Source organism: Streptomyces sp. NBC_00224 (assembly GCF_041435195.1).
In the GTDB taxonomy this organism is placed as follows: Bacteria; Actinomycetota; Actinomycetes; order Streptomycetales; family Streptomycetaceae; genus Streptomyces.
In genome coordinates, this window is sequence record NZ_CP108106.1 from 6100156 (window position 1) to 6155488 (window position 55333).

Genomic DNA, 55333 nt, shown 5'->3' on the forward strand with positions numbered 1-55333 from the left:
CTGGTGCTGGTGTCGGCGGGCAAGGGCGAGCTGGTGTCCATGTTCGGCCGCGACGCCTCGCGCTCCCCGTACGCGGAGCCGCAGCGGGCGCTGGCGGTGTCGTACGTGCACGGGCTCGGCCCGCGCCCCGAGCACCCGGACTTCGACGCGGTCCGCTGCAACCTGGTGCCCGGGGTGGGCGAGCTCTTCGTGATGCCGACGCTCACGACGTCGGGCCGGGCGGACATCCTCTTCTGGGAGGGCATCCCCGGCGGCCCGCTGGACGCGTTCCGTGGCGTCACGGACCCGGGCGAGCACCTGTCCCTGACCCTGGAGCTGATGGAGCGCTTCACGCCCTGGGAGTACGCGCGGGCGACCAAGGTCGAACTGACGGACGCCGGGGGCACGTTGGCGGGCCGGTACGCCCCCACGGTCCGCAACCCCGTCGGCCGGCTGCCCGGCGGCGGCCTGGTCCTGGGCGTGGCGGACGTGGTCGTCGCCAACGACCCGATCACCGGCCAGGGCTCCAACTCGGCGTCCAAGTGCGCGGCGTCGTACCTGTCGTCGATCGTGGAGCACGGGGACGGCGTGTTCGACGAGGCGTGGATGCGTTCGGCCTTCGACCGGTACTGGGACACGGCGCGGCACGTGGTGAAGTGGACGAACGCGATGCTGGGGGTGCCGCCGGAGCACGTCCTCAACCTGATCGGCGCGGCCACCGAACTCCAGCCGGTCGCCGACCGCTTCGCGAACGGTTTCGACGACCCGTCGGACTTCGAGAACTTCTTCTTCGAGGAGGGGAAGGCGGGGGCGTACTTGGCGGAGGTGGCGTCAGCCCAGGCGGCGTAGGACCCCCACCCCGGGCAGGGCCTGCGGCCCCTCCACCCGCTTCGTTCGTCTGCGGACCGTCGTTGGTTGCTCGCGCAGTTCCCCGCGCCCCTTGAATGCGCCCCTTCGGGGCGCCCAGTAGGGGCGCGGGGAACTGCGCGACCAGCCCACCACGGTCCGCAGACTGAGCACCCGGCCGCCCGCCCAGGGCTTTAGGGAACGGGCGGGGTGGGGCTAATCCCCCGGAGGGGCATCCGACCCGTAGCCCTCGTCCGAGTCCGCCCCCACCCCCGCCGCCCCCACCGGCAACCTCGGCGGCCGATAGGACCGCAGCGCCCCCACCCCCGGATCGGGCCGGACCGCGCCCAGGAGGGGGTTCGACGCGATCGGGGAGACCTTGATCCGGGTGCCGGGGCGCGGAGCCTGGACCACCAGACCGTCGCCCAGGTACATGGCCACATGCGTCGCCGTCGGGTAGTACACCACCAGGTCCCCGGGCCGCAGCGACCGGAGCGGGACGCGCGGCAGCGACGCCCACTGCTCCTGGCTGGTGCGCGGAATCGCCCGCCCCGCATGCGCCCACGCCTGCGAGGTCAACCCCGAGCAGTCGTACGACCCCGGCCCCTCCGCCCCCCACACATACGGCTTGCCGAGCTGTCCGACCGCGTACCGCAGCGCCTGCTCGCCCTCCTCCGACGGCGCCCGCACCCCGCTCAGCGCCCCCGTGGCCAGCAGATCCCGCTGTGCCTTCGCCATGCCGTCCCGCTCCAGGCGGGCCAGCTCGACGAGTTGGTCCTCGCTCAGCGACGCCAGCAGGCCCTCCACGTCCTTCAGCCGGTTCCGTACCTCGTCCCGCGCCCGCCGCTGGCGCGCGGCCAGCAGGGCCTGCTCGTCCAGCGCCTTGCGCGCCGCCCGCGCGAGACCGTCCGCCTGCTTCTCCGTCCGCGCGAGCCGGGCGACGGACGCCCGGCGCTCGTCGGTCGCCCGCCGCATGAGGTGCCCCTGGTCGAGTGCCCCCTGCGGGTCCCTGGCCAGCAACAGCTGCATGTACGTGGAGAGTTCGCTGCGGCCCTGGTACTGCTCCCGGGCCAGTCGGCCAGCCGCCTGCCGGCTCTCCGCCAGCGCGACCCGCGCCTTCGTCAGCCCGGCCGCGACCTTCTTCTCTTCCGCCTTGCGCCGCTTCAGCTGCTCCTCGGCCGCGTTGTACGCCTCGGACGCCTCCTCGGCCTGCCGGTACAGCGTCTGCATCTGCGTCAGCAGACCGGTCACCGAACTCTCCGGTGGAGTGGGTGCGGCCTGCGCCGTGGGGACGGCCGACACGAGCGCCGCCGCGACGGCCGCCGCCGTGCACACTGAACGCAACGATCTGTCTGACACGTGCTCACCTCCGGTCGGATGGTGGCACGGTGGTCCGGGCCGCGGCCCGCCGAGTCGGGTGAATGGTGCGGATCCGTCCCCCGTACGGCCGTACTCCGGTGCGGGCGCTTGCTCCCGCACCCGTCCTGTGCGTACGGGGAGTCCGGCTATCGCACCGGCAGCGCGTACAGCGTTGCCCCGTGCCACACCACCGCCGTGTCCGCGCCCGCCGCCACCGCCCGATAGGTGCCCCGGTCCGCCGACTGCTCCTTGCTGCCCGCGTCCTGGAACTTCCACAGCCGCTCGCCGCTCGCCGCGTCCAGCGCCGTCACCTGGAACGGGTCGAGGGCCAGGACCGTACTGCCGGACGCGCTCGCCACCGTGCGGGTCTCCACCGGGGCGTTCGGCGCCAGGTCCGTCGAGCCGACCCACCTCTCCCGGCCGTCCGCCGCGGCGACCGCCGCCACCTTGGTGGTGGTGTCGGGGGCGTACACAACTCCCTTGCTCAGCACGGGGGTTCCGTACGACCCCGCGCCCTTGCCCCGCTGCCAGCGCAGCTTCGTCGTCTCCAGGTCGAACGCCTGGAGGCCGCCGCCCGCCGTGGTCAGCAGTGTGCCGTCGGGCGACAGCACCGCCCCGTCGGTGGGCAGCACCGCCCCGTACGACCGCGCCCACAGGTCCTTGCCCGTCTTCGGGTCGACCGCGAAGAACTGCGCGAGCACCTGCTTGGCGCCCTTCGGCGGGCTCGGGGCGGGGCGCCGCGCGATCAGTCGGCCGTTTACGGCGGTCGCCCACTCGAACGTCTCGCCCCGGCCGAGCGGGCGGCGCCACAGCGTGGTGCGGGTCGCGATGTCGTACGCGTACAGCGCGGTGTCCTTGCCGACCGTGGCCGTGAACCACACCGTCGTGCCGTCGTGCGCGCGCACCTGGGGGGTGCCCATGCCGGGCGCGAGCTGTGCGTACGCCACCTTCTGGCGGATCGCACCGTCCGCCACCGCGAACCAGGTGAAGTCGGTGGGGCCGACGCCGAACGCCACCGCCGCGTCCGGGCCCGCCGGCTGGAGCTGGGCGAGACCGGCCAGCTCGGGGCGGGTCCACAGCTGCTTGCCGGTGCGCAGGTCGACGCCGGTGGGCGCGGCGCCGGGCACGACCAGGACCGCGCCCTGCACCAGCGGGGTGCCGAGGAGCTTGCCACCCGGTACCGCGTAGCCCCAGCGGGCGGCCGGGGGCGCGCCGGGCACCGGCTGCGGGCGGGCGGCGGGCTTGCTGTCGGCGGCGGGGGCCTTGCCGTCCCCGTCGTCCCCGTCGAACGCCAGCACCCCGGCCGCGCCGACCGCGAGCCCGGCCACCGCGGCGAGCCCGGCGGTCAACAGCCCCCGCCGGTCGGCGGCGAGCCGGGAGAGGGCCTTGGGGGCGGGGCGGGCCGTGTCGGGAGCCCGTTCCGGTTGTACGGGAAGGGGCTGCGGCGACGGCCAGGCGGGCTGCGGGGGAGCGGCGGCGGCCGGGTGCCCGTTGAGCCCCGGCGCGGGGAGCGGGAGCGGAGCGGCGGGCTCCGGTACTCGGTCCGCCACCACCGCGCCCGGCAACTCCTGGGCCTGCGTGGCCCGTTCGGCGATCGCGGCCGTCACGCGCGGCGGCAGCCACCCCGCGCCCGGTGCCGGGGCCGCCCCGCCGGGGAGCAGCTCGGCGGCCACCTCGGCCGGAGCCGGGCGCGCCCCGGGCGCCTTGGCCAGACAGCGGCCGAGCAGGGGGCGCAGGGCGGCCGGGACCGGGGTGAGGTCCGGGACCGAGTGCGCGATGCGGTGGGCGGCCGCGTCGGCCGGGCCGGAGTCGAACGGGCCCGCGCCCCCGGCCGCGTACGCGAGGAGCATGCCCAGCATGAAGACGTCGGCGGCCGGGCCGGGCTTCTCCCCGGCGACCTGTTCCGGCGTCAGATAGCCGACGGTCACGCCGAGCCGCCCGCCCTCCCCGGCGCTCGCCGCGCTGGCGCCGCCGAGCACGCCGAAGGCGGTGACCAGCGGCCCGTCGGCGGTGAGCAGTACGACGTCGGGGCCCAGGCCCTGGAAGGCCTCGCCGGTCACCGCGTGCGCGCGCTCCAGGGTGGCGGCGAGCGCCGCGCCCAGGGTGCGCACGGCCCGCTCGGGCAGCGGTCCGGCCAGCGCCACCGCCTCGGCGAGGGTGAGCGCTGCCGTGAACGGGGTGGCCAGCCACGGCAGCCACTCCTCGGGGCCGGTGGCGAGCACCGGCGGCACCCAGGGCCCGGCCAGCCGCTCGGCCGCCTGCGCCTCGGCGCGGAAACGGCTGCGGAAGGCGGGCAGCGCGGCCAGGTCGGGGCGGGCGGCGGTGACGGAGACCCCGCGCCCGTCCGCCCCGTGGGCGAGATAGACCCGGGCGGTGCCGGTCTCGCGCAGCCTGGCCCGCATCCGGTACGGACCGAGCTCGCGCGGTTCCTCGGCGGTCAGCGCCTCCATGGTCAACTCCCCCTGCGGCACGGCGTGGACCAGCGAGCTTATCGCGCCCCACCGGCACCGTGAGCGCGCACCTACGCCGGGGGCTTCGGCTTGCTCCAGGGCCAGCGGCGCGGCTCGCGGCCCTCGGGGGCGTAGGTGTACTTCCAGCCGCGCGGCAGCCCGAGCCGCTTGCTGTGCCCGGCGGGTTCGAGACGGTAGGCGTGGACGGCCGGCGGACCGCCGTCGGCGTCTGGCACCGGGATCTCGTACCACTGGGGAGGCTTGCCCGTGGGGCCGATCAGTACGGGCAGGACGCGCCCGTCGAGGGGCCCGCCCACAAAGAGGGTGTTCTCGCTCTGCACGCCTCAAGTGTCACACCGGCGGTCCGCGTCGCGCGCGTCACAGCAGGTGGGTGGCTTCGGAGAGGACCGGGATCACCCGGCGGGCGAGGAGTCCGGCCGGGCCTTCGGCCGACTCCAGGGCCAGTGCGGCCCGGACCGCGGCGGCCGTCTGCGGGTCGGTGGCGGCGGTCGCGGTGAACAGGGCCACCAGGTGGTCGACGAGCCAGTCGCGCAGCTCCGGCAGCGGCGGCTGCTTCTCCTCGTCGAGCCAGATCAGGGAGGCTGCCTCGACCGCCGCGATCCAGGTGCGCACCATCATCCGCAGCCGTGCACCCGGGCTCTCCACCCCCAGGTGGAGGAGGATCTGCTCGGCGGCGGCCCGGCGCACCTCGTCGACTATCGCGGTCGTCCGGGAGGTCTCGGCGACGCTGCCGCCCTGGAGCAGGGCGGAGAACCCGGCGTCGTGCTCGTCGACGAACGCGAGGTAGCGGTCCAGGGCGTGGGTCAGGCGCTGGGTGAGCGGGCCGCTCTGGGCCTGGGCGAAGCAGAGTTCGAGCTCGTCGGCGGCCGAGCGCAGCGCCGCCTCGTACAGCTGCTGCTTGCCGCCGGGGAAGTAGCGGTAGACCAGCGGGCGCGAGACCCCGGCCGCCTCGGCGACGTCGTCGAGCGAGACGTCTTCCGGTGCCCGGTGCGCGAAGAGCGACAGCGCGGCGTCGAGGAGCTGGGTGCGGCGCTCCTCGACGCTGAGCCTGCGGTACGCGGGGGTGGCGGCCGGTGAGGTCATACGGGCAGCGTAATCCCCGGGTCGGTGCTTCAGACCGGTGCTCGCGTGCGGTTGGCCGGGAGGGGCGGGCCCGGCGAAGGGCTCGGTGAAGGGCACGCGGGGCGCGTCAGGCCAGCAGCCCCGAGCTCTGCCACAGCCGGCGGCCCACGCCGCGCAGCACGCCTATGTCGTCGAGGAAGTCGGTGAGCCGCTTGGCGCCGTTCTGCATGACCTCGCGGCGGTGGCCGCTGGCCTTCACCTGGGCGACGGCCTCCCGGCGGTCCAGGCCCACGTTCTCGTACACCTGTGGGTTGACGAAGCAGGTGGAGAAGACGCGGGCCGCCTCGCCGCAGCTGACCCTGGTCAGCTCCCGCTCCCAGGCGGGCGCGGTGACCATCTGGCGCCGCAACTCCTCGCGGGCGTAACGGACATGGCGGGCCTCCTCGACCACGTGGATGCGGGTGACGCCGCGCATCAGGGTCTGCACCCGGTCGTCCGGGAAGGTCAGCCGCTGCATCCAGTCGAGGATCTCCTCGCCGAGCAGGGTGGCCGCGAAGGAGCCGGGGGTGGTGGAGACGGTCTTCAGGACGCGCGCGAGGTTGTGGTAGAGCCGGGGGACCGGGTAGGTGGGCGATCCGGCCTTCTCGATCATGCGGGCGAACATCATCGAGTGGCGGCACTCGTCGGCGATCTCGGTGAGCGCGTAGCGGACGTGGTTGCTGGTGACGGGCTTGTCGTAGATGTGTCGCACGAGCAGCTGCATCAGGATGATCTCGAACCAGATGCCCAGCGAGCCGAGCGAGGCGGCCTCGTGGCGGGACAGCTCCTGGCGCTGTTCCTCGGACATCTTGCGCCACATCGGGGTGTCGTAGAGGGAGAGCAGCTCGGGGGGCCAGAACCACTTGCCGTCCTCCAGCGGCGCGTCCCAGTCCAGTTCCTTGTCGGGGTCGAAGGAGTGCTTGGCGGACGACGCGAGGAGCCGCTCGGCGACCTCCTCGCGGTCCCGGAGCAGTCCGAGCGCGTCGCGGAGCACTTCGCTTGTCGTCACGGTCGTCATCGGTGGGGCACCTCGGTGAGAGTCGGCCTCGAAGGGGGTTACCGGCGGTCAAGTCTTATGAGACTGCTTGTCAGCAAGCGCGTCAATCCCTTCGGCCCGACTTGTTGACCCGGCGTCTACCAACGTGTGAGCCTGCCAATGAACCAGCGTGTAACGGTCAGTCAGGAAGTTCAGCGAGGCGAATCCGGCAGTTCCGCGAGACGAAGGAGCCGCACGTGTCGACGCACGACCTGTATGTGAACGGCCCACAAGACCCCCTCTGGGAGGTCCCGGCCTCGGGAGCGGCCCGCTTCAGCTGGGACTATGACGACGGACGCGAGCGACTTCTCGCCCTCTACCAGAAGGGCAAGGACAAGCAGTGGGACAGCGCCAAACGGATCGACTGGGACATCGAGGTCGACCCGTACGACCCGCTGGGGACGCCCGACGAGTCGCTGACCCTGTACGGGACGCGCCACTGGGCCAAGATGACCGAGAAGGACAAGGGCGAGCTGCGCAGGCACTACGCCTCCTGGCAGTTCAGCCAGTTCCTCCACGGCGAGCAGGGCGCGATGGTGTGCGCGGCGCGGATCGTGGAGTCGGTACCGGACCTGGACGCGAAGTTCTACTCCGCCACCCAGACCATGGACGAGGCCCGGCACGCCGAGATCTACGGCCGGTTGCTGCACGAGAAGATCGGGATGCTCTACCCGGTCAACGACAACCTCCAGGGGCTGCTCGGCGACACCCTGCGCGACTCGCGCTGGGACATGCCCTACCTCGGGATGCAGGTCCTCATCGAGGGCCTCGCGCTCGCCGCGTTCGGCATGATCCGCGACACCACCGACAAGCCGCTGCCCAAACAGATCCTGGCGTACGTGATGCAGGACGAGGCCCGGCATGTGGCGTTCGGGCGGATGGCCCTGCGCGACTACTACAAGCAGCTCAGCGACGCGGAGCTGCGCGAGCGCGAGGAATTCGTCATCGAGGGCTGCTACTTGATGCGCGACCGGCTGCGCGGGGTCGAGGTCCTGGAGAACTTCGGCATCTCCAAGGCGGAGGCCGAGGAGTTCTCGGAGCAGAACGAGTTCCTGCACCTGTTCCGCAAGCTGCTGTTCAGCCGCATCGTCCCCTGCGTCAAGGACATCGGCCTGTGGGGCAAGCGCCTCCAGCAGGCGTACGTGGACATGGGCGTCCTCGAACTCGGCGACTCCAACCTCGACCTGCTGATGGCCGAGGACGAGGAGATCGCGGAGCAACTGGACCGAGACCGGTTCGCCCTGGAGGAGACGGCCCGGGTCGCGGAGGTGGCGGAGATGATCACGGAGGGCGCGGCGGGCTGACCGCGACGTCCTCGGAGGCGGCGCTCACCCGGCCAGTGCCGCCTCCATCACCGCCTTGGCGATCGGGGCCGCGTCGCCGCCGCCGCTGATGTCGGCGCGGTTGGCCTCCGCGTCCTCGACGACCACCGCCACCGCCACCGCGGGCTGGCCCGCGTCGGCGGCCTGGGCCCAGGAGATGAACCAGGCGTACGGATGGCCCCGGTTGCCCACGCCGTTCTGCGCGGTGCCGGTCTTGCCGCCCACCTTCGCCCCGGGGATCGCCGCGTTGGTGCCCGTGCCCTTCTCCACCACGTCCACCATCAGCTGCTGGAGCTGCGCCGCGGTGGCCGGGTTCATCGCCTGGCGGTAGGTGCGGGGGCCGTTCTGGGCGATGGTCGTGCCGCGCGCGGTGGTCGTACGCTCCACCAGGTACGGGTATTTGAGCTCCCCGCCGTTGGCCACCGCCGCCGCGACCATCGCCATCTGCAGGGGCGTCGCCGTGGTGTCGAACTGGCCGATGGAGGAGAGCGCCAGCTGGTCCGGGCCCATCTTCTTGTCGAAGTTGGACTTGGCCACCCCGGACGGGATCCGCAGCCGTGTGTCGTTGAAGCCGAACCGGCCCACCGCCTCCAGCATCCCGGACAGCCCCACCTTCACCCCCAGGTGCGCCATCACCGTGTTGCAGGAGACGACCACGGCGTACGCGAGCGAGGCCTTGCCGCAGCCGTCCGCCTCGTTGGGCAGCGTGGTGCTGGTGCCGGGCAGGACATAGGGGTCGGGTGTGGTGGTCGGCGCGTTCACATCGGTCACCGCGCCCGCGTCGAGCGCGGCCGCGGCGGTCACGATCTTGAAGGCGGAGCCCGGCGGATAGGTCTGCCGGATCGCCCGGTCGAGCATCGGCTGGTCGGGGTCCGCGTTCAGCGCGGACCAGGCGCCCTTGACCGCCCGCCCGGTCCCCGACAGCCTCCCCGGGTCGTACGAGGGGCTGCTGACCAGCGCGAGGATCCTGCCGGTGGCCGGCTCCACGGCGGCGACCGCGCCCCGCTTTCCCGCCAGCCCCCGGTAGGCGGCCCGCTGCACGGTGGCCCTGATGGTGGTGACCGCGTCGCCGCCGGGCCGCCGTTTGCGGGTGAGGCCGCCCCACAGCGGGGTGAGCAGCGGGGAGGTGCCGGAGAGCACCGGGTCCTCGGCGGCCTCGACGAGCGTCGTGCCGTACACCTGCGAGGCGTATCCGGTGATGGGGGCATAGAGCGGCCCGTCGGTGTACGTGCGCTCGTACCGCAGCGGCTGCCCGGTGTCCTTGGAGTCGGTGACCGCGTCGCCGTCCACCAGGATGTCGCCGCGCGGCTGGCCGTAACGGGCCAGCGTGGTACGGCGGTTGGCCGGGTTGTCGTCGAGCGCGTCGGCCTGGAAGACCTGCACGCGGGCCGCGTTGACCAGCAGCGCCACCAGCAGGACCAGACAGCAGGCGGCGGCCCGCCGGATGTAGCGGATCATCGGCTTCCCGTCCGGACGGGGGCGATCGTGCCGGTCTCCACGGCCGGGTGCGGGGTGCGCGCGCTGTCGCTGACCCGGATGAGGAGCGCCACGATCACCCAGTTGGTGACCACCGAGGAGCCGCCCTGGGCCAGGAACGGCATCGCCATGCCGGTGAGCGGGATCAGCCCCGTCACCCCGCCCGCGATCACGAACACCTGGAGGGCGAGGATCGAGGCGAGCCCGACGGCGAGCAGCCGCCCGAACGCGTCGCTCAGTGCGAGGGCGGCGCGGTAGCCCCGGGCGACGAGCAGCGCGTACAGCAGGAAGACGGCCGTCAGCCCCGCCAGGCCCAGCTCCTCGCCCGCCGTCGCCAGGATGAAATCGGACTTCGCGGCGAACCCGATCAGGATGGAGTGGCCGGCGCCGAGGCCGGTGCCGAACATGCCGCCCGCCGCGAAGGCGAAGAGCGACTGGGCGAGCTGGTCGGGGCCCTGGCCCGCGTCGATCGAGGCGAACGGGTGGAGCCAGTCCTGCACCCGGCCGTGGACGTGCGGCTCCAGCGCGCCGACGGCCGCCGCGCCGATGGCCGCCAGGAGCAGCCCGACCGCGATCCAGCCGGTGCGGCCCGTCGCCACGTACAGCATGATCACGAAGAGGCCGAAGAAGAGCAGTGAGGTGCCGAGGTCGCGCTCCAGGACCAGGACGCCGACGCTGAGCACCCAGATCGCCACGATCGGGCCGAGCACCCGGCCGGTGGGCAGTTGCAGCCGCCAGAAGCGGCGGCCGGTGTACGCGAGCGCGTTGCGGTTGGCGGCCAGGTATCCGGCGAAGAAGACCGCGAAGAGGATCTTGGCGAACTCGCCCGGCTGGAAGGAGAGTCCGCCCGCCCGGATCCAGATCTTGGCGCCGTTCACGGCGGGGAACGGGATCGGCACCACCATCAGGACCAGGGCGGAGGCGGCCGAGAGGTAGGCGTACCGCTGCAGGACGCGGTGGTCGCGCAGGGCCAGGACGACCGCGATGAAGAGCCCGACGCCGATCGTGGACCAGACGAGCTGGGTGGCGGCGGCCGCGCTGTGCGGGGTCTCCAGGTCGAGGCGGTAGATCAGGACCAGGCCGAGCCCGTTGAGCAGCACCGCGATGGGCAGCAGCAGCGGATCGGCGTGCGGGGCGCGGCGGCGGACCGCGAGATGGGCGAGGAGGGCGAGCAGCCCGAGCCCCGCGCCGTGGCGGGCCGCGTCGGGCGGGACGGCGCCGCTCTTGGCGAGGCCGACGCCCGCGTACCCGTAGACCGAGGCGAGGACGGCGCCGACGAGCAGCGTCAGCTCGACGCCCCGGCGTTTGGGGAGGCGCAGGGCGGGCGGCGGCTCGTCCGCGGCCGTCGGTGCGGTCATGTCGGGCAACGTAGCAAGCGAGAGCGCTTATGTCCCTTATGTCATAGTGTGCCGAGGGGTGGGAACGCCGAGGCGGGAAACCGTGGGCGGGAAACTGGCGGACCGTCACTGAGGAGTACGGCCATGGGGCCCGTGGAGTTCATCGTCCTCGCCTTCCCCGAGGAGCAGCTTCGGGTGCAGGCCGTCGACTCGCTCGTGGGGGTGCGCAGATCCCGCGCCGTACGGATGGTCGACGCGCTGGTGGTCACCAGGACCGCGGCCGGCGAGGTGCTCACCGCCGAGTTCGACGAGTTCGAGGAGCTCGCCGGGGTGCTGGTCGGCGAGGGCACCGAGCGGCTGATCGGGCCGGAGGACGTCAAGGAGGCGGCGGACCTGCTCGACCTGGGCAGTTGCGCGCTGGTGGTCCTGATCGAGCACCTGTGGGCCGAGGAGGCGGCGAAGGGGGTGCGGGCCGCGGGCGGGCACGTCGCCGGGTCGGTGCGGATCCCGCCGGAGCGCCTGGAGGAGGTCAGGGCGGCCCTGGCCGCACGGGCCCAGGCCGTACGAGAGGAAGGCTGAGCCATGTTCATCCGGCCCGCCCGAGCGGCGGTACGACCCGTGGTGCGCCCGTCCGGCGCCCCGCTGCTGCGCGGCCTCCTGGTGGGCGGCCCGCGCCCCGCGAAGCCCGCGCCCGCCGCCGGGGCGCCGCCAGGGGCCCCCGGGCCCGGCGACGCCGCCCTGGTGGACCGGCTGACTCAGCTGGGGCGGCTGGCCCAGCAGGGGTTGCTCACTCCCGAGGAGTTCACAGCCGCGAAGGCGAAGCTGCTGGGGCTGTGAGGTGACGGCTCAGCACCAGCGGGGCACCGGGCCGATGTTGTCGATGTAGAACGCCGCCCCCCACGCCCAGGTGCCGTCGGTCAGCAGGTACCAGCGGTTGTTGCCCTCGACGCTGTCGCCGCGGGTCTTGCAGAAGATGTGGACGATCGACCCGAACGGCGCCTTGCCGATGATGCGGCTGCTACGGGTCGGCTTGTCCCTGAGCAGCAGGCCGGACTTGGCCGTCACCCGGCCCCGGTAGTCGTTGTTGACGGATTCCTCGGCGGTCGCGGGGCCGGCCGCCGCGAGGGCGGCGACCGCCCCGGTGGCCACGCACAGACCCAACAGGGCAAGCGGAGAACGGGGGGACACAGTGCCTCCTGGGGAGAGGAGGGCCGTGTTCCACGGCCCTTGGCTCGCCCCGCTCACGTTAGGTTCGCTTCTTGCCGACCGCAAAGCGCTAAGGGGTGCGAGGACCGCCGGACGGGGTACGCGCCGCGCTCTCGCCACCCGTCCCGGCCTGCCCGTCCGGGTGCCCGGGGCCCTCCGGCGCGCCGTCCGGGTCCACGTACTCCGGCAGGGTCAGCCGCGCCAGCGCGCCGCCGTCCGACGCGTTGGCGAAGCTCAGCCGGGCCCCGAGGACCGAGGCCTGCCCGGCCGCGATGGTCAGGCCGAGCCCGTGCCCCTTGCTGCCGCCCTCGGTCCTGAAGCGCTGGGGGCCGTGGTCGAGCAGATACGCGGGATAGCCGGCGCCGTGGTCCCGCACCGTCACCACCGGGCCGTTCACGCGCAGCTCCACCGGGAGCGCGCCGTGCTTGTGGGCGTTGCCCAGGAGGTTGGCCAGGACCCGCTCCAGGCGGCGCTTGTCGGTCTCCACGCAGGTGTCGCGGACGATCACCAGCTCGGTGTGCGTCCCGGAGGCCCGCACCACGCGCTCCACCAGCGGCCCCAGTTGCTCCAGGTCCAGGTCGACCCGCTCGCTGCCCGCCTCCAGGCGGGAGATCTCCAGGAGGTCCTCGGTGAGCGAGCGCATCGCCTTCACCCGGTCCCGTACCAGCTCGGCGGGCCGCCCCTCGGGCAGCAGTTCGGCGGCCGCGTGCAGACCGGTCAGCGGCGTGCGCAGCTCGTGGGCCACGTCCGCGGTGAAGCGCTGTTCGCTCAGCAGCTTGTTCTGGAGCGTCCCGGCCATGGTGTCGAGCGCCCCGGCGACCGTGGCCACCTCGTCCTGGGGGCGCGAAGGGTCCTTCGTGCGGGGGTCGTTGACCCGGGCGTCCAGGTCGCCCGCGCCGATCCGGCGGGCCACCGTCGCCGTCTGGTGCAGCCGGCGGGTGACCCGGGTGACGCCGAAGACGCCGACCAGGAGGGTGGCGCCGATGGCGAGGATGGAGGAGCCGAGGATCGCCTGGTCCAGGCCCGTGATGGTGCGGGCGCTCTGGCTGTAGTCGATCGAGACCGCGATCGCGCGGCCGTCGGCCGGACCCGCCGCCCACATGGTCGGGCGGCCCCGGTCGTCGGCGACGACCGTGCCGCGCTTGCCGGAGACGGCCAGCTCGCGCAGGGAGGCGGGCAGGTCCCGCGGGTCGAGGCCCGAGCCCGGCGGCAGCGGCTCGCCCGCCTCGTACGCGCGCGAGACGTCCTCCAGCTTGTCCAGCGCCTTGTCGCGGGCCTGGCCGACGGTCTGCCGGGTCACCGAGGCGTGGACGAGCACACCGAGCAGCGCCGCGAGCGCGCAGCACATCACGGTGATGAAGACCGCGGCCTTCCAGGTGAGCGTCGCCGTCCAGGCGGGCAGCCGGGGCCCTCTCACCGGGTGCTCGCGGAGGCGCGCGGCGACGGGCCGGAGGTCTTGGGGTGGGGCAGGGGATTGGGGGAGCGCTTCGGCTCCACCCGGATGATCTCGTCACGGGTGGGCAGCATCGCGTGCTGGTGGTCGTCCCACGACCAGGCCGTGCGGTACTCGTACCCCGGGATGCCCGCCGAGACCGAGTGCAGGATGACGTCCCGCCCGGCCAGCTCCACGCGGATCAGCTGGTCCGAGGTGGACATGATCCGGGTGAGGGCGCCGCGGTCGGGCATGTAGCAGCGCACGGCCAGCTGCTGCTCGGGCATCTTGATGCCGAGGATCAGCTCGTCCCTGCCGTCGCCGGTCAGATCGCGGTAGTACGCCTTGAGCACCGGGCAGCCCTTCGGCTTCTGGCGGCACTGATTGAGCTGGCGAACCGTTTCCTCGTAGAGCCCGTCGGTGCCCGTGTACTGGTCGGGGTGGGCCCGTACCTCGGCCTGGACGACCGCGACCGGGTCGAGGGTGCGGACGTCGCCGCCCGGCACCTTGATGCCGGGCACCCGTTCCGTCTGGCCCTCGCCGAAGTCCATGGGCGTCGTCGTGGGCTTGGGCAGATCGGGCCACAGATGGACCGGGCCGACCGCCGTGGGAGTCGCACCCGCACCCTCCAGGCTGCCCGCGTTGCCGCAGCCGGAGAGCAGCAGGGCTGCGGCGCCGGCGGCGAGCAGCAGAAGTGCTGCGCGGGCGGGGCGGCGGTGGCGGGTCAAGGTGCTCCTGTCGTGCGGACGGCGGCACCGGGAACGGCACCGCCCCCGGCTACTTCACCTTCACCAGATCGGCGTAGAAGATGATGTTGGCCGAGCGGTGGCCGTTCTTGATCGGGCCGCCGCAGGTGATGAGGCGGAGTTCCGGACGGTCGGTCTTTCCGTAAACCTTATTCGTAGGGAAGTCTGTTTTGTCCACTTGCTGAGTCTCGCGGATCCGGAAGACGGCGGTGGAACCGTCCGCCCTGCCGACCTCGATGACGTCCCCCACGTGCATCTTCTTCACATCGCGCAGCAGGGCCGGGCCCTTCGCGGTGTCGTAGTGCGCCACGATCACGGACGCGCCCTTCTCGCCGGGCGTGACACTGCCGGTGTACCAGCCCGCCAGCTCCGCCTTGTCGACCGGGGGCACCTCCAGCTCCTGCTTCTCGTCCACACCCAGACGCAGCACCGGGCTCGCGTCGACGCCCGCCGACGGGATGACCACCCGGGTCGGCTCGGCCGCCTTCAGCGGGCCCACCTGCTGGCGGGCCTGTGTGGTGGTGGCGTTCTGGACGGTGACGTCGGGAGCCTTGGCCCCGGACGAACCCGAGCCGCAGGCTGCCAGCCCGCCGCCCACGGCGAGGGCGAGCGCGGCGGCGGCCGCGAGCCGGGCCGTGCGGCGCGGACGGGGGCGGGAGGGCGTGGACGCAGTCATGGCCACCACGCTAGGCGGGCGGTGTTGCGGAGCTTTCCCGGCCTTGTAACAGCTGTCCATAACCGCGGCGACGGCGTCGTTACTGCTGGTAGGGGTTCTGCCCGGGAGCCTGTCCCTGCATCTGGCCCGGCTGCGGCTGCGGCTGCGGCTGGTGGCCCGGCTGCGGCCCGGCGGCCGACGCGAGCAGCTGCTCGGCCGCTTCCTTGGTGATCTGCTGCTCCATGCCGCAGAAGGTGCACTGCGTGCGGTACTTGGTGGAGACCGGGAAGAGCGGGATGAAGAACAGCGTGAACTTGGTGACGTACTTGCGCAGGCCGTGAGCGGCCGGATTGCCGCAGTTCCCGCAGACGAGCGTCATCATGGCGAGCTGGTACAGATATCCCTTGGTGCCCCAAATGAGCATCGGACTTCCCCTCCCGAGGTAAAGCGGCGCGTGTGCGCGCAGTAGCGGCTCGCACTATACGAGCCGCGATATTGCCCTGCGCGGCCGGTGCTGTTCCCATGGGCGTGGGGGTGATGCGGGATGTCGGGACTGCGGGTGACACCGGTGCACCGGCACGGACGGGCACGGCTGTACGTCAGCCTCCCGGACGGCAGGAGCGCCGCCTGGTACGACAGGGACAGCGGGCGGGTCAGCCTGCTCCTGGAAGAGTGCCGCGACGCCGTCCTGGCCGCGCTCGCGCCCTTCGTCGTGGGCGAGGTGACGGTCGGCCCGCCGCCCGTACCGACCTCCGCCGACCTGGCCCGGCTCTCCCTCCACCCCGACGACGACCTGGCGCCGAACCGCCCCGGCGAGGCGCTCCTCGGGGAACTGGAACACGCGGGCCCGGCGCGCCGCTTCCGCGAGGACCCGCGCCGTGTCCTGCTCGCGGCGCAGGAGCGGGTGGGGGCGGGCCTCGACGCGCTGGAGGGGGCGGGGTGGCGGATCCTGCACTCGGTGCCGCTGCCCGGTGACGGCCGCCTCGACCACCTGGCGATCGGCCCGGCCGGGGTGCTCACGGTCCGTACGCTCGCGGCGCACCGGCACCGGGTGCGGATCGCCGACCCCCAGGTCGGGGTCGGCCGTTCCGCGCCGGCGCCGGTACTGCGGTGGGTCCGGCGGGACGCGGAACGGGCGTCGCTGGCGTTGGCGGCGGGGGTGCGGGGGGTGTTGGTGGTGGCGGACTCCGACCGCGTCGAGCTGGCCGCCCCGCCGCGGGACGTACGGGTCCTGCGCGACGCGGAGCTTCCCGGTCTGGCGCGGCTGGGTGGGGTGCTGAAGCCGGCGGATGTGGAGGGGCTGTACTGGACGGCGCGGGACCGCCGGACGTGGCTGAGGGTTTGAGCCCCCACCCCGCCCCTTCACCTAGACCCTCCGGGGGTGGGTGGGGGTGGGGGTGGTCTCCCGGGGGCTGCGCCCCCGGACCCCTTTTGCGGGGCCTGCGGCCCCTTCACCCCGCTTCGGGGCTCCGCCCCGGACCCCCGTTCGTCTGCGGACCGTGGCTGGCTGGTCGCGCAGTTCCCCGCGCCCCTTAGGGCACCCCACTCCTCAGACGCCGGAGGGGCTGACTTTCGTGCCGCCGGGGCCGGAGTTACCTAAGGGGCGCGGGGAACTGCGCGACCAGCCACATCCGACCCGCAGACAAAAGAGGGTTCGGGGGCGCAGCCCCGGGAGAGCCGTCCTCACCCCCCACCCACCCCCGGAGGGTTTAGGGAAGGGGCGGGGTGGGGGCTCAAACCGGTGGAGACTGCCGCAGGCGCAGCACCGTTGTCACCCCCAGCCGCGCGGACCCCCGCTCCACCTCCGCCAACACCCCACCCCCGTCCACCGACGTGTACCCCACCTCCCCCCACCCCGGCGCCACAGCCGTACGGGTAGGAGCCGAAGGCGGCAAGTGGGCCCGGCCCGCCTCCGCCCGCAGTGACGACGACAGCGGCGTGGAGACCGTCACCTCGTCGTCCCCCGGCAGCACCAGGACCAGCGCGCTGGGGCGCCGCGCGGACCCCACGTACCCCACCACCACCCCCTCCCACGTCTCCGTGTGCCGCAGTTTGCGCCACGCGCGTCTGCCGCCCTGGTACGGGGAGTCGTCCCGCTTGGCCACCAGGCCCTCGATCCCGCTCGCCGGGAGCGTCTCGTACCAGGTGAGGGCCGTCTCCACATCGCGAGTCGCCGGGACCGGCTGGAGCGGGGGGCCCAAGGGGTCCAGCAGGGACACCAGTCGGGCCCGGCGCTCCCCGTACGGCAGGCGCCGCACGTCCTCGCCCCCGTCGGCGAGGACGTCGAACGCCGCGTACGACGCCGGCAGCCGGGCCGCGAGGAGACCGGCCCGGCCCGGCGTCGCCGCCGCCCGGCGCTGCACCGCCGCGAAGTCCGTGCGGCCGCCCGTCCACACCACGACCTCCCCGTCGAACACGCACCCCGCCGGCACCGCCAGCGCCGCCGCCACCAGGTCGGGGAACGCGGCCGTCACGATCCGCCCCGACCGGGCCTGGAGCACCACCCCGTCCGCCTCCCGGAACACCACCATCCGGTGGCCGTCGAACTTCGGCTCGTACCACCAGCCCGGCCCGCGCGGCAGCTCCCGTACGGACTGCGCCAGCGCCACCCGCACCGGCGGCCGCACGCTCACGGCAGCCGCCCCGCCCGGTTGAGGTTGATCAGGGGCCCCAGCAGGTCTCCGTCCCTCGACAGGCGCGGTTCCATGTCGCCCAGCAAAAAGACCAGATCATCAGCCCTGCGGCAGGACTCCACCTCGTCCCACGACACCGGCGCCGACACCGTCGGCCGCTCCCTCGCCCGGAGCGTGTAGGGCGTCGCCGTCGTCTTCGCCGCCGCGTTCTGGCTGTGGTCGACGAACACCTTGCCGGGGCGCAACACCTTCGCCATGCGGTGCGTGACCAGGTCCGGGAGCGCCGCCTCCGCCTCCTTCGCCAGCTCCTTCGCGTACTGGGAGACCCGCTCGGACGGGGTCGGCTCCAGCGGGACCAGCAGGTGCAGGCCCTTGGAGCCGGAGGTCTTCGCGTACGCGTGCAGGCCGTCCGCCGTCAGGCGCTCGCGCAGCCACCGCGCCACCGCGCAGCACTCCACCACCGTCGCCGGGTCCCCGGGGTCCAGGTCGAAGACCATCCGGTCGGCCCGCGCGGGCGCGTCCGCCTGCCACTGGGGGGTGTGGAACTCCACCACCAGGTTGGCCGCCCACATCAGGGTCGACAGGTCCGGGACCGTCACCTGGCGCGCTTCGCTGTCCTCGGAGCGCGGCACCGGGGCCGTGGTCACCCAGGAGGGTGTGCCGGGCGGGGGATTCTTGGTGAAGAAGAGCTGGCCGTCGGGGCCGTCCGGGTAGCGCAGGAACGACACCGGCCGGTTGTGCAGATGGGCGAGGAGAGCCCCGGCGACGGAGGCGTAGTAGTGCAGCACCTCGCCCTTGGTGGTGCCGGTCGCCGGATACAGCACCTTCTCCAGGCGGGAGAGCGCGATCCGCCGCCCCTCCACCCATGTGATCGGCGTCATACGATGAGAATCCCACTAATACCGGCAGAGGGGATGAAGAGTGCGATCCATATGGAATGGTGCGATCTCATTCGGGCTGGTCAGTATTCCGATCAAGCTCTTCAACGCCACCGAGAGCCACTCGATCTCGTTCCGGCAGATCCACACGGAGGACGGCGGACGGGTCCGCTACCGCAAGGTGTGCGAGCTGGACGGCGAGGAGCTGGAGACGTCCGAGATCGGCAAGGCGTACGAGGACGCGGACGGGTCGCTGGTTCCGATCACCGACGACGACCTGGCCGCGCTGCCGCTGCCCACCGCCAAGACCATCGAGATCGTCGCGTTCGTGCCGGCCGACTCCATCGACCCGCTCCAGATCGACACGGCGTACTACCTGAGTGCCAGCGGTGTCCCGGCGGCCAAGCCGTACACCCTGCTCAGGGAGGCGCTCAAGCGGAGCCGGAAGGTGGCCGTCGCCAAGTTCGCGCTGCGCGGGCGCGAGCGGCTCGGGATGCTGCGGGTCGTGGACGACGTCATCGCCATGCACGGGCTGCTGTGGCCGGACGAGATCCGCGCCCCCGAGGGCGTCGCCCCGGACAGCGGGGTGAAGGTCCGCGACGCCGAGCTCGATCTGGCCGACGCCCTGATGGACACCCTCGGCGAGGTCGACGTCGACTCGCTGCACGACGACTACCGGGAGGCCGTGGAGTCCCTCATCGCCTCCAAGGCGGGCGGCGCGCTGCCCCCGGCCGAGGCCCCGGAGACCAAGGGCGGCGGCAAGGTCATCGATCTGATGGCCGCGCTGGAGAAGAGCGTGCGCGCGGCGAAGGAGGCGCGCGGCGAGGAGGCGGCGGAGCCGGCCGAGGTCACCGAACTCAAGCCGCGCAAGACGGCCGCCCGCAAGACGGCCCCGGCGAAGAAGACCGCGAAGGCGGCCACGAAGACCGCGGCCAGGACCGCCACCAGGACCGCCACCAAGACCACTTCGGCCAAGAGCGCGACCAAGTCGACGTCGAAGACCGCCGCCAAGAAGTCGGCGGCGTCCCCCAAGGCCTCCGCCACGGGCGCCAAGAAGTCCACCGCCACCACGGCCGAGAAGGCCGCGAAGAAGACGGCCCCCCGCAAGCGCGCGTCGGCCTGACGGCCCTTCGTACGCCCACGGGGAGCCTGATCAGAGCAGCCTCACGCCGGCGTCACACGCCTCGGGCGACGGGCTCGCCCAGCGCCTCCAGCTCCGCGTCCAGGTCGCGCGCGTGCACCTCGCGGGGCAGCGCGAACATGCCGAGCGCCACCAGCACCAGGATCCCGACCCCGTACCAGAGGCTGAGGTCGAAGCTCTTGACGAAGTTGTGGCTGACGGCCTCCTGGCCCTGCCTGGTCAGGATCGGCTGGACCTTGTCGGCGCCCGGCACCGAGGAGGGCTGACAGCTGGCCGGGACCTTGGTCGGGTCCGACTCGGCCGACCTGTCGTGCACACACGCCCGGAAGCCGTTGACGATGTCGTCGACGCCGCCCGCCGGGACCCCGGCGGTCACCAGCTCCTGGCGCAGGGCCGGAGTGACCTTGTCGACGCCGTGGTCGGAGTCGCTGGACAGATGGCCGAAGAAGAGCACGCCGACCAGGGCGACGCCGAGCGCCATGCCGACCTGCTGGGTGGTGCCGAGCAGACCGGAGGCGGAGCCCGCGTCCTTGGCGGGCACCTTGGTGAGGATCGCGTCGATCATCGGGGCGACCACCAGACCGAAGCCGAAGCCGGTCACCACCAGCGGCGCGATCATCTGCCAGGACGGGATGTCCGGACCGTAGTGGTGGGCGACGAAGATGTACGCGGCGAAGCCGAGCGCGTTCAGGAGCGCCCCGCCGATCAGCGTGAGGCGGCCGATGCGCGGGGTGAACACCTCGACCGCGAGGCCGGAGCCCGCGGCGGCGCCGACCGCGAAGGCCGCGCCGGTCAGACCGGCGCGCATCGGCGACCAGCCCAGCCCCAGCTGCATGTACAGCGTCCACACCAGGAAGAAGCCGCCGAGCGCGATCCAGAACAGTGTCCACACCAGCATGCCCGCGGTGAACGCCCGCTCCTTGAACAGACTGAGCACCACCAGCGGCGAGCCCACGGTCCGGGTGCGGTGCCGCTCGAAGACGACGAGGATGCCGAAGACCACGACCGCGCCGCCCATCAGGACGAACGTCCAGGCCGGCCAGTCGAGCGCCCGGCCCTCGGCGAGCGGATAGACCAGCATCAGGATGCCGGTCACGGCGATCACCACGCCGATCGGGTCCAGCTTGGGCGCGGCGGGCGACTTGGACTCGCCGACGAAGAACCAGGCGGCGATCAGCGCGCCGATGCCGACCGGGATGTTGACCAGGAAGATCGGACGCCACTCCAGGTCGGCGATGTTCGCGTCGACCAGCACACCGCCGACGATCAGACCGGCCACCGACGCCGAGCCGAGCACACCGCCCCAGATGCCGAGCACCTTGCCGCGCTCCTCGGACGGGAACGTGACGTGGATGATCGCCAGGATCTGCGGGACCATCAGACCGGCCATGGCGCCCTGGAAGAAGCGCGCGCCGATCAGCATGCCGGGGCCGCCGGCGACACCGCAGAGCGTCGAGGCGATGGTGAAGCCCGCCACGCCGATCAGGAACATCTTCTTGCGGCCGAAGATGTCGCCGAGCCGCCCGCCGGTGATCAGCAGGGCCGCGAAGCCCAGTACGTATCCGGCCACGACCCATTCGATCTGGGTGTAGTCGGCGTGCAGGTCCTTCTGGATGCTCGGGATGACGACGTTGACGATCGTCACGTCGAGCATGTCCATGAACCCGGCCACCAGAACGATGATCAGGGCGAGCCAGCGGCGCGGGTCGAGCGCCGGCGCTTCGCCGGACGCGTCGGCTCCGGCGTGGGTGTCGTGAGTCATGGCGTTTCTACCTCTGACCGATCGTGGTGACCGGGGCCGTCCGAGCCCGGTCGTGACGGATGGAGCGTGATGAGACGAGTGCCATTTGCGGGTCTCCTTGCCACAGCGGCAGGAAAAAGTGCGTCACTGACATGACGACACAGGGGCTGGGGGTGTGACTTTTCGCAGGTCACACCCCTTTTACGCCCGGACAGGCGGCCGCCCCGCGGATCGCTTGGGCGATCGGGCGGGGCGGAGGGGAGAGACGGGCCCGGGGCACATGGAAGCGCCCTCCCGCAGGGGTGTTGAGCCCATGGCGGGCCCACACCACCGCTCAAGAATGGCGTTCACACACTCCGGCGGCCTGAACCGCTGCCTAAGTCGCTCAAGCGACCGGCTGCTGGGTGGTGTACTCGGCAAGCAGGCGCTGGGCGTCCGCGTCGGCCTGGCCCGCCGGGACGAGAACGCCCTCGGGGGTGAGGCGCAGCGGCTCGGTGCCCGCCATCCGCCAGTCGAACTTCGCCGCCAGCTCGAAGAGGTCGGACTGGATCAGCGGGCCGCCCTTCTCGTGCTCGGCGGCGAGCGCGGTCGGGTGGTACAGCTCGTACCCGCCCGGCAGGTGCAGCGTCAGGAAGTGGCAGCCGCCCTCGACCGTGGTGGACCAGGTGTGCTCGGTGCCCTTGGAGATGTGCGCCATGCCGCCGGGGCCGAGCGTGGTCACCTCGCCGTCGATGTACATGATCAGGGAGCCCTCCAGGACGAAGTAGGTCTCGTCGGACTCGGCATGCGTGTGGAGCGGCGGTCCGGGGGTGGCGGCGGCTATCTCGCCTTCCACGAGGGCGGCGGCGCCATCCGTGGCACCACTCGGCAGGACGATTTCAAACCCGCGGCGGCCGGGGGGACGGTCCTCGGGGTAGATGATGGTCGTCATGAATCCCTCTCTGGCCTGACTTCTATCAAGTGGTTACGGGTTTAGCACGGGGCGGCGGGTGCGGGTCAAGCAGCGCTCAACTTGCCCGTCGGGCGCGGCTCCAGTGGCACTCAGGCCCCTGGTGAACAGCTCTAGCACGGCTGTGTGCGAGCGCGGGATTTCCGCAGTTGGACACTTGTGGACGGGCAGTTGTGGTTACCGCTGGTTGTCCTCTCGTGAAATTGCCGGGAGTTCAGGGGGCTGCGACGGAAAGACCGGGTCCTGTCGTTTTCCCGTCCGGCATCCCTGCGGCATCTCTGCGGCATCTGTCCGATGTCCATCCGATGTCTGTCCGGTTTTCTGCGTGTCGCGTGTCGCGGTCGTGGAATTTCCCGAAACGCCGACGGGCGGGTAGGGGCGCGATGTGCGCCCCTACCCGCCCGTACGGCGGCCGTCGACTCAGACCCGCTCGGGGGTCCGTACGTGCTCGGGCCGCGGCCCGTACCCGATCATCCGGGCGATCAGCTTCCGCATCGGCCGCACATGCTCCGCGATCGCCAGGAACCGCGGCGGCTTGGACTCGCGCGTGCCGTGCAGCGTCGGCGCGATCAGCTGGTTCTGGAGCTGGATCTGCATCCGCTGGATGGCGATCACCGGGGGCAGCCGGCGGCGCTGCACGGCCGCCAGGTCCTCGGTGCTCACCGCGCCCCGCCGCAGCGGTTCGGCCAGCAGGTTGGCGGTGGCCACCGCGTCCTGCACGGCGACGTTGATCCCGAACCCGCCGACCGGCGACATCGCGTGCGCCGCGTCCCCGATGAACAGCAGCCCCGGCCGGTACCACCGCTTGAGCCGCTCGACCCGGACCTCCAGCATCCGCGCGTCCGAGAACTCGATCTTGTCCGGCCGGTCGCCCATCCACGGCAGCAGCGCGCGCACGCTCTTGCGCAGCGACTCGATGCCCTCGGCCTGGAGCTCGGCGTACCGGCCCTTGGGGATGACGTACGCGAACTGCCAGTACGTGTCCCGGCAGATGCCGATGAGCAGGCCCTGCTGGCCCATGCGGATGAAGGTGTCCGGCGGGTCGCTCTCCTCGCGGGGGATCCGGAACCACAGGTCGTCCATCGGCGCCCCGAACCCCTGCGGGACGAGCCCGGCCGGGCGGCGCAGCACCGAGTCGCGGCCGTCGGCGGCCACGGTGAGGACCGCGCGCAGCTCGTGCTCGCCCTCGGCGTCGCGGTAGCGCACACCCTGGGCCCGGTCGCCCTCGCGGATCAGTCCGTGCACCTCCGCGCCCATCTTCAGATGGAAGTTGGGGTACTTGGCGGCCTCGGCGGCGAGCAGGTTGAGGAAGTCCCACTGGGGGACGAAGGCGATGTACGGGTACGTGCCGGACAGCAGCCGCTGGTCGGCGACGAGTACGTCGCGGGTGTCGGTGACCATGTTGATCCCCGGCGTGGTGCGGTGCGGCAACTCCAGGAAGCGCTCGGCGAGGCCCAGCTCGGCGAGGACGTCCAGGGTGGAGGGGTGGATCGTGTCGCCGCGGAAGTCCCGCAGGAAGTCCCGGTGCTTCTCCAGGACCGTGACTTCGATGCCGGCCCGGGCGAGCAGCAGGCCCAGCATCGCGCCGGCCGGCCCGCCCCCGACTATGCAGCAGGTGGTTGTCTCGGTTGCCATTCGTGCCACCTCGGCGTCGCGCATGGATGTCGTACGGAGTCGATCTCGGCGAGCATGCCCCACCGGCGTCGTGGGTGCCAAGGTCGAACAGATCGAATGGAGTGTCAGAACCCGTACAGCAAACGGAAGTTGGGATTCACCAGGTCTGGCCGCCCTGCTGGCGGGTGGCCGCGTTGAGGCGGTTGTAGAAGTTGCTGACGCCTATCCACAGCACCAGGGCCGCGAGCGGCTTCTCGTCGTAGTGCCGGGCGGCCTCGTCCCAGACGTCGTCGGGGACCGGCTCGGCGCGGTCGTTGAGCCGGGTGACGGACTCGGTGAGGGCCAGCGCGGCCCGCTCGGCGTCCGTGAAGTACGGCGTCTCGCGCCAGGCGGCCACCGCGACCAGGCGCTCCGCGCTCTCGCCGCCCTTCATCGCGTACCGGGTGCCGGAGTCGACGCAGGCGCTGCATCCGTTGATCTGGCTGGCGCGCAGATGGACGAGGTGCATCGTGGTGGCGGGCACTCCGGCGCTGTGGGTCGCCTTCTGAAGTCCCCGAACGGCCTCCATCGCCCCCGGGACGAGCGTCGCCGGGCTCGGCATCCGTGCTTCCATGACTGTTCTCCTGGCTGCCACTCGATGCGTGGCCTGGGCTCCGACTGTCATGGAATTGACGAAGTGGGACGTGTAAGTGTGACGGGCCGGGCGTGTCGCCCCGCACGACAACGGCGCGCCCGCCCCGGACAGGCCCCTAGGGCCTGTCCGGCGGATCTTGTCTGGGACGCGGGGTCCTGGCACGCCCATCTGCGGCGTTGTCGTCGGTTGCCGACGCTCCGCGTCGACGCCCTCCTCCGCCTTGCAGCTGGACGCACCAGGACCCCGCTCACCAGGACCGAAAGGCGAAGGCACCTCGCGGGCGACCAGATCCGCCGGACAGGCCCTAGCCCAGTCCCGACGCCCTGAACACTCCCCGGGCCGTCTCCCGGTCGACCCGGGCCGAGACCTGCCGCAGGGCCGTCTCGCCGCAGCGGAGCGTCCCGCGCGCCACGCTCGTACGGGCGCCCGCGTCCACCAGGCGCCACAGCGGCGGGTTGGTGACGAGCACCCGGGGGTCGATCTCGGCCCGGCCGCCCTCCGCGTCGCGCAGGACGAGGCGCTGGGCGACCCCGTCCGACCAGCGCACCGACACCAGCCGGTCGGTGCGCACGGCCCGGGCCCGCAGTGGCCCGCGCGCGACCAGAGATCCCGGGGCCGCCGACACCCGGGCCGGCCACAGCACCAGGAGCAGCAGTACGGCCAGGCCCGCCCACAGCGCGGCGCGCCAGGGCGTGAGCGTGCCCGCCCCGGTGTCGATGAGCAGCAGCAGACCGAGCAGCACGGCCGCGCACCCACCCGCCGAGCGCGCCTCACCCGCCCAGGTGCGGTCGTACGCGGGCGCGGAGGCAGTACGGGGTGTCCGTCGTCCTATGGCTCTCATGCCCGAGACGCTAGGGACCGGGCCGGGGCCCGTCGGCGTCCGTTGACGAACCGTTGACGCCCGCCCGCCGAGTCCTGACGGCGGGCATACGGCTCCCTGACGCCGCGTACACCGTCCGGCATTCGTTGACGCGGTTCGCCTCGTACGCCGCCCCGCGCCACCGTCTGGGAAGCCGCGTATGAAAGGCGTCAAGGACGCGCCAGTAGCCGTAAGGGGCTCGTCAACGAAACGTGCGGAGGGCGCACGGAGAGGTTTGCTCTAGAGGTCCGCCCATTCCCCGCTCATTTCCGAGCATCTTCCAGTTCTGGAGTTCGCGATGGCCGATCTGGCCTTCGTCGTCACCACGATCGCGGTTTTCGCGTTGGTGGCGCTCATTGCCAAGGGGGTGGCGAAGCTGTGACTGCCGAGAACATCGTCGGTCTGATCGTGGCCGTCGCCCTGCTGGGTTACCTCGTCCTCGCCCTTGTGTACCCGGAGAGGTTCTGAGCCCCGCCATGTCTCCTGTTCTTTCCGGTGTGCTCCAGTTCGCCGCGCTCGCGGTGGCACTGGGCCTGTCCTACCGGCCGCTGGGCGACTACATGGCCGGCGTCTACTCCTCCGACAAGCATCTGCGCGTCGAGAAATGGATCTACAAGGCCGTTGGTGCCAACCCGTCCACGCAGATGCGCTGGCCCGCGTATCTGAGGGGTGTCCTGGCCTTCTCTGCGGTCAGCGTCCTCTTCCTCTATCTGCTCCAGCGTATGCAGGGCCACCTGCCCGGCTCGCTCGGCTTCGTGTCGATCCCGGCGGACCAGGCGTTCAACACGGCGGCGTCGTTCGTGTCGAACACCAACTGGCAGTCGTACTCGGGCGAGCAGGCCATGGGCCACGTGGTGCAGACCGGCGGTCTGGCGGTGCAGAACTTCGTCTCCGCCTCGGTGGGTATCGCGGTCGCGGTTGCCCTGGTGCGCGGCTTCGCCCGGTCCCGTACCGGTGAGCTCGGCAACTTCTGGTCCGACCTGGTGCGCGGCACGGTCCGTATTCTGCTGCCGATCGCGGTGATCGGCGCGGTCGTGCTCGTGGCGTGCGGTGCGATCCAGAACTTCGCCGGTATTCATGAGGTCGGTCAGTTCATGGGCGGCTCGCAGCAGTGGAACGGCGGCGCTGTCGCTTCGCAGGAGGCGATCAAGGAGCTGGGCACGAATGGCGGCGGTTACTTCAACGCCAACTCCGCCCACCCCTTCGAGAACCCCAATGGCTTCTCCAACCTCTTCGAGATCTTCCTGATTCTGGTGATCCCGTTCGCTCTGACCCGGACGTTCGGGAAGATGGTCGGAAGCGTCAAGCAGGGGTACGCGATCCTGGCGACGATGGTCACCATCTGGGTCGGATTCACCGCGCTCATGATGTGGACCGAATTCGCCCACCACGGACCGGCGTTCGACATCGCCGGCGGTGCGATGGAGGGCAAGGAGACCCGCTTCGGCATCGGCGGCACCTCGATCTTCGCGGTCGCCAGCACGCTCACCTCCACCGGCGCGGTGGACGGCTTCCACTCCTCGCTGACCGGTTTCGGCGGCGGTATCACCATGCTGGGCATGCAGCTCGGCGAGATCGCGCCGGGCGGCACCGGCTCGGGTCTGTACGGCATGCTGATCATGGCGATCATCGCGGTGTTCCTGGCGGGCCTGATGGTGGGCCGTACGCCGGAGTACCTGGGCAAGAAGATCGGCACGCGCGAGATCAAGTTCGCGGCCTGCTACATCCTGATCACCCCGGCCCTGGTCCTGGGGTTCACGGCGGTCGCCATGGCGATGCCCTCCACACGCGACTCGATGACCAACTCGGGCGCGCACGGCTTCTCCGAGGTGCTGTACGCGTACACCTCGGGCGCCAACAACAACGGCTCCGCCTTCGCGGGTCTGAACGCGAACACCGAGTGGTTCAACACCTCGATCGGGCTGGCGATGCTGCTCGGCCGGTTCCTGCCGATGGTGTTCGTGCTCGCGCTGGCGGGCTCGCTGGCGGAGCAGAAGCCGATCCCGGAGACGGCGGGCACGCTGCGCACCAACAAGCCGCTGTTCACGGGCCTGTTGACCGGCACGATCCTGATCGTCACCGGTCTGACCTACTTCCCCGCGCTCGCGCTGGGACCGCTGGCCGAGGGGCTGGCGTCATGACCACGAACCTGAAGTCTGAGGAGCCCCGCTCCATGTCCACTGCCACTCCTACGCGCGCGCCGCACAGTGACGTCCCCACCGGTCACAAGGACCAAAAGAAGGTCGGCGGGGGCCTGTTCGACCCCAAGCAGCTCCTGAAGTCCTTCCCGGACGCGATCAGGAAGCTCGATCCCCGGGTGATGGTCAAGTCTCCCGTGATGTTCGTCGTCGAGATCGGGTCGGTCCTGACCACGATCCTGGCGGTCAAGGACCCGGGGGACTGGTTCGGCTGGGCGATCGCGGGCTGGCTGTGGCTGACCACGATCTTCGCGAACCTGGCGGAGGCGGTCGCGGAGGGCCGGGGCAAGGCGCAGGCCGACACCCTGCGCAAGGCCAAGACGGACACGGTCGCACGACGGCTGTCCACGGACGGCCGTACTGAGGAGCGGGTGCCCGGCACCGACCTCAAGATCGGCGACCTGGTCGTCTGCGAGGCGGGCGACGTCATCCCCGGCGACGGTGACGTCGTCGAGGGCGTCGCATCCGTCGACGAGTCCGCCATCACCGGCGAGTCCGCTCCCGTCATCCGCGAGTCGGGCGGCGACCGGAGCGCGGTGACCGGTGGTACGAAGGTCCTCTCCGACCGGGTGGTCATCAAGATCACGACGAAGCCGGGCGAGACGTTCATCGACCGGATGATCAACCTGGTCGAGGGCGCGGCGCGCCAGAAGACGCCGAACGAGGTCGCGCTCAACATCCTGCTCGCCTCGCTGACGATCGTGTTCCTGCTGGCGGTGGTCACGCTCCAGCCGTTCGCGAAGTACGCGGGCGCCGAGCAGTCGATGATCGTCCTTGCGGCCCTGCTGGTCTGCCTCATCCCGACGACGATCGGCGCGCTGCTCTCCGCGATCGGCATCGCGGGTATGGACCGCCTCGTACAGAGGAACGTCCTGGCGATGTCGGGCCGCGCGGTGGAAGCTGCGGGCGACGTCTCGACGCTGCTCCTGGACAAGACCGGCACGATCACCCTGGGCAACCGCCAGGCGTCCGAGTTCGTGCCCGTACGCGGGACGACCGAGGCGGAGGTGGCGGACGCCGCCCAGCTCTCCTCGCTGGCCGACGAGACGCCCGAGGGCCGCTCGATCGTGGTGCTGGCCAAGGAGAAGTACGGGCTGCGCGAGCGCCACCAGGGCGAGCTGACGGACGCCGAGTGGATCGCCTTCACCGCCCAGACCCGTATGTCGGGCGTGGACGTGGACGGGCGCAAGATCCGCAAGGGCGCGGCCGGCTCGGTCGTGGCGTGGGTGAAGGAGCGGGGCGGCAGTGTTTCACAGGACGCCCAGGCGCTCACCGACCGGATTTCCCAGGCTGGTGGCACGCCGCTGCTGGTGGCTCTGGAAGATGCTGAAGGCGCCCGTGTACTGGGCGTGATCCACCTCAAGGACGTCGTCAAGGAGGGCATGCGGGAGCGGTTCGAGGAGCTGCGCCGGATGGGCATCAAGACGGTCATGATCACGGGTGACAACCCGCTGACCGCCAAGGCCATCGCGGAGGAGGCGGGCGTGGACGACTTCCTCGCCGAGGCCACCCCCGAGGACAAGATGGCCCTGATCAAGCGCGAGCAGGCCGGCGGCAAGCTGGTCGCGATGACGGGCGACGGCACCAACGACGCCCCCGCGCTGGCCCAGGCGGACGTGGGCGTGGCCATGAACACGGGCACGTCGGCCGCCAAGGAGGCCGGCAACATGGTCGACCTCGACTCCAACCCGACCAAGCTGATCGAGATCGTGGAGATCGGCAAGCAGTTGCTGATCACCCGGGGCGCGCTGACCACGTTCTCCATCGCCAACGACGTGGCGAAGTACTTCGCGATCATCCCGGCGATGTTCGCGGTGGTCTACCCGGGCCTGGACAAGCTCAACATCATGGACCTGTCCTCGCCCAAGTCGGCGATCCTGTCCGCCGTCATCTTCAACGCGCTGATCATCATCGCGCTGGTCCCGCTCGCCCTGAAGGGCGTCCAGTACAAGCCCACCAGCGCCGACAGGATGCTCCGCCGCAACCTCGGGATCTACGGTCTCGGCGGCCTCATCGCCCCCTTCATCGGCATCAAGCTCATCGACCTGATCATCTCCCTCATCCCCGGAATCGGCTGACCTGCGATGAACAACTCAGTTGGAAACACGGCCCGGTTGATCGGCGCGGGCCTGCGCGCCCTGCTGGTCCTCACGGTGATCTGCGGAATCGTCTACCCGCTCGCGGTCACGGGCATCGCCCAGGCCGCCCTCGGCGGCAAGGCGAACGGCTCGGAGATCAAGTCGCAGGGCAAGGTGGTCGGTTCGGAACTGATCGGCCAGCGCTACGACCTCCCCAAGAAGAACCCGTCCGACCCCGAGGAGGCGGCCCGCCCGGACCTGCACTGGTTCCAGCCGCGCCCGTCCAACGGCCTGGGCTCCAACAAGGCCAACGGCGTCAACACCCAGTACGACCTGATCGTGTCGGGCGCGACGAACCTGTCCGGCGACAACGAAAAGCTGATCCAGCAGGTGAAGGACGCGAAGGCGGCGGTGGTACGGGACAACTCGACCCCGACGTACAAGGTCGAGCCGTCCGACGTCCCCGCCGAGGCGATCACCTCCTCGGGCTCGGGCCTGGACCCCGACATCTCCCCGGCGTACGCGAAGCTCCAGGCCCACCGGGTGGCGCAGGTGAACGGCCTGCCGGTGGCGGAGGTGGAGAAGCTGGTCGCGGACAACACCACGGGCCGCATCCTCGGCTTCATCGGAGAGCCGCGGGTCAACGTCCTGAAGCTGAACATCGCGCTGAAGGAGACAGTGGGGAAGTGACGGGCTTAGGGGCGGGCCGGGTGTCCGAGCAGGTGGACCGATGACCAGGGTGCTGGTGGTGGAGGACGAGCCGCAGCTCGTACGGGCGCTGGAGATCAACCTCAGAGCACGCCGGTACGACGTGGACGCGGCCCCCGACGGCGAGACCGCCCTCACCCTGGCCGCCGCGAACCCACCGGACGCGGTGCTCCTGGACCTGGGTCTGCCGGACATGGACGGCATCGACGTGATGCGCGCACTGCGCCGCTGGTCACGGGCTCCGATCCTGGTGGTGTCGGCCCGGAGCACGTCGGACGAGAAGGTGGACGCGCTGGACGCGGGCGCGGACGACTACATCACGAAGCCGTTCAGCATGGACGAGCTCGTGGCGCGGCTGAGGGCGGTGACGCGGCGGGGGGACGGGACCGGGGTGGCACCCGGCCCGGGGGCACCGGGCCGGGTGTCGACCCCCGCCTTCACCCTGGACCTCCTGGCGAAGAAGGCGACTCGCGACGGCGCCCCCGTACGCCTGACGCCGACGGAATGGCACCTCCTGGAGGTCCTGATCCGCCACCGGGGCCGCCTGGTCACCCAACGCCAACTGCTCCAGGAGGTCTGGGGCCCGACGTACCGCACCCAGACCAACTACCTCCGCGTATACATGGCCCAACTGCGCCGCAAGCTGGAGGCGGACCCGTCGCACCCGAGGTATCTGGTGACCGCGCCGGGGATGGGGTACCGGTTCGAGTTCGAGGTGTGAGGGGGAGGGGCGGAACGTAAGGTAGGCCAAAACGGGCCATTGCAGACATGTGCAGGCCTTTGCAGACCTTTGCAGACCTTTGCAGACCTTACGTAGGGAGACGAGGGCCATGTCGAAGCGAGGCAACAAGCGACGGGCGCGGAAGAAGAAGAGCGCGAACCACGGGAAGCGGCCGAACACGTGATCCGGGGCGTCCGGCGCTGAGCGCGGACGCACGGCAGGGCCACAATGACGTCATGGAACCGGCGGCAGCACGTGCCCTGCTCCCCGTAGCGATCCAGGAGGCGCGAGCCGGGCTGGCCGAGGGAGGCATCCCGATCGGCGCCGCGCTCTACGGCGCGGACGGCCGCCTCCTGGGCCGCGGCCACAACCGCCGCGTCCAGGACGACGACCCGTCGATGCACGCGGAGACGGCGGCGTTCCGCGCGGCGGGCCGCCTGCGCACATACCGCGGCACGACGATGGTGACGACCCTGTCCCCCTGCTGGTACTGCAGCGGCCTGGTCCGCCAGTTCGGCATCTCCCGGGTGGTGATCGGGGAGGCGGCCACGTTCGGGGGTGGACGTGAGTGGCTGGGGGGGTGCGGGGTGGAGATCGTGGTGGTGGACGACGATGAATGCCGGTCGCTGATACGGGAGTTCGTGGCGGCGAATCCGGAGCTGTGGGGGGAGGACATCGGGGTGGACGTCGGGGAGGGGTGAGGGGAGGGGCGAACGGGCGCGCGGAACGGCAGGCTCCGGTGGGTCCGAACGAGTGGACTCGCAGGGAAGCGGACCGCACGGGGGCCTTCTTCCGGGGTCCGGATGGTGGCGTTGCCTCCTCAGCCCCAGCCCCGACCCGGAAGAGGCGCCCCCCGAGATGCGACGTACTCCCTCCCGACGTCTGTTCGCCGCCGCGCTGCTGGTGGCGTCGGTACTGGCCCCGACGACAGCGACACCTGCCATCGCCGAACACGGCGTGGGCGTTGAGCGGCACGGCGACCTGGGCTCCGAGCTGACCGCCCGGCTGGACAAGGCGATCGAGAACGTCCGCAAGCAGGCAGGCATCCCGGGGGTCGTGGTCGGCCTGTGGATGCCGGGCAAGGGAAAGTACGTACGGGCGACGGGGGTTGCCAACACCGCCACCGGCAGGCCGATGACGACCGACCTGTTCACGCGGATCGGCAGCGAGACGAAGACGTTCACGGTGACGGCGCTGCTCAAGCTGGTGGACGACGGCCGGATCCGCCTGGACGACCCGATCTCCAAGTACATCCGAGGCGTACCGAATGGCCGCCGGATCACCCTGCGCCACCTGGCCGAGATGCGCAGCGGCCTGTTCTCGTACACCGACGACCCGGACTTCCAGCACGACCTGCTGAGCGACCCGTACCGCAGGTTCACCCCGCACGAGGTCCTCGCGTACGGCTTCAAGCACAAGAACACGTTCGCGCCGGGCGCGCAGTTCCAGTACTCCAACAGCAACCTGGTCCTGCTGGGCCTGGTGATCGAGAAGGTCAGTGGCCGGCACGTCGAGGACTTCATCCACGAGCGGGTACTGCGCCCGGCACACCTCGACGACACGCTGTTCCCCAGCGGCGAGGAGTACCCCCGGCCGCACGCGCGCGGCTACACCAACCAGACGCTGAGCGGCGCGGTGGAGGACTCCACCGACTGGAACCCCAGCTGGGCCTGGTCAGCGGGCGCCATGATCTCGACCTTCCAGGACCTCCACCGCTGGGCGAAGATCGTCGCCACGGGAACGCTACTCACCCCCGAAACACAACGCCAGCGCCTCAAGACCCTCCCGACGGGCCACCCCGGCACGACCTACGGCCTCGGCATCCTCAAGACCGGCGGCTGGATCGGCCACAACGGCTCCATCCCCGGCTACGAGAGCGTGACGGTCTACCTGCCGTCCCAGAAGGCGACACTGGTGGTGCTGCTCAACACGGACATCACCTACCAGGGCCAGGAGCCGTCGTCGCTGGTGGCGCGGGCGATTACGCAGATCGTGACGCCGCAGAATGTGTATGACCGGCCGGTGCCGCCGCGGTAGGCCCTTCACAGGGTTGGCTCCGGTCGGCGTCCAGGGTGTGGATGCCGGCCGGGGCCGAAGGTGGGGTGTCTCAGTCGCCGCTGGCGTTCTTCGCTACGCCCTGCTGCTCGCGCGGGCAGGGCGTATATGGGAGGCGCAGCTGTACGTGCAGAAGTAGTCGGGCTGTTGCGGCGCGCCCGACCGCTGATCCAAGGGCAAGAAGGCGACAGGTCGAGCAGACCATTCGATGAGGCTGCCGTCTTGGACTATGGCCAAGGTGGTGAGCCGCCCGATGGCCGAGGCTGTCTCGGCGGTGCGGGAGCGCTCCAAGAAGGCCAAGGCTGTCTCGTACGCCACGCCGTCCAGCCCCGAGATGACCGTACGCAACGCCACCCTGATCCACCGGACCGCCTGCCCGGGCGTCTCGACGTCGAGAGCCGCTGAGAGGCGAGGCTGGTCGGCGCCGTCGGACGTCAGCGTGCACTCGCACCAGTAGCCCCACCTCAGCACGAGTACGCACCCCGCGCCGGGGGCTGAAGCGCTGCCGTCACCGTGCGTCCGGCTTCGCCGCCAGTGACGGTGAGGTGGCAGGCGAGAGCCATCACGATGCTGAGCCCACGGCCATGGGTCGAATCCGCGTCCGCCTCGCTCGCCGTGGGCTCGTCCCGAGTCCCGCCGCAGTCGGTGACGGCGACGGTCAGCAGGTGCTCCGTGATGGCGAGCATGACGCGGAACGAGTCGCTTGCCGTGTGCGTGAGGGCGTTGGTGCCGAGCTCGCTCACGACTAACTCGGCTTCGTCCACGCAGGGATGGCCACTCAACACGTCACGCGCCCAGCGCCGCGCGCGGCCCACTTCCTCCAGGGAGCCGGGGCAGATCAAACCCCAGACCCGAGCATGTTCCCCTGCGCCACTCATATACTCGTCCATACAAGTTACTCCGTGCAGGTAGGCGGCCGTACGCCCAAGAGTTGCTTCAGCTCGTTCTAGACGAGTCGAACGCCGTCGTGGGCGCGAATGGCCGGTGGGGTGGTGTTGTCGAGCGCGTCCAGGACGCGGATCGCGTACGCCTCGTCGGCGAGGGCGACGACCTCTTCCCGGGTGACCCAGCGCAGCGCCCGGGTCTCGTCGCCGACAGTGGGAGCGCCGTCTATGGCCTCGCAGCGGAAGACCAGGGAGACGATCAGGCCGGTCATGTTCTTGTAGACGCCGGTCAGGGTCGCCGGGAGGGCAATCTTGATACCGGTCTCTTCGAGGACCTCACGCTGCAGGGCGTCGGGGATGGTCTCGTCCCGTTCCAGTACGCCGCCGGGAGGCTCCCACTTGCCGTTGTCCCGCCGTTCGATCAGCAGCGCCCGGCCCTCGTCGTCGACGATGACCCCGGCGACACTCACGGAGTGCGGGCGATCGGTGGTGGTCACGCTTCTCGGCCTCCCGACTGGCCCCGACTGGCTAGGCTCGCCACCGTACCAACTCAGGTCACCTGCTCGTCTAGATATCTAAAGGAGTACGCGCATGGCGCCGTCTCAACCACCCGTTCTACTGGGCGCGTTGGATCCGACCAGCGACCGTGCCGTCTTCCGGCAGATCGCGGACCGGCTCAGGGAGGCGATCGACAAGGGCCGCTTCCGCGAGGGCGACAAGCTCCCGTCCGAGACGGAGCTGGTCGATCACTACGGCGTCTCGCGCATGACGGTCCGCAACGCCCTCTCCATCCTCCAGGGCGAGGGGCTCGCGGTCTCCGAACACGGCAGGGGAGTCTTCGTACGCCCGCGCCCACCGGTCCGCCGCCTCGCCTCCGACCGGTTCGCACGCCGCCACCGCGAGGAGGGCAAACCCGCGTTCACGGTGGAGGCCGAAGCGGCGGGCGTCCACTCCGAGGTGGACAGCCTGGAGGTGACCGAGCAGAAGCCGCCGGCGGACATCGCTGGTCGCCTCGGCTCGCCCCGAAAGGTCCTCGCCCGGCGCCGCCGCTACCTCCTCGACGGCCGCCCGGTGGAGTACGCGACGTCGTACATCCCCCTGGACATCGCCCAAGGCACCCGGATCACCGACCCGAACCCCGGCCCCGGCGGCATCTACGCCCGCCTGGAGGAAAACGGCCACCGCCTGGCCCACTTCGACGAGGAGATCCGGGCCCGCATGCCCTCGCCGACCGAGGTACGCGTGCTGCAACTGACCACCGGCGTCCCGGTCATCCACCTGATCCGCACGGCGTACGACACGGAGGGCAGGGCGGTCGAGGTCTGCGACACGCTTATGGCGGCTGATGCTTTCGTGTTGGCTTATCAGCTTCCGGCTATGTGAGGGGGCGGGCCTCAGATGTCCCTCAATGACGTGCTGGGTCACCCAAAGGGGTTACGGCAAAGCCACGTTGCCCTCGCGCCCCCGCCACTCGCGGCATCGTCTCTCTAGCAACTCACTTCTGGGGGCGCCATGGCGAGCTACAGCGACGTGCAAAGAGCCGTACGAGTCGAGAAATTCCGCATCTGGTTCGCGTGGGTGTCTGGCGGGATCATCTGGCTCATGATCACCAGCGCCACCAGGAACATCGCGATCGTCAGTGTGATCACTCAAGTGCTGCTGGTGGTCCTCGGACTGCTGTTCACCATCGCCGCGGTGACGATGACGAACAGGCTCAATCGGAAGGCAGAAGCAGCGCGTAGAGAGGTTCTCGGCGACCTGTAGCGCGGGGGGCTGGCTTTCTGGCCCTGCGGCGACGCGTGGCCAGCCGAGCAGTGCGCTGAGAGACCTCTGGGGCTGGGCCATTCGGCGCGGGCGCGTTGCCAACAGACCTGGCCGCCACCGGCGCGGAGGGAAACGACGTAGACCGGGAGGCTCGTTCGCGGGTGAGGCCTTGCGGCTGGCCCCAAGGCGCCCTCGCCCAGTCGTAGCGACCGTAGACTCCAGCCCCTGCAAGCTGAGTTCGAGCCCCTGGTCGCGACCGCTGCATCGCCGAGCTGGGCGCCGAGATCAGCGCACTGAGCACGAGGTGACGAGAGGGGTCGGCATGTCGCAGACCGAGGGCGCGCGGCTGTTCCGCGAGGCGTGGATCGCAGGTGTACGCAAGCACTTCCCCGGCGAACCGAAGGCCGGCTACGTAACACCGTGGGAGGACACCCCCGAGTGGGAACGCGCCGCCGCCGGGGCGGTCCACGCCCAGATCTGCCAGCTCCTCGAACTGAGCGGCGGCCACGCTTCCCGCCTCTCCCGCGAACAGAAGAGCCGCTTCGTCGCCACGTGCTGGACGGCCCAGATGTACCACCACTTCAAGGACCCGAAGCCGGGCTATGTGGCCGATTGGGCTGAACTGCCGGAGTGGCAGCGGGAGACTGATGCGGACATTTTTGAGGCGGTTGAGGAGGATGCCGACTGATCCGTCTGGGAACGTTGCTCGGAGCTTCTGATGCGCACACGGCTCCGGAGGCCAGGGAAAGGTGGGGCGCTAGTGGGACGCTGACCAGCCAACACGTGGCCTGGGGCAGGGTCGCTTGGCTAGATCATCACGCCCCTAGTACGTGAGGGCCTGTGCCTGGAGGGCGATGCCCCCGTATCGTCGAGTGCATGATCTCGGGTGACGGCAGCATCCAGGATGGCGCGACGGAGTTCACGGCGGAGACGGTCGGTGCCGTATTCGAAGAGGCTTGTCGTCAGGCCGACTTGGAGCCATCCGGCGCTGAGTTGCTGCGGCTGGGGTCGAACGCGGTCTACCAGCTGACGAGCGCCCCCGTGGTCGTCCGAATAGCCCGGGACCCGGACACCCTGGGCGAGATGAAGCGGGTCTTGCGCCTCGCCCGCTGGCTGGAGACGGAGAGCTTCCCTGCGACGCGGGTGTGGGGTGGTGCCACGGCCCCGCTCGTGGTCGCTGGCCGAGTGGTGACGTTCTGGGAGAGTGCGCAGGATCGAGAGGAGTACGGGACGGTCGGGGAGCTGGCCAACCTGCTGCGGCGGCTGCACTGGCTGGAGGAACCGGAATCGCTGAGGCTGCCGTACTTCGATCCGTTCGCGAAGCTGGCGGGCTCGCTGCGCCGGTTGGACGGTGTGAGCGGCGTATCCGAGGAGGACCGGGACTTTCTGGGGGAGCGGGCCCAGAGGCTCCAAAAGGAGTACGACCGCCTGGACTTCGTCCTCCCCTTCGGAATGATCCACGGGGACGCGAACGTCGGCAATGTGCTCCGGCGCTGGGACGGTTCGGTCGTCCTGATCGACCTCGACGGCTTCGCTCTGGCTCCGCGTGAATGGGATCTCGTGCTCACGGCGATGTACTACGAGCGGTACGGCTGGCACACGCGCGAGGAGTACCGGGAGTTCGTCTACCGCTACGGCTTCGACCTGATGAACTGGCCCGGGTACTCCGTGCTCGCGGACGTGCGCGAGCTGATGATGGTGGCGTGGCTGGGTCAGCAGGTGGCGACAAGTGCCAAGTCCGCGGGTGAGTTCGCACGCCGGGTGCAGTCGCTCCGGACGGGGGAAGGGCGACGGGAGTGGAAGCCCTTCTGATGGGTGACGGCGGGAGTCAACTGGTGGTGAGGCCCGTGGCCGCGATCCACAGCCGGTGCTCGGCGGCCTGGTCCTCGAAGTCCCGTACGGTGGAGGAATTCCCGGTACGGGACAGATGGGCGCGGAACTCCGCCAGGTAGCTCACACAGCGAGCGGACTTCAGTTGCTCCCCGAGGTCCAGTGCATCCAGGGCCACTCGGCAGGCTTCCTCCGGCTCGCCTGCTCGTAGATGAGCGTCGGCCAGAACCATGGTCGCGAAGAAGTCGCTCCGGACGTGGTTCCCGCTCATCGCGTTCTCGGCGTTGGCGACGGCTTGCCGGGCGCTGTTCACGTCCCGGAAGCAGTGCGCAGCCTCTGCCGCGAGCTCGGTCGTGTCGAAGTACGAGATCCACTCGGGCTCATCGTCGTTGTTCTTGCTGTCGAGCGCATTCGTGGCGGCCACCAGGGCGTGCTCAGTGGCCTTGCAGTCGCCCGTACGAGCGAGGGCGCGCGCCTCCATGGCGTGGAACTGGGCCCGTAGCGTGGGGGTCGCCACGGCGGAAATACCCATGAGCGCGGCGCGTGCGAGCGTGGCGGCCTGCGTGTAGCGCCCGAGGAAGGTCGCCTGATGGCTCATGGCGGACAGGATGCTCCCGGCGAGACGCCGGTCGTTGGCGTCCTGGGCGAGTCGGAGGGCTTGGAGGAAGTACCGCTGCGCGAGTCCGTGGTGGCAGGCGTCGTACGACATCCAGCCGGCCAGGAGCGTGGCCTCGGCGACGGCGGAGAAGAGCACGCGGCCGACTGCCTCCGTGTACTGCCCTGTGAGGATCGGTGCCACATCCCGGCTCAGGTACTGGATCACGGCGTGCCGCGCGTGATCGCCGCCAAAGCGGTCGTCGAGCTGGGCGAACATGTCGCTGGTCGCCTTGATCGTGGCCACGTCCGCGAGTCCAACGCGGACGCGTCCCTCGCTTGGGTTGGTGGGGAAGCCCGGCTCCGGCGCCACGAGCCACCGTAGGGACGCCTCGTTCCACGCGGGCTCGGCGGGTTCGGCGGCGAGGAGCGGTTCGTACCCGTTGAGGTCTGCACGCCACAGCCGATCGATGTTGTCGAAGGCGGCTTCCGGGCTGGTCGGGTACGTGGCATCGAGCAGAGCGGAGTCCTGGCTCCCGATGTGGTTGAGCCCGAGCTCGGCCGCGCTGAGACCGAGCGCTTCACAGATCAATGGGCCGTAGAACTCGTCGGGGACGCTGTGGCAGTTCTCCCAACTGGCAATGCGTCTCTTCACACTGGCATCTGCCGGAAGTTGATGCCCGCGACGCGCGGCGAGCGTACGCAGCTCACGGACCAGCCGCGGTTGGCTCCAACCGCGATTCGTCCGGGCCGCGCGTAAGTGGCTGCCGACTGACTGCGTCGGGTTCGTGGTCGTCGCCCCCTCCATAACGCGACGGTGCCTGAGTTTCCCGCGCGTCTGAATGTACGGACTCGAAAGCGCCGATGTGAGGGGCAGGCCGTAGTTCGGTGAATCGGGTGAGCGGGTGACGGGGGATGACGGACCCGTCAGCTGGGCGTCATCCCCCGTCGATACTCGTCATCTGCCCAGCTCAGGGACCTTGGCGAGAGCCTGGCTCCACGCCGGTTGAGTGCCGCCGGGTGAGAGCGACTTGGGGTGAGATGACGTGCAAAGGATGACCAAGAGGGGCGTCGGGTGGCTATCGGCTGCGGCGGAGGAGCCGACCGTATGCCGGGCGGTGTGGCGGGAGGACCCGCGGCTTCCCTACCTTCTGCCCACCGGGCGTCTCTTCGACGTCGTGGTGGTTCCCCAGCGGGTCGGTCTTGAGGTCTTCGATCAACTGGTGCGTCGACAGATGCCGGTCGGGCCAGTCATGACCGACCGCAGGGCTCAGCAGGTGGGCTTCTTCCTCAACTCCGAATGGAGGAAGCCGTTTGAGGACTTCGTGTGCCGGGAGACAGACAGTCCGCCCGAGTACAAGTACCTCGACAACGGTTCATACGTGGTCGTGCCCGGCCCGATTCCGCTGGCGGGAGATCGGTACGAATGGCTCCGCGCGCCCCTCCGCCGGCCGGAAGCCAACCCGCAGCGCCCGGCCGCGCTGGCGGTCATGCTCGTCGCGGCGGCTGACCTGGTCGCTCGGGTCGACCACTACGGCGAGCGGTACCCGACACCTGCGGCCGTGGCGAACAAGGTCCTGGAGGAGGCTGGGCCCGATGCGCAGTGAGGGCGAGCCGGGCAATGACACCGCTCACTGGTCTCCGTTGGACAGCGACTCCTGGTATGCCGCGCGCAACGCGACGGCCACCCTCCGCGACGTCCTTACGGCGGCAGGCATGGAACGGGACTTCCCCTACCTGAGAGCGGAATCAAACGCCTTCGGCCACGGCCTGATCGAGCTCGGCCGTGTGTCCCCGGTGACGGCGGAGCGCTTGGCGGAGCTGCTGCGCCTGGCGAGCGCATGCGCCCGAACCCTGGACGGGGCGTGCAGCCAGAGCCCGAGCCAGTAGGAGTAGGGAGAGGGTGGAGGAGATGACAGATCCGCGAGGAGTGGTGGCGCGTCGCGCCGAGGACTTGGAGCCCGGCGTGCCGTATGTGCGTGGCTGGCTGAGGGCCCGGCGCGGAGCGGTGGCCTTGGCGGAACAACTGACAGGGCTTGGCCTGGACACGGACTTTCCCGGCCTGAAGGCGGACGTGAACGTGAGAGGCGAGGGCCTAGTGTGCCTGGGTGCGATCCGCCCGGAGGCGGCGGAGCTCCTGGCCGAACTGATAACGGTGGGCCTGTCCGTCAAAATGGCCGCCGATGCGAAGAGCTCAGGCACTCCGGCAACCTGACTGATCCCTGTCCCCGTGGTCGGCCCCCGCGCCCGGCCGGGACCGGCGCCCCAGCGCCGCAGCCCGGCATGGCGCGGGGGCCCACGTCATTTGGGATCGGAGTCGAGGCGTAGCCAAGGACCTCTGGGTGAGCCACATCGCTGCGTATCCAACATCACGATGACACAGTCGACTTGAGGTCTGAGCATCTTGTCGGAACGTCTGCTAATCTCGTCGTGGTGAAGGGGTGCGAGGCTGAAGAAGCCCGTTGCGGTTCATGGCCGCTAGCATCCACAGAAGAGGGAGGTCCGGGTTCGAGTCCCGGCGGGTAGCTTAACTGGAAGAGCGCCCTCTTTTCACTCCTACCACCCTGCTCTCTGCATTGCTGCGGTTGCCTCAGCGTCGGTCAGATTGAGCGCTTGGTAGTAGCTTCGGAGGAATCCCACCAACTTTCTTTTACGCTGCGCAATGTGGACCAGCTGTGGATGTTCGGAGATGAAGTCTTCGAGTGCAACGTCGGCCCACGTGCCGCGTGAAAGGCTGTCCCTGAGCGCGAAGTTCATCTCCTGCGATATCCGTTTTGTCACCGCCAGTGCTAACACTAGCTCTCCGTGCGAGAAAGTAACGGGGACACCGATCTTAACGCGAGTAGCCGGGGAATCGCCCGTTACTTTCATCCACTGGGCAAGCGCCCTAGGGGACAGATTATTGGCTGCGGTAACAAGTCCCTGCTTGGGTTTTCCGCCTGCATGAATCACCGCGTTACGCATGCGTCGAATTAGATGATATTGCTCGATGGAATCGCCTGGGATCTGCTTACCAACCTTCTGTTCAAACAGTCTGTGCATCGATGATGCGTCCGCACTTCTGATTTCCGCTGAGCTGATTTGGCCATCTCTGAGTAAGAGGCCGAAGCATGTTTTAACAAAGTCCTCATGAATGGCGAGGGCGTAGGGTACAGCCATAGCACCTAGGTGCTGCTCGGCTTGAGACAGCAGCGAGCGGGCATTCGCTGTCGTGAGGTTCATGCGCCGAATATGGGGTACTGCCGGGAATATCTCGGGCAGAAGGCGAGTGCTGCCATCGGTCAGACGCAGCGTGTTCTCTGCGAGCCGGGAGCCTGCCAGTAGTGCCATCATGGCGTCACTCGCCCTGACTCTCTCCTGGTTATATGCTCGGTACTCGGGAAAATGTACGACGGTCACGCTTGCCCTTTCAGACCGTTAGCCAGAGATAGTCGCCTTTGCCGATAACGCCTTCGAATTCTGGAACGCGCAGACCCTTGCTGAAAACCGCATACTCGACCCCCAGATGACGCACCTGTGCACTGTGCGATATCTCGAACTGAATGCACCGGTGATCTGGGTACAGGCTTTCCGTGATCCGGCTCTCGGCGTCGTAGGTCAGAAACCATTTAATGGGACTCCTGGACAGGACCGACGCTAGTTCAGTGTGGTCTTCTGAACTAAGACTGTCCATGTAAAGACGATCGCCCTGTACCAGGTAGGGGGGGTCTACATACGCTACGACATTCTCGCCTAGGGCCTCCAGGCTTTGGAGGTGCTGCCGGCCATCCTGTTGCGACAAGGAGACGCGGTCCCGATATGATCCAAGCAGCTCTATGCGCTTCGCTAGCGCTTCACGGTTGAAGCGTGCATCTATCTTCCATTTACCTTTCTGCTCGAAGCCTCCGATGGGGCGAGCTCGGAGGATTCCTGATCGGTTGCTTCGGTTCAGGAAGAAGGTCGCGAACCCGAGCTCTAGATCGTCTTTTCCTAAAGGGGCAGCGTACGTGTCGGCGGCCTTACGCCAACTGTCGATCGTCACGTCGGCGGCGCGCACCCTAGCTGCGAATTCGTCGGTCTTGGTAAAGACGGACCGCCAGAAGGCGGCGATCCCTGGATCTGCATCATTCAGATGTATGTGATCTACGGTTCCGTCGGTGAGGAGTTTAAGTGCAGCGCCTGCGCCTCCACAGAACGGTTCCGAATAGTGAGTTGGTCGGGGATGCTGAGAGTCAATCAGGTGTTTGATGTATCCGGCTAGGCGAGCTTTTCCGCCGGGGTAACGGAGAGGGCTGATGTATCTCGTCATTTGGGATTTTCTCCCAAATACTCGTCCAGCTTTAGAAGCATGGGCGTGTAAACCACGCTGAGGGTCGTGATATCCACGATCATGGGGTGAACGTCCCATTGGTGCATGAAGCTGTGTAGATTTTTAACAGATAAAGCACCGTCGTTCTGAGACATCCTGCGTGCTTCGTCGAGTTTCCTGTCCGTACTTTCTGGGTCGATATGACGTAGAGCAACCCCGATTCGATCCCGCAGCTTGTCTTGCCGTCGACGCCATCCTTGTCTTTCTGCTGCCTCTGTTACGGTGATGTCGATGACAGCGCGGATCATAATGGCTGCAACGTTCGGCGACTCGGCGATGGAAATTTTCTTCGCCTCGTTAAGAACCTTGGCCGTTCTAGGGCTGATATTCCGCATGACGACATTTTGAAAGACGCGTTTGTCTTGCTGAGACCTATTGGGCCCCACGGTCGTTGGACGGGCGGGCGTGGAGGGTTGACTCTGCGCCTGGGTAGTGACTGGGGGGCCTGCTGATTTCTGCTTTGGCATGAAGCGGGGCTGAGTCAGGCGCTGCGAATTCTGTGGGAGATCATTTTTGATGGCGCCGAGATACTCGCTGCGCTGGTCCTTACTCTTCACCCGAGATACCGAGAGGTGAGTTGCCAAGTCAGAGAACAGGCGTCGCACCGAGTTGTGCATTGCTTCCGGCTCATACTCGGCCAGGATTCCGTCATCCCGGAAGTCAAACCCCAGGGAATTTCTGACTTTAGGATCGGAGAGCAGGCGAGCGAGGGTGGTGAGTCTCGTCGAGCGAACAATCTCTATGTCCTGCAGTAACTTCTCGTCGGCGCTGTACCACTCCGAGGCTTGCTGCATAAAGCGCAGGGCTTTTTCGGTAGGGGTTTTCTTCTCCGCGAAACGTGTCTTCTGCTCGGTCGTCCAAGGCTGAATTCCGACACCCTCATTTTCCCCGGTGTGCCTGAGGGTGATCCAGTGACGTGCCTCTTCCCTGCTTTCCGCCACTACGCAGCGTACGGACTGAGGGTAGGAATGGCGGCGCGCGGCAATTGCAAACATTTGTCGAATGCGAGGATCTTCCACTAAGGATGGATCATCTAGCGCCTTGAGCGCCGCGATTCTACGGTTCCCCTCGATAATGACTGGGTGGTCTTCTTCATAGACCACGACGGGGAATTCAGTGGGATTGACTCCCTTTTGGGCGATGTCTTGAGCCAGTCGCAGTAGCTTCTCGGGGTCCTTCCCAAGCAGAGCTGCGATGGCTTCGCGCGTCGTTGGTGTCGGCACAGCATGCCGAGGGTTGTTACCGTCCAGTCTTAAGTCCGCCACCGCGAAGTCCCTCTGCTCCATGGGGAGATGATCGCATCGTGGAGCCGCTGCGCGGTAGCGGTCTTCAGAGATCACCGTGGATACGAGGTGGAACAACCGGTCGGCGGAACGGGTTTGGCCGGTGGCCTGCCCGGTCTGGGGTCGAGCATGATCAGGGGGCCGTACGCTGGTTGGCAACTCGGGCAGGCTTTGGGCCTGCCGCAATGTGCACGAGTGGCCTCCTGGTCTTGCTCGACGCGGGACCCGGACCGGGGAGGTGGCTAAAGCCGTGGAGCCGACCGGCCCCAGCCACGGCGTACCCCTTCTCTGACGTCAGGCCGCTGATCGCCGTGCGCGTGGCACGGGCACCAGCCGAGCCGCGCGCGGCGAGCGGAGCGAGCCACCTTGATGAAGTAGAGAAAGTTTGAGCCAGGCGCCGCGTCAGAGCGCGTACGAGAGCTCCAAGTCGTCCCCCGGAAGGTAGAACTCCTCCAGGGCGAGCGGATTGCCGTTATTGGCCAGGGCCACGCGCAAGATGTGGAGCATCGGGACGCCGTTGGGGAGGCGGAGGGCCTTGGCCTGGTCAGGGAGGGGCATGCGGGTGCGCAGGTACTCCGTGAAGTGGAGTTCGTGGCCCAGGTCGGCCAGCGCGGCGTAGAGCTCCGGTGCCGGAGGCGGGGCCTCCTCCTCGTACTTCGTGTCGATGAGTACGGAGAACGGCACGTAGGTGCGGTGGAGTTGGCGGAGGCGGCCGTGGTCCGCGACCTGGAGTGCGTCGTACGTGAACATCGGCTCGCCCGGCGGGATCTGGAGGAGGTCCGCCAGCGCGAGCGGGGCGTCCGTGCGCGTCGCCACCGGTTCCTCCGCGTTGGTCCAGCGGATGCCATCCGCCTCCACGTAGCCGCCGTTCGGATCGCGGCGCACGCCGCGCGGGCGCGTGAAACTGGGGCGGTTGTGCGGGGAGCGGACGAACATCCCGCGGCCCATCATCACTTCCACGAGACCGGCCGCCCGTAGCTCCGCGATGCCCTGGCGGACCGTGGGACGCGTCACCCCGAACTGCTTCGCCAGAGATTCCTCGGAGGGGAGCGGCTGGCCGGCCGGGTAGGTGCCGTCCAAGATCCCATGGCGCAGGTGATCTGCGATCGCGCGGTACTTGGCCTGGGGCTTCTCGGTTGGCATGTGGGGTCCTCCGTGTACCGGCGGTGTGCTGCTGGCCGTCCCGGGTCTAGGGACGATTCGTCTACGGATCAGGGACGGGGTCAGCGTCCCTCATTACTTGACGCTTGACAACCCGTACTACGGGTCGCACTCTGGGTCGCACCCGTACTACGGGTTGTGAATCATCCCGAAGGATTGGCCTTCGGATGCGAGAAGCAGAGGAGATCCAGAACAGTGGCAACCCTTCCGATCGACACGGCGAAGTTCACCGGGATCATCTGCGCGGTGGCCCCGGCCCCGCGCCTCGCCAACCGCGAGACCGGGCAGCTTCGCGTGGATCGCGAGACCGGACAGACCGTGTACCAGGTCGGCTTATGCCTCATGAGTGGGGCATCGGCGGACGTCGTGAATGTGAGCGTTCCCGGCGAGCCGCGGGGCGTGCAACTCGGTATGCCCGTGCAGGTGCGGGACCTCGTGGCGACGCCCTGGGAGAACGATGGGCGGCACGGCGTTGCCTTCCGTGCCGCAGAGATCAAGCCCTTTGCCGCTCCGGCGGCGGCAGGCAAGGGGGCCGCGCAGTGAACGCGGCGGCTTCCGAACGATTAGCCGGGCCGACCTGGTTGGCGTGGGGGATCGTGGTGGCCGCCGTGCTGGCGTCGGGTCTGCTTCTGGCAGGCCCGGCCCTGCGCCGCCGCTACCCGGTGGCCTGGTGGCTCGCGCTCGGCTTCCCGGTCGCCTGCCTCCGCGTCGCCCGTACCTGGCGACCTCTGATGGCGGGCTGTGGCCTGGCCGTGAGCCGTAAGGCCGCGTTGACCGTGGTCTCGGGGCTCGTGGGGAACGGGGCGCCTCCACCGCAACCCCGCGTTCCTCGGTACGGGGCCATACGGCCAACCGCGGGCGGCTTCTGGTTCCTGGTCCGGCTACTGCCGGGCCAGACCCCCGAGGACTTCGTCAAGGCGTCGCCCGCCATGGCGCACGCCTGGCAGGTGCACGCGGTCCGCGTCACCAAGTGGAGGCCCGGTGTTGTGCGCGTCGCCGCCTCGGCCGCGGATCCGCTGCTTGCGCCTCGCATCCCCAGGCAGCGCACCGCCGACCGCCTGCTCCACGTCGTCGTTGGCGCCCTCGAAACCGGGGCGCAGTGGGTGATCGACCTACGGCGAGTGCCGCACTGGTTGATCGTGGGGGCGACCCGCTCCGGAAAGTCGACCCTGATCAACGCACTCGTTGCGGGCCTCGCTCCGCAACCCGTGGCGCTGGTCGGGATCGACTGCAAGGGCGGCATGGAGCTCTCGCTCTACGGGCCCCGGCTCTCCGCCCTCGCGACGAACAGGGCGCAGGCGGTCAAGCTCCTTGCCGCGCTCGTAGACCTGACCCTCGACCGGATGGCGGCCTGCCGTGCGGCGCGCGTCCGGAACGTATGGGGCCTGCCGGATGAGAAGCGGCCCGTACCGGTCGTCGTGATCGTGGACGAGATCGCGGAGCTGTTCCTGATCGCGAGCCGGAGCGAGAAGGACGAAGCACAAGCGGCGGCCACTGCCCTGATCCGCCTGGCCCAACTGGGCGCGGCTCTAGGGCTGTTCCTCATCGTGGCCGGGCAACGCGTCGGCTCCGACATGGGACCGGGCGTCACGGCCCTGCGCGCCCAGCTCGCCGGACGAGTCTGCCACCGCGTCTCAGACCCCGGTACGGCCGAGATGGCTCTCGGGGATCTCAACCCCGACGCTCTCAAAGCGGCTCAGGCCATCACGCCCGAACAGGCCGGTACGGCGGTCCTGGCCTCCGGGGACGGCTGGGAGCGGGCTCGCTCCCACCTGGTCTCGGAGGAGGACGCGGAGGTCATCGCGGCCGAGTACGCCCACCTGACTCCCTACCTGCCGGAACTCGTCGACGCGATGAGCAGAACGGCCGTGCGCATCGAACGCCTCGACCACGACGGCAGCGAGTGAGAGGGGAACGCCGTGCTCGTCTCCATGTCGGCCGTGGTGCTGCTGGGCCTGGTGATCTGGTTTCTCCTGCGCATCCGCTATCTGCGGTGGGCCGACTTCCTGATGTGCGGAGCGTTCGGCTTCCTGCTGGCCGACACGGTGGCCGCGCCAGCCGTACAGGCGGTGCTGGTCGGAATCACCGGCTTCCTCGGCCAACTCCACTTCTGACCCATTCCAGCATGTGAAAGGAGGGGTGAACCATGCCCAAGTACGTCATCCGTTCCGGGGACAGGGACGCCTTCATCGCCGGTCTTCGGGAACTGACGGACTTCCTGATCGTCAATCCCGGCGTGATCGTTCCGCGTAATCCGTCCTTCGCTGTCTTCGTCGACGCAGCCGACGCCTCCATCCGTCAGGAAGTCGCGAACTGCGTCGCTGCTCCACTCGGAGTTCCCGCGGACGACCTCGGCGAGGGCTACTTCGGGGCGCGTCGATCCTTCGGCCCGATCGCCTACTCCGTCGTCGCGATCCCGCCCGAGGATCAGCAGTGATCGCCCAAATGACGGGCTCCCAGCGGGGCGCGAAGTCGCCAAACCCGACCCCGCCGGGAACCCACTCCATCCGCCACGTGAGCAGTGAAAGGAGTACTTACACCTTGTCCATCGCGAGTCATTCGCGCAAATCCCCTCGGCCGCAATGTGAGTTACGGGATGAGGAGCGTCCGCTGTGTGTCGGCCGCGAACAGGTCGTCATGGTCGGACTGGACGCATCCGAGCGCCGCCTCTGCCCCGCGCATGCCGCCGCGCTCTGGCTGACCGACCCGACTCTCCGGTTCAGCGCCAAGACGCCGACGGAAGCTATCGCGGCCGTGATGCGCCAGGCGTTCAGGGGGTCCCGATGAACGCCCCCATGACGCCGCTGGTGACGGGAGTTGCCGCGCTCCTCGACCGGGCGGTGGAACCCGGCTTCGACGCGTGGCGCCGGAACATCGTCCGTCTCGGCGGATGCACGAACCCTGTTCATCTGGTCGGCAGCGCGACTGTCTTCGACGCGAGGAGCGGGGAAGCGCTGCTGGCCTACGCCTCCGACGCGTACGGCGGGCGGCTGCTCACCTCCTGCGGCAACCGCCGGTCGTCGGTCTGCCCGACCTGCGCACGCGTCTATCAGGCGGATACGTACCAACTCATCCGGGCCGGACTGGTCGGCGGCAAGGACGTCACGGAGGAGGTGGGCGGGCACCCCCGGGTGTTCGCCACCCTCACCGCTCCGGGCTTCGGGCCAGTCCACACACGGCGCGAGCGTGATGGGCGGGTACGCGTCTGTCGACCGCGCCGGGTAGGGGAGTCCTGCCCGCACGGTTCGTCGGCCGGGTGCCCCCTGCGGCATACGGAGGGTGACCCCCGACTCGGGGAACCGCTCTGCCCGCGCTGCTACGACTACGCCGGGGCGGTCCTATGGCAGGCGAACGCCGGGCGGCTCTGGCATCGCTTCGCCCTGGAGCTCCGGCGCGAACTCGCCCGCCGGGGCAGGCTCCCCCGGGAGGAGCTGGCCGACTCGGTTCGGCTGTCGTACGCGAAGGTGGCCGAGTACCAGCGTCGCGGCTTGGTCCACTTCCATGCGGTCGTCCGGCTGGACGGTCCGGCCGGTCCCGCGGTACCTCCGCCTGAGTGGGCATCGACGGCGCTTCTCATGGACACGGTGCGTACGGCTGCGGGCGCGGTACGGCTCGCTGCGCCCGGCTCGGACGTCGTCGGGCGGCGAGTGCTCCGCTTCGGTCGACAGATCGATGTACGGCCCATCGCGGCCTTCGGGGCAGGGGAGTCGCTGAACTCCGCAGCTGTCGCGGGCTACATCGCCAAGTACGCGACGAAGGGCGCAGAGTCCGCCGGCGCGGTGGACGGGCGTATTCGCCGGGCGGCCGACCTGGTCGTCCTGCCGGTACGGGCGCATACCCTCCGCATGATCGGTACGTGCTGGTGGCTCGGTGGGCTCCCGCCGTTCGAGCCGCTGGGGCTGCGGCGGTGGGCGCACATGCTGGGGTACGGCGGCCACTTCTCGACCAAGTCGCGGCGCTATTCGACGACGCTGACGGCGTTGCGGACGGCGCGTGCGGATCACCGTGCGGAGCAGCAGCGGGCGGCGCTCGGGCTAGGGGAGCGGCCCACGGTGACGGTCGGCGCCTGGCGGTACGCCGGACGCGGCTACTCGCCGGAGGCGGCGCTGATCGCTGCCTCGGTCCGCGAGGGCGGTGACCGCCATGGCTCGTGAACGGGCGGCTGAACTGCTCACCGTGCGCCAGGTCCTCGACGAGCTGGGCGGGATCTCCCGCCGCACCTTCTACCGCTGGCGGGAGCTCCGCATCGCACCCCGCTGCATCCGCCTCCCGAACGGGGAGCTGCGGGTCCGGCGTGACGTGCTGGCGGCCTGGCTGGACGAGCTGGCGGATGGGGCTGCCTCGTGAAGTCGTACAAGGTCGCGGTCTGGAAGCTGGCCCTCAACCGGACCACGAAGAAGCCCAGCTACACCGTGCGGTGGGTGGTCGATGGCACTCCCATGAGTGCGTCGTACAAGACGAAGGCGCTGGCCGACCGCTTCCGGGCCAAGCTCCTCCGAGCCATCGACAAGGGCGAGCCGTTCGACACAGTGACGGGCTTGCCCGACTCGCTGCGCGGAGGCAAGGCCGCTCTGTCCTTCCTGGAGCTGGCCATCAAGTACCTCGACGGCCGATGGGCAGAGGCTGCCGCGAAGCAACGCGACAGCATGACGGACGCCCTGGCGACGGTCCTCCCCGCACTGGTCAAGGAAGTGCGGGGGAGACCTGACAACAGGACTGTCCGGCGTGCGCTCCGGTCGTACGTGCTGCCTCCCTCTCGCCGCGAGCGGGAGCGTCCGGACGAGATCACGGCGGCGGTCCGGTGGCTGGAGAAAGCTTCCCTGCCCGTGGCGGAACTCCAGGACATCGCTCGGGCCCATGAGCTGATCGACGTCCTCGGCCGGAAGCTCGACGGGAAGCCTGCGGCCACGCAGACGTACCGGCGGCGCCGGGCGGTCGTCTTCAACGCTCTGGAGTACGCGGTGGAGCTGGAGATGCTGCCGGGCAATCCACTCGGACGGGTTCGGCGCAAGCGCGGTCGCCGGGCCCTCCAGGAGGTCGACCGCCGTGTGGTGGTCAACCCGCGGCAGGCTCGGGAGCTCCTGGCGGCGGTGACCTACGTCGGCGGCTACAAGCGGGCGAGCGGCAGGCGGCTGAGGGCCTTCTTCGGCTGCCTGTACTACGCGGCCCTGCGACCGGAAGAGGCGCTTGGCCTCCGGCGTTCGGACTGCTTCCTCCCTGAGGAGGGCTGGGGCCGGATCGAAGTGGCCGAGACCCGACCCACGGCAGGAAAGGCGTGGACCGACTCCGGCGAAGCGCACGACAGACGTGGGTTGAAGCAGAGAGCGGAGGGCGCAGTCCGGATCGTGCCCATTCCGCCGCATCTGGTGCGGCTGCTCCAGGAGCACTTGGAGGAGTTTGACGCGGCCAAAGACGGCCGGATCTTCCAGAGCGAGCGGGGCAACGTCGTCGCGGCGTCCTCGTACTCCCGCGTCTGGAAGCAGACCCGAAAGCTGGCCTTCCTACCCGAACAGGTCTCGTCCGTCCTGGCCTTCCGGCCGTACGACCTGCGCCACGCGGGCGTCTCCCAGTGGCTCAACTCCGGCGTTCCAGCCGCAGAGGTGGCGGCCCGCGCCGGGCACTCCGTGGACGTGCTTCTCAAGATCTACGCCAAGTGCATCGACGGCCAGGAGCAGGAGATGAACAGCCGGATCATGGAAGGGCTCGGGGAGGTGGGATAGCCAAGGATCAACCCGGCCTGAAGGAACGCCTCGACCGCGTGAGCCCCGGAGAAATCCGGGGCTTTCGTCGTGCGCGGACGCGTGCGCGCAGAGGTCCAGAAAGCCGCCTCTGAGCTGCGCCGACACCCTTCAACATCATCACGCTATTACAACGTGATCACTGTCATGCAGCCGCATTCGGCGGCATCGACCCGCACACGCAAGAAGACCCCGCACCCAGCAAACTGGCTGGTGGCGGGGTCTTAGGCACCTACTAACAGGTGCCCCCGGCAGGATTCGAACCTGCGCACACGGCTCCGGAGGCCGTTGCTCTATCCCCTGAGCTACGGGGGCGTTCACCGCGCTTGGCGGCGACGGGTTGAACACTACCAGCTCTCGTGGGGTGGCTGTGAACAGGTATTTCGCGTGGCCGGCGGGGGTGGGGTCCCCCGCAGGGGGCGGAAGTGGGGAAAACCCGGACGCGGCGACGTTCGCGGACCTAACCTCAAGATGTGTCAGGCGTGTCCGGCCGGGTGCTTGTTGTCGACGACAACAAGGTCATCCGGCAGCTGATCAGGGTCAACCTTGAGCTGGAGGGCTTCGAGGTCGTGACCGCGGCTGATGGTGCCGAGTGTCTGGAAGTGGTGCACCGGGTCTGTCCGGATGTCATCACTCTCGACGTCGTGATGCCTCGGCTCGACGGGTTGCGTACCGCCGCGCGGCTGCGGGCGGACGCGCGTACGCGGCATCTGCCGCTCGCCATCATCAGTGCCTGTACGCAGTACGAGGTCGAGACCGGGCTCGCGGCCGGGGTGGACGCGTTCCTGGCCAAGCCCTTCGAGCCGGCCGAGCTCGTCAGGGTCGTACGGCAGCTGATGCACCGGGAGGCCCCGCCGTCCGCCGACGGCAACAGGCAGCCCGGACGGGCCGGGCGGGCGGCCGGTACGAGTCGCGGCTGAGCCGCGTCAGTCGCGTCAGCAGAGGTGGGTACCGCCTTCGCCCCCGCCCCGGTGGGGTGGGCCCCATCCCGTCAGCTCCTCCGGCCCCGTCGACGGCAACAGGCCGCCCGGCCGGGCCGGCCGGGCGGCCGGGACCAGACGTGGCCGAGGGGTAGGGGGTAGGGGGAGCACCCAGCACCCCCTCGACCCGGGTAGCGTGCGCCCGTCCCGGGCATGGGCGAGCCCGACACCCCCGGCCCGCCGCACCCCGCATCCCCCCCACCCCCGGCAGGGCGGCCCCCCCCGGCAGGGCGGCCCCCCCCCCCGGCCCCGCCGCACCCCGCATGCCCGACCCCGGCCCCGCCGCACCCCCCATTCCCCCCCGCCCCCCGGAGGGCCCCCGCCCACATCCCGAAACCGATTGGCCGCCCCACCCCCCCTCTCCCATACGCTTGTCCCGTGACCCCCGCAGAGCTCTCCCGTACCGTCGTGCGTGCCGTGCGCAGCGCCGTCGACGAGGGTGTGCTCGCTGTCGCCGTGCCCGATGACGTCAAGGTCGAGCGGCCCCGGCCGGGTGGGGGAGGGGACTACGCCAGTGCTGTCGCGCTGAAGCTCGCCGCCTCCTCCGGGCTCGCGCCCCGCGCCGTGGCCGAGGCCCTGCGCGGGCGGCTCACCGGCGCCCCCGGGGTCGCGCGCGTCGACATCACCGGGCCGGGGTTCCTCAATTTCACCCTCGATGCCGGCCCCGCCGCCCACGACGAGCTCGTACGCCGAGTGCTCGCGCTCGGGCCGCGCTACGGGTACGGCGACTCCCTCTCCGGGCAGCACACCTCCTTCGCCCCCGTCGACGAGCCCCGCGCCCTCGCCGTCACCTCCGTGGTCGTCGAGCTGCTGCGCTCACAGGGCGCCACCGCCGAGATCACCCCGTACGGGAATGAACGGCTCCACGTCCTCCCGGACCCGGAGATCGCACACCTCGCCGGTCCCCACGCCGCCCGCTGGGCCTACCTCCGCGCCGCCGCCCACGACCGGCCCGCCCCGGCCGCCGAGCTCCTCGCCCAGCGCGACAGCAATCCGTACTTCCGTGTGCGGTACGCGTACACCCGCACCCGCGCCCTCACCCGCAACGCCCACGCCCTCGGTATCGCCGAAAGCGCCCCCGGCGACCCCGGCGACCCGGACACCGCCGCCCCTCTCCTCACCCTCCTCACCGACCACCCCGACGTCCTCCTCCGCGCCGCTCGCCTGGCCGCCCCCGACCGGGTCGCGCGGCAGCTCGAAGGCATTGCCGACGCCGTTCTCGACTTCCAGCACACCGTGCTGCCGCTCGGGGACGAGAAACCCTTGGCCGCCCACCGTGCCCGGCTCGCGCTCGCCGAAGCCGCCGGGGCGGTGCTGGCCGGTGGCCTGTCCCTGTTCGGTATCGACGCCCCTGAATTCCTGTGAACTCGTGAGAGTCGTAAGAGTTGTGAGAGTGACAGCATGAGCCGTTCCGCACACCCCGCCGGGCCCCGTCACGCCGACGTCCTTCCCGAAGGGCACTACTCGGCGCCGCCCGCCGACCTCAACGCCCTTGATCCGAAGGTCTGGTCGCAGACCGTCGGACGCAACGACGACGGAGTCGCCACCGTCGCCGGGCTCGATGTCGCCTCGCTCGCCGAGGAGTTCGGGACCCCCGCGTACTTCCTCGACGAGGCCGACTTCCGCGCCCGCTGCCGCGCCTGGGCCGACGCCTTCGGCAAGGACGCCGATGTCTTCTACGCCGGGAAGGCCTTCCTCTCCCGCGCCATCGTGCGGTGGCTCCACGAGGAGGGGCTCAACCTCGACGTCTGCTCCGGCACCGAACTCGCCACCGCCCTCTCCGCCGGAATGCCCGCCGAGCGGATCGCCTTCCATGGCAACAACAAGTCCGAAGGTGAGATTCGGCGGGCCGTCGAGGTCGGGGTCGGGCGCATCGTCCTCGACTCCTTCCAGGAGATCGTCCGCGTCGCCCACATCGCCCAGGGCCTCGGCAAGCGCCAGCGCGTCCAGATCCGCGTGACCGTGGGCGTCGAGGCGCACACCCACGAGTTCATTGCCACCGCTCATGAAGATCAGAAGTTCGGGATCGCCCTCGCCGGGGGGCAGGCCGCCGAGGCCGTGCGGCGGGCGCTGAAGCTGGATGGGCTTGAGCTCATCGGCATTCACTCCCACATCGGGTCTCAGATCTTCGACATGGCGGGGTTCGAGGTGTCCGCCCGGCGCGTTGTCCAGCTCCTCGCCGACGTTCGTGACGAGCACGGTGTCGAGCTGCCCGAGATCGACCTCGGCGGCGGGCTCGGCATCGCGTACACCTCCGACGACGACCCCCGCGAGCCGCACGAGATCGCCAAGGCGCTCAACGAGATCGTCACCCGCGAGTGCGAGGCCGCCGGGCTGCGCACGCCGCGCATCTCCGTCGAGCCGGGGCGCGCGATCGTCGGACCCAGTGCCTTCACGCTGTACGAAGTCGGGACGATCAAGCCGCTTGAGGGCTTGCGGACGTACGTCAGTGTCGACGGCGGGATGTCCGACAACATTCGGACCGCCCTGTACGACGCCGAGTACTCCGTCTCGCTCGTCTCGCGCACCTCCGACGCCGAGCCGATGCTGGTACGGGTCGTGGGCAAGCACTGCGAGAGCGGCGACATCGTCGTACGGGACGCGTTCCTGCCCGCCGACCTGGCGCCCGGCGACCTCCTCGCGGTGCCGGCCACCGGCGCGTACTGCCGCTCCATGGCCAGCAACTACAACCACGCGCTGCGCCCGCCGGTCGTCGCGGTCCGCGACGGCGAGGCACGCGTGATCGTCCGGCGCGAGACCGAGGAAGATCTCCTGCGGCTCGACCTCGGATGATGAATAAATGAATAGATCGATGAATAAATAGTGGAATATGTGTCTCAGGATCCGGACGGAGGGCGGAAACCTCCGTCCGGTGAGTGAGACTGGTTCGTATTCAAGCTGGTAGTTCAGGCTGGTAGAAGGAAACGAGGTCGGATGATGCGTACGCGTCCGCTGAAGGTGGCGCTGCTGGGCTGTGGAGTGGTCGGCTCAGAGGTGGCGCGCATCATGACGACGCACGCCGACGACCTCACGGCGCGCATCGGCGCGCCCGTCGAGCTCGCCGGTGTCGCCGTGCGCCGGCCCTCGAAGGTGCGCGAGGGCATCGACCCCGCCCTCGTCACCACCGACGCCACCGCCCTTGTCAAACGCGGCGACATCGACGTCATCATCGAGGTCATCGGGGGCATCGAGCCCGCCCGTACGCTGATCACCACCGCCTTCGAGCACGGCGCCTCCGTCGTCTCCGCCAACAAGGCGCTGCTCGCCCAGGACGGCGCCGCGCTGCACGCCGCCGCCAACGAGCACGGGCGGGATCTGTACTACGAGGCGGCGGTGGCGGGTGCCATCCCGCTCATCCGGCCGCTGCGCGAGTCGCTCGCCGGTGACAAGGTCAACCGGGTGCTCGGCATCGTCAACGGCACCACCAACTTCATCCTCGACAAGATGGACTCGACGGGCGCCGGGTACCAGGAGGCCCTCGACGAGGCCACCGCCCTGGGGTACGCGGAGGCCGACCCGACCGCCGACGTCGAGGGCTTCGACGCCGCCGCCAAGGCCGCCATCCTCGCCGGGATC

59 protein-coding genes and 1 tRNA gene (2 of these 60 running past the window's edge) are annotated in these 55333 nt (G+C 69.8%); 33 read left to right on the forward strand and 27 right to left on the reverse strand.

The features are described from left to right. Positions 1–828, forward strand: the 3' portion of a protein-coding gene (locus OG965_RS27365; protein WP_371654705.1) for a styrene monooxygenase/indole monooxygenase family protein. Its footprint begins 417 nt before the window's first position; only the last 828 of its 1245 coding nucleotides appear in the window; the start codon falls outside the window, past its left edge; the stop codon is at positions 826–828. Between the two features lie 213 nt (positions 829–1041). Here the strand turns inward: OG965_RS27365 and OG965_RS27370 are convergent, their stop codons facing one another. The 5 genes from OG965_RS27370 to OG965_RS27390 all read right to left on the reverse strand — a co-directional run bounded on the left by OG965_RS27370 (position 1042) and on the right by OG965_RS27390 (position 6774). Next, positions 1042–2184 carry an NlpC/P60 family protein gene (locus tag OG965_RS27370; protein ID WP_371654706.1) on the reverse strand — a complete coding sequence of 381 codons (1143 nt, stop codon included), beginning with the start codon at positions 2182–2184 and terminating at the stop codon, positions 1042–1044. A 146-nt stretch (positions 2185–2330) separates the two neighbouring features. Next, positions 2331–4634, reverse strand: coding sequence for a PQQ-binding-like beta-propeller repeat protein (locus OG965_RS27375; protein ID WP_371654707.1), 2304 nt, complete (start codon positions 4632–4634; stop codon positions 2331–2333). 71 nt (positions 4635–4705) lie between these two features. After that, positions 4706–4975 (reverse strand): hypothetical protein, encoded by a 270-nt coding sequence (locus OG965_RS27380; protein ID WP_371654708.1) that lies wholly within the window; start codon positions 4973–4975, stop codon positions 4706–4708. Positions 4976–5012: 37 nt separating this feature from the next. Then, positions 5013–5738 (reverse strand): TetR/AcrR family transcriptional regulator, encoded by a 726-nt coding sequence (locus OG965_RS27385; RefSeq protein ID WP_371654709.1) that lies wholly within the window; start codon positions 5736–5738, stop codon positions 5013–5015. A 106-nt stretch (positions 5739–5844) separates the two neighbouring features. After that, the gene (locus tag OG965_RS27390) at positions 5845–6774 is read right to left on the reverse strand and encodes a diiron oxygenase (RefSeq protein ID WP_371654710.1); all 930 of its coding nucleotides are present in this window, start codon (positions 6772–6774) and stop codon (positions 5845–5847) included. 215 nt (positions 6775–6989) lie between these two features. Between OG965_RS27390 and OG965_RS27395 the strand changes: the two genes are divergently transcribed. After that, on the forward strand, positions 6990–8096 hold the full coding sequence (locus OG965_RS27395) for a ferritin-like domain-containing protein (protein WP_371654711.1): 1107 nt from the start codon (positions 6990–6992) through the stop codon (positions 8094–8096). A gap of 24 nt (positions 8097–8120) precedes the next feature. Here the strand turns inward: OG965_RS27395 and OG965_RS27400 are convergent, their stop codons facing one another. Next, positions 8121–9572 (reverse strand): penicillin-binding transpeptidase domain-containing protein, encoded by a 1452-nt coding sequence (locus OG965_RS27400; RefSeq protein WP_371654712.1) that lies wholly within the window; start codon positions 9570–9572, stop codon positions 8121–8123. Then, a complete protein-coding gene (locus tag OG965_RS27405) occupies positions 9569–10948 on the reverse strand; it encodes an FtsW/RodA/SpoVE family cell cycle protein (protein WP_371654713.1) in 1380 nt (459 codons plus the stop codon). Before OG965_RS27405 ends, OG965_RS27400 begins: the two co-directional genes overlap by 4 nt. A gap of 123 nt (positions 10949–11071) precedes the next feature. On the opposite strand from OG965_RS27405, the gene OG965_RS27410 reads away from it, so the two are divergent. Both OG965_RS27410 and OG965_RS27415 read left to right on the forward strand, forming a co-directional pair. Beyond that, positions 11072–11506 (forward strand): DUF6325 family protein, encoded by a 435-nt coding sequence (locus OG965_RS27410; protein ID WP_371654714.1) that lies wholly within the window; start codon positions 11072–11074, stop codon positions 11504–11506. Positions 11507–11509: 3 nt separating this feature from the next. Then, positions 11510–11764, forward strand: a complete 255-nt coding sequence (locus OG965_RS27415) for an SHOCT domain-containing protein (protein ID WP_371654715.1) — start codon at positions 11510–11512, stop codon at positions 11762–11764. A gap of 9 nt (positions 11765–11773) precedes the next feature. Here OG965_RS27415 and OG965_RS27420 read toward each other — a convergent pair whose 3' ends face one another. The 5 genes from OG965_RS27420 to OG965_RS27440 form a co-directional block, all read right to left on the reverse strand. Further along, entirely contained in the window at positions 11774–12115 is a 342-nt protein-coding gene (locus tag OG965_RS27420) for an SH3 domain-containing protein (protein WP_371654716.1), read from the reverse strand. A gap of 88 nt (positions 12116–12203) precedes the next feature. Next, a complete protein-coding gene (locus OG965_RS27425; RefSeq protein WP_371654717.1) occupies positions 12204–13550 on the reverse strand; it encodes an ATP-binding protein in 1347 nt (448 codons plus the stop codon). Beyond that, a complete protein-coding gene (locus tag OG965_RS27430; RefSeq protein ID WP_371654718.1) occupies positions 13547–14293 on the reverse strand; it encodes a hypothetical protein in 747 nt (248 codons plus the stop codon). Before OG965_RS27430 ends, OG965_RS27425 begins: the two co-directional genes overlap by 4 nt. Before the next feature lie 49 nt (positions 14294–14342). Beyond that, positions 14343–14987 (reverse strand): class F sortase, encoded by a 645-nt coding sequence (locus OG965_RS27435; RefSeq protein WP_371654719.1) that lies wholly within the window; start codon positions 14985–14987, stop codon positions 14343–14345. A gap of 79 nt (positions 14988–15066) precedes the next feature. Then, positions 15067–15390, reverse strand: a complete 324-nt coding sequence (locus OG965_RS27440; protein ID WP_371654720.1) for a zinc-ribbon domain-containing protein — start codon at positions 15388–15390, stop codon at positions 15067–15069. A 120-nt stretch (positions 15391–15510) separates the two neighbouring features. Here OG965_RS27440 and OG965_RS27445 point away from each other — a divergent pair, with 120 nt between their 5' ends. Further along, complete coding sequence (locus tag OG965_RS27445; protein WP_371654721.1) at positions 15511–16311, forward strand: nuclease-related domain-containing protein; 801 nt, start codon at positions 15511–15513, stop codon at positions 16309–16311. A gap of 388 nt (positions 16312–16699) precedes the next feature. On the opposite strand, the gene OG965_RS27450 is transcribed toward OG965_RS27445, so the two are convergent. Both OG965_RS27450 and ligD read right to left on the reverse strand, forming a co-directional pair. Beyond that, the gene (locus OG965_RS27450; RefSeq protein WP_371654722.1) at positions 16700–17599 is read right to left on the reverse strand and encodes an ATP-dependent DNA ligase; all 900 of its coding nucleotides are present in this window, start codon (positions 17597–17599) and stop codon (positions 16700–16702) included. After that, complete coding sequence (ligD, locus tag OG965_RS27455; RefSeq protein WP_371654723.1) at positions 17596–18480, reverse strand: non-homologous end-joining DNA ligase; 885 nt, start codon at positions 18478–18480, stop codon at positions 17596–17598. The genes OG965_RS27450 and ligD overlap by 4 nt, the downstream gene beginning before the upstream one ends. Before the next feature lie 40 nt (positions 18481–18520). On the opposite strand from ligD, the gene OG965_RS27460 reads away from it, so the two are divergent. Then, on the forward strand, positions 18521–19600 hold the full coding sequence (locus OG965_RS27460; protein ID WP_371654724.1) for a Ku protein: 1080 nt from the start codon (positions 18521–18523) through the stop codon (positions 19598–19600). A gap of 52 nt (positions 19601–19652) precedes the next feature. Here the strand turns inward: OG965_RS27460 and OG965_RS27465 are convergent, their stop codons facing one another. The 5 genes from OG965_RS27465 to OG965_RS27485 form a co-directional block, all read right to left on the reverse strand. Then, positions 19653–21380 carry an MFS transporter gene (locus tag OG965_RS27465; protein ID WP_371654725.1) on the reverse strand — a complete coding sequence of 576 codons (1728 nt, stop codon included), beginning with the start codon at positions 21378–21380 and terminating at the stop codon, positions 19653–19655. Positions 21381–21744: 364 nt separating this feature from the next. Then, positions 21745–22290: a cupin domain-containing protein gene (locus OG965_RS27470; protein ID WP_371654726.1), complete on the reverse strand. Its 546-nt coding sequence runs from the start codon at positions 22288–22290 to the stop codon at positions 21745–21747. Between the two features lie 438 nt (positions 22291–22728). Beyond that, the gene (locus tag OG965_RS27475; RefSeq protein ID WP_371654727.1) at positions 22729–23943 is read right to left on the reverse strand and encodes an FAD-dependent oxidoreductase; all 1215 of its coding nucleotides are present in this window, start codon (positions 23941–23943) and stop codon (positions 22729–22731) included. Positions 23944–24079: 136 nt separating this feature from the next. Continuing rightward, complete coding sequence (locus OG965_RS27480; RefSeq protein WP_371654728.1) at positions 24080–24535, reverse strand: carboxymuconolactone decarboxylase family protein; 456 nt, start codon at positions 24533–24535, stop codon at positions 24080–24082. Between the two features lie 325 nt (positions 24536–24860). Beyond that, positions 24861–25397 (reverse strand): hypothetical protein, encoded by a 537-nt coding sequence (locus OG965_RS27485; RefSeq protein WP_371654729.1) that lies wholly within the window; start codon positions 25395–25397, stop codon positions 24861–24863. 396 nt (positions 25398–25793) lie between these two features. On the opposite strand from OG965_RS27485, the gene kdpF reads away from it, so the two are divergent. From kdpF to OG965_RS27530, 9 genes are all read left to right on the forward strand, one after another. Further along, positions 25794–25883: a K(+)-transporting ATPase subunit F gene (gene kdpF, locus OG965_RS27490; protein ID WP_063801986.1), complete on the forward strand. Its 90-nt coding sequence runs from the start codon at positions 25794–25796 to the stop codon at positions 25881–25883. Between the two features lie 8 nt (positions 25884–25891). After that, positions 25892–27556, forward strand: a complete 1665-nt coding sequence (gene kdpA / locus OG965_RS27495) for a potassium-transporting ATPase subunit KdpA (RefSeq protein WP_371654730.1) — start codon at positions 25892–25894, stop codon at positions 27554–27556. Positions 27557–27588: 32 nt separating this feature from the next. Next, the gene (gene kdpB, locus OG965_RS27500) at positions 27589–29691 is read left to right on the forward strand and encodes a potassium-transporting ATPase subunit KdpB (RefSeq protein ID WP_371654731.1); all 2103 of its coding nucleotides are present in this window, start codon (positions 27589–27591) and stop codon (positions 29689–29691) included. Positions 29692–29697: 6 nt separating this feature from the next. Then, positions 29698–30381, forward strand: coding sequence for a potassium-transporting ATPase subunit C (locus OG965_RS27505; RefSeq protein WP_371654732.1), 684 nt, complete (start codon positions 29698–29700; stop codon positions 30379–30381). 40 nt (positions 30382–30421) lie between these two features. Beyond that, positions 30422–31120 (forward strand): response regulator transcription factor, encoded by a 699-nt coding sequence (locus OG965_RS27510; RefSeq protein ID WP_371654733.1) that lies wholly within the window; start codon positions 30422–30424, stop codon positions 31118–31120. A gap of 109 nt (positions 31121–31229) precedes the next feature. Then, complete coding sequence (locus OG965_RS27515; RefSeq protein ID WP_371657075.1) at positions 31230–31304, forward strand: 50S ribosomal protein bL37; 75 nt, start codon at positions 31230–31232, stop codon at positions 31302–31304. 52 nt (positions 31305–31356) lie between these two features. Further along, positions 31357–31821: a nucleoside deaminase gene (locus OG965_RS27520; RefSeq protein ID WP_371654734.1), complete on the forward strand. Its 465-nt coding sequence runs from the start codon at positions 31357–31359 to the stop codon at positions 31819–31821. 157 nt (positions 31822–31978) lie between these two features. Further along, entirely contained in the window at positions 31979–33157 is a 1179-nt protein-coding gene (locus OG965_RS27525; RefSeq protein WP_371654735.1) for a serine hydrolase domain-containing protein, read from the forward strand. A 271-nt stretch (positions 33158–33428) separates the two neighbouring features. Continuing rightward, positions 33429–33632: a hypothetical protein gene (locus OG965_RS27530; protein ID WP_371654736.1), complete on the forward strand. Its 204-nt coding sequence runs from the start codon at positions 33429–33431 to the stop codon at positions 33630–33632. 7 nt (positions 33633–33639) lie between these two features. Here OG965_RS27530 and OG965_RS27535 read toward each other — a convergent pair whose 3' ends face one another. Then, positions 33640–34065: an ATP-binding protein gene (locus OG965_RS27535; RefSeq protein WP_371654737.1), complete on the reverse strand. Its 426-nt coding sequence runs from the start codon at positions 34063–34065 to the stop codon at positions 33640–33642. 56 nt (positions 34066–34121) lie between these two features. Further along, positions 34122–34529, reverse strand: coding sequence for an NUDIX hydrolase (locus OG965_RS27540; RefSeq protein ID WP_371657076.1), 408 nt, complete (start codon positions 34527–34529; stop codon positions 34122–34124). A gap of 121 nt (positions 34530–34650) precedes the next feature. Here OG965_RS27540 and OG965_RS27545 point away from each other — a divergent pair, with 121 nt between their 5' ends. The 4 genes from OG965_RS27545 to OG965_RS27560 all read left to right on the forward strand — a co-directional run bounded on the left by OG965_RS27545 (position 34651) and on the right by OG965_RS27560 (position 37635). After that, on the forward strand, positions 34651–35442 hold the full coding sequence (locus OG965_RS27545; RefSeq protein WP_371654738.1) for a GntR family transcriptional regulator: 792 nt from the start codon (positions 34651–34653) through the stop codon (positions 35440–35442). A gap of 129 nt (positions 35443–35571) precedes the next feature. After that, entirely contained in the window at positions 35572–35823 is a 252-nt protein-coding gene (locus OG965_RS27550; RefSeq protein ID WP_371654739.1) for a hypothetical protein, read from the forward strand. Between the two features lie 322 nt (positions 35824–36145). Continuing rightward, entirely contained in the window at positions 36146–36511 is a 366-nt protein-coding gene (locus OG965_RS27555; protein WP_371654740.1) for a hypothetical protein, read from the forward strand. Positions 36512–36699: 188 nt separating this feature from the next. Beyond that, the gene (locus OG965_RS27560) at positions 36700–37635 is read left to right on the forward strand and encodes a phosphotransferase family protein (RefSeq protein ID WP_371654741.1); all 936 of its coding nucleotides are present in this window, start codon (positions 36700–36702) and stop codon (positions 37633–37635) included. Positions 37636–37651: 16 nt separating this feature from the next. Here the strand turns inward: OG965_RS27560 and OG965_RS27565 are convergent, their stop codons facing one another. Continuing rightward, positions 37652–38902 (reverse strand): hypothetical protein, encoded by a 1251-nt coding sequence (locus tag OG965_RS27565; RefSeq protein WP_371654742.1) that lies wholly within the window; start codon positions 38900–38902, stop codon positions 37652–37654. Between the two features lie 400 nt (positions 38903–39302). On the opposite strand from OG965_RS27565, the gene OG965_RS27570 reads away from it, so the two are divergent. Genes OG965_RS27570 through OG965_RS27580 form a run of 3 tightly spaced genes read left to right on the forward strand, consistent with a single transcriptional unit; the run spans position 39303 to position 40462 of the window. Then, positions 39303–39854, forward strand: a complete 552-nt coding sequence (locus OG965_RS27570; RefSeq protein ID WP_371654743.1) for a bifunctional DNA primase/polymerase — start codon at positions 39303–39305, stop codon at positions 39852–39854. Continuing rightward, a complete protein-coding gene (locus OG965_RS27575; RefSeq protein WP_371654744.1) occupies positions 39844–40137 on the forward strand; it encodes a hypothetical protein in 294 nt (97 codons plus the stop codon). Before OG965_RS27570 ends, OG965_RS27575 begins: the two co-directional genes overlap by 11 nt. A 22-nt stretch (positions 40138–40159) precedes the next feature. Further along, positions 40160–40462, forward strand: coding sequence for a hypothetical protein (locus OG965_RS27580; protein ID WP_371657077.1), 303 nt, complete (start codon positions 40160–40162; stop codon positions 40460–40462). Between the two features lie 341 nt (positions 40463–40803). Here OG965_RS27580 and OG965_RS27585 read toward each other — a convergent pair whose 3' ends face one another. The 4 genes from OG965_RS27585 to OG965_RS27600 form a co-directional block, all read right to left on the reverse strand. Further along, entirely contained in the window at positions 40804–41469 is a 666-nt protein-coding gene (locus OG965_RS27585) for a hypothetical protein (RefSeq protein WP_371654745.1), read from the reverse strand. A gap of 187 nt (positions 41470–41656) precedes the next feature. Next, positions 41657–42535, reverse strand: coding sequence for a DNA adenine methylase (locus tag OG965_RS27590; RefSeq protein WP_371654746.1), 879 nt, complete (start codon positions 42533–42535; stop codon positions 41657–41659). Beyond that, complete coding sequence (locus OG965_RS27595; protein WP_371654747.1) at positions 42532–43881, reverse strand: ParB/Srx family N-terminal domain-containing protein; 1350 nt, start codon at positions 43879–43881, stop codon at positions 42532–42534. Before OG965_RS27595 ends, OG965_RS27590 begins: the two co-directional genes overlap by 4 nt. 399 nt (positions 43882–44280) lie before the next feature. Further along, complete coding sequence (locus OG965_RS27600; protein ID WP_371654748.1) at positions 44281–45021, reverse strand: GntR family transcriptional regulator; 741 nt, start codon at positions 45019–45021, stop codon at positions 44281–44283. Positions 45022–45234: 213 nt separating this feature from the next. On the opposite strand from OG965_RS27600, the gene OG965_RS27605 reads away from it, so the two are divergent. From OG965_RS27605 to OG965_RS27635, 7 genes are all read left to right on the forward strand, one after another. Next, the gene (locus OG965_RS27605) at positions 45235–45582 is read left to right on the forward strand and encodes a hypothetical protein (RefSeq protein WP_371654749.1); all 348 of its coding nucleotides are present in this window, start codon (positions 45235–45237) and stop codon (positions 45580–45582) included. Continuing rightward, entirely contained in the window at positions 45579–46946 is a 1368-nt protein-coding gene (locus OG965_RS27610) for an FtsK/SpoIIIE domain-containing protein (protein WP_371654750.1), read from the forward strand. Before OG965_RS27605 ends, OG965_RS27610 begins: the two co-directional genes overlap by 4 nt. A gap of 12 nt (positions 46947–46958) precedes the next feature. Then, the gene (locus tag OG965_RS27615; protein ID WP_371654751.1) at positions 46959–47153 is read left to right on the forward strand and encodes a hypothetical protein; all 195 of its coding nucleotides are present in this window, start codon (positions 46959–46961) and stop codon (positions 47151–47153) included. Between the two features lie 32 nt (positions 47154–47185). Continuing rightward, positions 47186–47476, forward strand: coding sequence for a hypothetical protein (locus tag OG965_RS27620; RefSeq protein WP_371654752.1), 291 nt, complete (start codon positions 47186–47188; stop codon positions 47474–47476). A 358-nt stretch (positions 47477–47834) separates the two neighbouring features. Further along, complete coding sequence (locus OG965_RS27625; protein ID WP_371657078.1) at positions 47835–49193, forward strand: replication initiator; 1359 nt, start codon at positions 47835–47837, stop codon at positions 49191–49193. Beyond that, a complete protein-coding gene (locus OG965_RS27630) occupies positions 49183–49386 on the forward strand; it encodes a helix-turn-helix transcriptional regulator (RefSeq protein WP_371654753.1) in 204 nt (67 codons plus the stop codon). The genes OG965_RS27625 and OG965_RS27630 overlap by 11 nt, the downstream gene beginning before the upstream one ends. After that, complete coding sequence (locus OG965_RS27635) at positions 49383–50759, forward strand: tyrosine-type recombinase/integrase (RefSeq protein WP_371654754.1); 1377 nt, start codon at positions 49383–49385, stop codon at positions 50757–50759. Before OG965_RS27630 ends, OG965_RS27635 begins: the two co-directional genes overlap by 4 nt. Before the next feature lie 261 nt (positions 50760–51020). On the opposite strand, the gene OG965_RS27640 is transcribed toward OG965_RS27635, so the two are convergent. Next, positions 51021–51092 (reverse strand) — tRNA-Arg (locus OG965_RS27640). Positions 51093–51259: 167 nt separating this feature from the next. Between OG965_RS27640 and OG965_RS27645 the strand changes: the two genes are divergently transcribed. The 4 genes from OG965_RS27645 to OG965_RS27660 all read left to right on the forward strand — a co-directional run. Beyond that, the gene (locus tag OG965_RS27645) at positions 51260–51697 is read left to right on the forward strand and encodes a response regulator (RefSeq protein WP_371657079.1); all 438 of its coding nucleotides are present in this window, start codon (positions 51260–51262) and stop codon (positions 51695–51697) included. A gap of 438 nt (positions 51698–52135) precedes the next feature. Next, complete coding sequence (nrtL, locus tag OG965_RS27650) at positions 52136–53122, forward strand: ArgS-related anticodon-binding protein NrtL (RefSeq protein ID WP_371654755.1); 987 nt, start codon at positions 52136–52138, stop codon at positions 53120–53122. A gap of 36 nt (positions 53123–53158) precedes the next feature. Then, positions 53159–54550, forward strand: a complete 1392-nt coding sequence (lysA, locus tag OG965_RS27655; RefSeq protein ID WP_371654756.1) for a diaminopimelate decarboxylase — start codon at positions 53159–53161, stop codon at positions 54548–54550. A gap of 144 nt (positions 54551–54694) precedes the next feature. Beyond that, positions 54695–55333 carry the 5' end (the start) of a homoserine dehydrogenase gene (locus OG965_RS27660; RefSeq protein ID WP_371657080.1) on the forward strand. The gene runs 651 nt beyond the window's last position, so 639 of the gene's 1290 nt are visible here — the first part of the coding sequence; it begins with the start codon at positions 54695–54697; its stop codon lies off the right edge, out of view.

Excerpts from the sequence above, each read along its gene's own strand:
- OG965_RS27375 (WP_371654707.1), bottom strand. The coding sequence starts at position 4,634 with ATGGAGGCGCTGACCGCCGAGGAACCGCGCGAGCTCGGTCCGTACCGG.
- OG965_RS27385 (WP_371654709.1), bottom strand. The coding sequence starts at position 5,738 with ATGACCTCACCGGCCGCCACCCCCGCGTACCGCAGGCTCAGCGTCGAG.
- OG965_RS27390 (WP_371654710.1), bottom strand. The coding sequence starts at position 6,774 with ATGACGACCGTGACGACAAGCGAAGTGCTCCGCGACGCGCTCGGACTG.
- OG965_RS27400 (WP_371654712.1), bottom strand. The coding sequence starts at position 9,572 with ATGATCCGCTACATCCGGCGGGCCGCCGCCTGCTGTCTGGTCCTGCTG.
- OG965_RS27405 (WP_371654713.1), bottom strand. The coding sequence starts at position 10,948 with ATGACCGCACCGACGGCCGCGGACGAGCCGCCGCCCGCCCTGCGCCTC.
- OG965_RS27410 (WP_371654714.1), top strand. The coding sequence starts at position 11,072 with ATGGGGCCCGTGGAGTTCATCGTCCTCGCCTTCCCCGAGGAGCAGCTT.
- OG965_RS27415 (WP_371654715.1), top strand. The coding sequence starts at position 11,510 with ATGTTCATCCGGCCCGCCCGAGCGGCGGTACGACCCGTGGTGCGCCCG.
- OG965_RS27435 (WP_371654719.1), bottom strand. The coding sequence starts at position 14,987 with ATGACTGCGTCCACGCCCTCCCGCCCCCGTCCGCGCCGCACGGCCCGG.
- OG965_RS27440 (WP_371654720.1), bottom strand. The coding sequence starts at position 15,390 with ATGCTCATTTGGGGCACCAAGGGATATCTGTACCAGCTCGCCATGATG.
- OG965_RS27445 (WP_371654721.1), top strand. The coding sequence starts at position 15,511 with ATGTCGGGACTGCGGGTGACACCGGTGCACCGGCACGGACGGGCACGG.
- ligD (WP_371654723.1), bottom strand. The coding sequence starts at position 18,480 with ATGACGCCGATCACATGGGTGGAGGGGCGGCGGATCGCGCTCTCCCGC.
- OG965_RS27465 (WP_371654725.1), bottom strand. The coding sequence starts at position 21,380 with ATGACTCACGACACCCACGCCGGAGCCGACGCGTCCGGCGAAGCGCCG.
- OG965_RS27470 (WP_371654726.1), bottom strand. The coding sequence starts at position 22,290 with ATGACGACCATCATCTACCCCGAGGACCGTCCCCCCGGCCGCCGCGGG.
- OG965_RS27475 (WP_371654727.1), bottom strand. The coding sequence starts at position 23,943 with ATGGCAACCGAGACAACCACCTGCTGCATAGTCGGGGGCGGGCCGGCC.
- OG965_RS27480 (WP_371654728.1), bottom strand. The coding sequence starts at position 24,535 with ATGGAAGCACGGATGCCGAGCCCGGCGACGCTCGTCCCGGGGGCGATG.
- OG965_RS27485 (WP_371654729.1), bottom strand. The coding sequence starts at position 25,397 with ATGAGAGCCATAGGACGACGGACACCCCGTACTGCCTCCGCGCCCGCG.
- kdpA (WP_371654730.1), top strand. The coding sequence starts at position 25,892 with ATGTCTCCTGTTCTTTCCGGTGTGCTCCAGTTCGCCGCGCTCGCGGTG.
- kdpB (WP_371654731.1), top strand. The coding sequence starts at position 27,589 with ATGTCCACTGCCACTCCTACGCGCGCGCCGCACAGTGACGTCCCCACC.
- OG965_RS27505 (WP_371654732.1), top strand. The coding sequence starts at position 29,698 with ATGAACAACTCAGTTGGAAACACGGCCCGGTTGATCGGCGCGGGCCTG.
- OG965_RS27510 (WP_371654733.1), top strand. The coding sequence starts at position 30,422 with ATGACCAGGGTGCTGGTGGTGGAGGACGAGCCGCAGCTCGTACGGGCG.
- OG965_RS27520 (WP_371654734.1), top strand. The coding sequence starts at position 31,357 with ATGGAACCGGCGGCAGCACGTGCCCTGCTCCCCGTAGCGATCCAGGAG.
- OG965_RS27525 (WP_371654735.1), top strand. The coding sequence starts at position 31,979 with ATGCGACGTACTCCCTCCCGACGTCTGTTCGCCGCCGCGCTGCTGGTG.
- OG965_RS27530 (WP_371654736.1), top strand. The coding sequence starts at position 33,429 with ATGGCCGAGGCTGTCTCGGCGGTGCGGGAGCGCTCCAAGAAGGCCAAG.
- OG965_RS27535 (WP_371654737.1), bottom strand. The coding sequence starts at position 34,065 with ATGGACGAGTATATGAGTGGCGCAGGGGAACATGCTCGGGTCTGGGGT.
- OG965_RS27545 (WP_371654738.1), top strand. The coding sequence starts at position 34,651 with ATGGCGCCGTCTCAACCACCCGTTCTACTGGGCGCGTTGGATCCGACC.
- OG965_RS27550 (WP_371654739.1), top strand. The coding sequence starts at position 35,572 with ATGGCGAGCTACAGCGACGTGCAAAGAGCCGTACGAGTCGAGAAATTC.
- OG965_RS27555 (WP_371654740.1), top strand. The coding sequence starts at position 36,146 with ATGTCGCAGACCGAGGGCGCGCGGCTGTTCCGCGAGGCGTGGATCGCA.
- OG965_RS27560 (WP_371654741.1), top strand. The coding sequence starts at position 36,700 with ATGATCTCGGGTGACGGCAGCATCCAGGATGGCGCGACGGAGTTCACG.
- OG965_RS27570 (WP_371654743.1), top strand. The coding sequence starts at position 39,303 with ATGACCAAGAGGGGCGTCGGGTGGCTATCGGCTGCGGCGGAGGAGCCG.
- OG965_RS27575 (WP_371654744.1), top strand. The coding sequence starts at position 39,844 with ATGCGCAGTGAGGGCGAGCCGGGCAATGACACCGCTCACTGGTCTCCG.
- OG965_RS27580 (WP_371657077.1), top strand. The coding sequence starts at position 40,160 with ATGACAGATCCGCGAGGAGTGGTGGCGCGTCGCGCCGAGGACTTGGAG.
- OG965_RS27585 (WP_371654745.1), bottom strand. The coding sequence starts at position 41,469 with ATGAACCTCACGACAGCGAATGCCCGCTCGCTGCTGTCTCAAGCCGAG.
- OG965_RS27590 (WP_371654746.1), bottom strand. The coding sequence starts at position 42,535 with ATGACGAGATACATCAGCCCTCTCCGTTACCCCGGCGGAAAAGCTCGC.
- OG965_RS27595 (WP_371654747.1), bottom strand. The coding sequence starts at position 43,881 with ATGGAGCAGAGGGACTTCGCGGTGGCGGACTTAAGACTGGACGGTAAC.
- OG965_RS27600 (WP_371654748.1), bottom strand. The coding sequence starts at position 45,021 with ATGCCAACCGAGAAGCCCCAGGCCAAGTACCGCGCGATCGCAGATCAC.
- OG965_RS27620 (WP_371654752.1), top strand. The coding sequence starts at position 47,186 with ATGCCCAAGTACGTCATCCGTTCCGGGGACAGGGACGCCTTCATCGCC.
- OG965_RS27625 (WP_371657078.1), top strand. The coding sequence starts at position 47,835 with ATGACGCCGCTGGTGACGGGAGTTGCCGCGCTCCTCGACCGGGCGGTG.
- OG965_RS27630 (WP_371654753.1), top strand. The coding sequence starts at position 49,183 with ATGGCTCGTGAACGGGCGGCTGAACTGCTCACCGTGCGCCAGGTCCTC.
- lysA (WP_371654756.1), top strand. The coding sequence starts at position 53,159 with ATGAGCCGTTCCGCACACCCCGCCGGGCCCCGTCACGCCGACGTCCTT.